At 57.6% G+C, this 55,206-nt stretch carries 54 protein-coding genes and 1 tRNA gene (2 of these 55 running past the window's edge); 17 read left to right on the top strand and 38 right to left on the bottom strand.

Annotation, left to right across the window (positions count from 1 at the left end; translation table 11 throughout):
• Together narL and ubiT are read left to right on the top strand one after the other, a co-directional pair.
• Window positions 1–308, top strand: partial view of a two-component system response regulator NarL gene (gene narL, locus FCS96_RS03430; RefSeq protein WP_138438823.1) — the end only. 352 nt of this gene lie to the left of the window's left edge; the window shows 308 of its 660 coding nt (coding positions 353–660); its start codon lies beyond the left edge, outside the window; the stop codon is at window positions 306–308.
• A 68-nt stretch (window positions 309–376) separates the two neighbouring features.
• Window positions 377–871 carry a ubiquinone anaerobic biosynthesis accessory factor UbiT gene (ubiT, locus tag FCS96_RS03435; RefSeq protein ID WP_138438824.1) on the top strand — a complete coding sequence of 165 codons (495 nt, stop codon included), beginning with the start codon at window positions 377–379 and terminating at the stop codon, window positions 869–871.
• 55 nt (window positions 872–926) lie between these two features.
• Here the strand turns inward: ubiT and FCS96_RS03440 are convergent, their stop codons facing one another.
• The 4 genes from FCS96_RS03440 to FCS96_RS03455 all read right to left on the bottom strand — a co-directional run bounded on the left by FCS96_RS03440 (window position 927) and on the right by FCS96_RS03455 (window position 5,074).
• A complete protein-coding gene (locus FCS96_RS03440) occupies window positions 927–1,820 on the bottom strand; it encodes a U32 family peptidase (protein ID WP_138438825.1) in 894 nt (297 codons plus the stop codon).
• Between the two features lie 13 nt (window positions 1,821–1,833).
• Window positions 1,834–2,829 (bottom strand): ubiquinone anaerobic biosynthesis protein UbiU, encoded by a 996-nt coding sequence (ubiU, locus tag FCS96_RS03445; protein WP_138438826.1) that lies wholly within the window; start codon window positions 2,827–2,829, stop codon window positions 1,834–1,836.
• Window positions 2,830–2,950: 121 nt separating this feature from the next.
• A complete protein-coding gene (gene hemN / locus FCS96_RS03450; protein ID WP_138438827.1) occupies window positions 2,951–4,360 on the bottom strand; it encodes an oxygen-independent coproporphyrinogen III oxidase in 1,410 nt (469 codons plus the stop codon).
• Window positions 4,361–4,510: 150 nt separating this feature from the next.
• Window positions 4,511–5,074, bottom strand: coding sequence for a Yip1 family protein (locus FCS96_RS03455; RefSeq protein WP_138438828.1), 564 nt, complete (start codon window positions 5,072–5,074; stop codon window positions 4,511–4,513).
• Between the two features lie 359 nt (window positions 5,075–5,433).
• On the opposite strand from FCS96_RS03455, the gene FCS96_RS03460 reads away from it, so the two are divergent.
• Window positions 5,434–7,071, top strand: a complete 1,638-nt coding sequence (locus tag FCS96_RS03460; RefSeq protein ID WP_138438829.1) for an MFS transporter — start codon at window positions 5,434–5,436, stop codon at window positions 7,069–7,071.
• A gap of 96 nt (window positions 7,072–7,167) precedes the next feature.
• Window positions 7,168–7,584, top strand: coding sequence for a globin (locus FCS96_RS03465; protein WP_138438830.1), 417 nt, complete (start codon window positions 7,168–7,170; stop codon window positions 7,582–7,584).
• A 105-nt stretch (window positions 7,585–7,689) separates the two neighbouring features.
• Here FCS96_RS03465 and FCS96_RS03470 read toward each other — a convergent pair whose 3' ends face one another.
• A complete protein-coding gene (locus tag FCS96_RS03470) occupies window positions 7,690–9,186 on the bottom strand; it encodes an MFS transporter (protein ID WP_138438831.1) in 1,497 nt (498 codons plus the stop codon).
• A 49-nt stretch (window positions 9,187–9,235) separates the two neighbouring features.
• Window positions 9,236–9,697: a universal stress protein gene (locus FCS96_RS03475; protein WP_138438832.1), complete on the bottom strand. Its 462-nt coding sequence runs from the start codon at window positions 9,695–9,697 to the stop codon at window positions 9,236–9,238.
• A 276-nt stretch (window positions 9,698–9,973) separates the two neighbouring features.
• On the opposite strand from FCS96_RS03475, the gene FCS96_RS03480 reads away from it, so the two are divergent.
• Window positions 9,974–11,293, top strand: coding sequence for an MFS transporter (locus tag FCS96_RS03480; protein WP_138438833.1), 1,320 nt, complete (start codon window positions 9,974–9,976; stop codon window positions 11,291–11,293).
• Window positions 11,294–11,334: 41 nt separating this feature from the next.
• Here FCS96_RS03480 and FCS96_RS03485 read toward each other — a convergent pair whose 3' ends face one another.
• Window positions 11,335–11,562, bottom strand: coding sequence for a hypothetical protein (locus tag FCS96_RS03485; protein ID WP_138438834.1), 228 nt, complete (start codon window positions 11,560–11,562; stop codon window positions 11,335–11,337).
• A 377-nt stretch (window positions 11,563–11,939) separates the two neighbouring features.
• Between FCS96_RS03485 and FCS96_RS03490 the strand changes: the two genes are divergently transcribed.
• The gene (locus FCS96_RS03490; RefSeq protein WP_138438835.1) at window positions 11,940–12,674 is read left to right on the top strand and encodes a hypothetical protein; all 735 of its coding nucleotides are present in this window, start codon (window positions 11,940–11,942) and stop codon (window positions 12,672–12,674) included.
• A gap of 496 nt (window positions 12,675–13,170) precedes the next feature.
• Entirely contained in the window at window positions 13,171–13,338 is a 168-nt protein-coding gene (locus FCS96_RS20020; RefSeq protein WP_171040656.1) for a hypothetical protein, read from the top strand.
• A gap of 81 nt (window positions 13,339–13,419) precedes the next feature.
• Here the strand turns inward: FCS96_RS20020 and FCS96_RS03500 are convergent.
• The 4 genes from FCS96_RS03500 to FCS96_RS03515 all read right to left on the bottom strand — a co-directional run bounded on the left by FCS96_RS03500 (window position 13,420) and on the right by FCS96_RS03515 (window position 17,241).
• Window positions 13,420–13,495: transfer RNA gene (locus FCS96_RS03500), tRNA-Phe, on the bottom strand.
• A gap of 120 nt (window positions 13,496–13,615) precedes the next feature.
• Window positions 13,616–13,888, bottom strand: coding sequence for an oxidative damage protection protein (locus tag FCS96_RS03505; protein ID WP_138438836.1), 273 nt, complete (start codon window positions 13,886–13,888; stop codon window positions 13,616–13,618).
• 72 nt (window positions 13,889–13,960) lie between these two features.
• Window positions 13,961–15,049 carry an A/G-specific adenine glycosylase gene (mutY, locus tag FCS96_RS03510; RefSeq protein ID WP_138438837.1) on the bottom strand — a complete coding sequence of 363 codons (1,089 nt, stop codon included), beginning with the start codon at window positions 15,047–15,049 and terminating at the stop codon, window positions 13,961–13,963.
• On the bottom strand, window positions 15,049–17,241 hold the full coding sequence (locus tag FCS96_RS03515; protein ID WP_138438838.1) for an AsmA family protein: 2,193 nt from the start codon (window positions 17,239–17,241) through the stop codon (window positions 15,049–15,051). The genes mutY and FCS96_RS03515 overlap by 1 nt, the downstream gene beginning before the upstream one ends.
• Before the next feature lie 191 nt (window positions 17,242–17,432).
• Here FCS96_RS03515 and FCS96_RS20200 point away from each other — a divergent pair, with 191 nt between their 5' ends.
• The 5 genes from FCS96_RS20200 to hisF all read left to right on the top strand — a co-directional run bounded on the left by FCS96_RS20200 (window position 17,433) and on the right by hisF (window position 20,835).
• Window positions 17,433–17,894 (top strand): SRPBCC family protein, encoded by a 462-nt coding sequence (locus tag FCS96_RS20200; RefSeq protein WP_138438839.1) that lies wholly within the window; start codon window positions 17,433–17,435, stop codon window positions 17,892–17,894.
• A 117-nt stretch (window positions 17,895–18,011) separates the two neighbouring features.
• Window positions 18,012–18,605: an imidazoleglycerol-phosphate dehydratase HisB gene (gene hisB, locus FCS96_RS03530; RefSeq protein ID WP_138438840.1), complete on the top strand. Its 594-nt coding sequence runs from the start codon at window positions 18,012–18,014 to the stop codon at window positions 18,603–18,605.
• Window positions 18,606–18,636: 31 nt separating this feature from the next.
• The gene (gene hisH, locus FCS96_RS03535) at window positions 18,637–19,275 is read left to right on the top strand and encodes an imidazole glycerol phosphate synthase subunit HisH (protein WP_138438841.1); all 639 of its coding nucleotides are present in this window, start codon (window positions 18,637–18,639) and stop codon (window positions 19,273–19,275) included.
• A gap of 38 nt (window positions 19,276–19,313) precedes the next feature.
• Window positions 19,314–20,051 (top strand): 1-(5-phosphoribosyl)-5-[(5-phosphoribosylamino)methylideneamino]imidazole-4-carboxamide isomerase, encoded by a 738-nt coding sequence (gene hisA / locus FCS96_RS03540; RefSeq protein ID WP_138438842.1) that lies wholly within the window; start codon window positions 19,314–19,316, stop codon window positions 20,049–20,051.
• 10 nt (window positions 20,052–20,061) lie between these two features.
• Window positions 20,062–20,835 (top strand): imidazole glycerol phosphate synthase subunit HisF, encoded by a 774-nt coding sequence (gene hisF, locus FCS96_RS03545; protein WP_138438843.1) that lies wholly within the window; start codon window positions 20,062–20,064, stop codon window positions 20,833–20,835.
• Between the two features lie 44 nt (window positions 20,836–20,879).
• Here the strand turns inward: hisF and FCS96_RS03550 are convergent, their stop codons facing one another.
• The 4 genes from FCS96_RS03550 to gpmM form a co-directional block, all read right to left on the bottom strand.
• The gene (locus FCS96_RS03550; RefSeq protein ID WP_228264038.1) at window positions 20,880–21,671 is read right to left on the bottom strand and encodes a divergent polysaccharide deacetylase family protein; all 792 of its coding nucleotides are present in this window, start codon (window positions 21,669–21,671) and stop codon (window positions 20,880–20,882) included.
• Window positions 21,672–21,703: 32 nt separating this feature from the next.
• Window positions 21,704–23,122, bottom strand: a complete 1,419-nt coding sequence (locus FCS96_RS03555; protein ID WP_138438844.1) for a S41 family peptidase — start codon at window positions 23,120–23,122, stop codon at window positions 21,704–21,706.
• Between the two features lie 97 nt (window positions 23,123–23,219).
• Window positions 23,220–24,332 carry a murein hydrolase activator EnvC family protein gene (locus FCS96_RS03560; protein WP_138439633.1) on the bottom strand — a complete coding sequence of 371 codons (1,113 nt, stop codon included), beginning with the start codon at window positions 24,330–24,332 and terminating at the stop codon, window positions 23,220–23,222.
• A 41-nt stretch (window positions 24,333–24,373) separates the two neighbouring features.
• Window positions 24,374–25,921, bottom strand: a complete 1,548-nt coding sequence (gene gpmM / locus FCS96_RS03565; RefSeq protein ID WP_138438845.1) for a 2,3-bisphosphoglycerate-independent phosphoglycerate mutase — start codon at window positions 25,919–25,921, stop codon at window positions 24,374–24,376.
• Between the two features lie 141 nt (window positions 25,922–26,062).
• Between gpmM and FCS96_RS03570 the strand changes: the two genes are divergently transcribed.
• Both FCS96_RS03570 and secB read left to right on the top strand, forming a co-directional pair.
• Window positions 26,063–26,479: a rhodanese-like domain-containing protein gene (locus tag FCS96_RS03570; protein WP_041339235.1), complete on the top strand. Its 417-nt coding sequence runs from the start codon at window positions 26,063–26,065 to the stop codon at window positions 26,477–26,479.
• Between the two features lie 152 nt (window positions 26,480–26,631).
• The gene (secB, locus tag FCS96_RS03575; RefSeq protein WP_138438846.1) at window positions 26,632–27,135 is read left to right on the top strand and encodes a protein-export chaperone SecB; all 504 of its coding nucleotides are present in this window, start codon (window positions 26,632–26,634) and stop codon (window positions 27,133–27,135) included.
• A 64-nt stretch (window positions 27,136–27,199) separates the two neighbouring features.
• On the opposite strand, the gene trmL is transcribed toward secB, so the two are convergent.
• The 5 genes from trmL to traF form a co-directional block, all read right to left on the bottom strand.
• Entirely contained in the window at window positions 27,200–27,664 is a 465-nt protein-coding gene (trmL, locus tag FCS96_RS03580) for a tRNA (uridine(34)/cytosine(34)/5-carboxymethylaminomethyluridine(34)-2'-O)-methyltransferase TrmL (protein WP_138438847.1), read from the bottom strand.
• A gap of 5 nt (window positions 27,665–27,669) precedes the next feature.
• Window positions 27,670–28,848 (bottom strand): acetyl-CoA C-acetyltransferase, encoded by a 1,179-nt coding sequence (locus FCS96_RS03585; protein ID WP_138438848.1) that lies wholly within the window; start codon window positions 28,846–28,848, stop codon window positions 27,670–27,672.
• 123 nt (window positions 28,849–28,971) lie between these two features.
• Window positions 28,972–29,718, bottom strand: coding sequence for a pteridine reductase (locus tag FCS96_RS03590; protein ID WP_138438849.1), 747 nt, complete (start codon window positions 29,716–29,718; stop codon window positions 28,972–28,974).
• Between the two features lie 18 nt (window positions 29,719–29,736).
• On the bottom strand, window positions 29,737–30,858 hold the full coding sequence (locus tag FCS96_RS03595) for a multifunctional CCA tRNA nucleotidyl transferase/2'3'-cyclic phosphodiesterase/2'nucleotidase/phosphatase (protein WP_138438850.1): 1,122 nt from the start codon (window positions 30,856–30,858) through the stop codon (window positions 29,737–29,739).
• Between the two features lie 118 nt (window positions 30,859–30,976).
• Window positions 30,977–32,227, bottom strand: coding sequence for a conjugal transfer protein TraF (traF, locus tag FCS96_RS03600; RefSeq protein WP_138438851.1), 1,251 nt, complete (start codon window positions 32,225–32,227; stop codon window positions 30,977–30,979).
• A 251-nt stretch (window positions 32,228–32,478) separates the two neighbouring features.
• Between traF and FCS96_RS03605 the strand changes: the two genes are divergently transcribed.
• Together FCS96_RS03605 and FCS96_RS03610 are read left to right on the top strand one after the other, a co-directional pair.
• Entirely contained in the window at window positions 32,479–33,015 is a 537-nt protein-coding gene (locus FCS96_RS03605; RefSeq protein ID WP_138438852.1) for an LPP20 family lipoprotein, read from the top strand.
• A gap of 114 nt (window positions 33,016–33,129) precedes the next feature.
• Window positions 33,130–34,326 carry a flagellar assembly protein FlgT gene (locus FCS96_RS03610; protein ID WP_138438853.1) on the top strand — a complete coding sequence of 399 codons (1,197 nt, stop codon included), beginning with the start codon at window positions 33,130–33,132 and terminating at the stop codon, window positions 34,324–34,326.
• Window positions 34,327–34,399: 73 nt separating this feature from the next.
• Here the strand turns inward: FCS96_RS03610 and FCS96_RS03615 are convergent, their stop codons facing one another.
• The 7 genes from FCS96_RS03615 to sufB all read right to left on the bottom strand — a co-directional run bounded on the left by FCS96_RS03615 (window position 34,400) and on the right by sufB (window position 40,676).
• A complete protein-coding gene (locus FCS96_RS03615; RefSeq protein ID WP_138438854.1) occupies window positions 34,400–34,861 on the bottom strand; it encodes a SufE family protein in 462 nt (153 codons plus the stop codon).
• Window positions 34,861–35,403 carry a putative Fe-S cluster assembly protein SufT gene (sufT, locus tag FCS96_RS03620; protein ID WP_041339252.1) on the bottom strand — a complete coding sequence of 181 codons (543 nt, stop codon included), beginning with the start codon at window positions 35,401–35,403 and terminating at the stop codon, window positions 34,861–34,863. The genes FCS96_RS03615 and sufT overlap by 1 nt, the downstream gene beginning before the upstream one ends.
• A 58-nt stretch (window positions 35,404–35,461) precedes the next feature.
• Window positions 35,462–35,815, bottom strand: a complete 354-nt coding sequence (locus FCS96_RS03625) for a HesB/IscA family protein (RefSeq protein WP_138438855.1) — start codon at window positions 35,813–35,815, stop codon at window positions 35,462–35,464.
• 13 nt (window positions 35,816–35,828) lie between these two features.
• Window positions 35,829–37,082: an aminotransferase class V-fold PLP-dependent enzyme gene (locus FCS96_RS03630; protein WP_138438856.1), complete on the bottom strand. Its 1,254-nt coding sequence runs from the start codon at window positions 37,080–37,082 to the stop codon at window positions 35,829–35,831.
• Between the two features lie 6 nt (window positions 37,083–37,088).
• On the bottom strand, window positions 37,089–38,375 hold the full coding sequence (gene sufD, locus FCS96_RS03635; RefSeq protein WP_138438857.1) for a Fe-S cluster assembly protein SufD: 1,287 nt from the start codon (window positions 38,373–38,375) through the stop codon (window positions 37,089–37,091).
• Between the two features lie 12 nt (window positions 38,376–38,387).
• Window positions 38,388–39,161: a Fe-S cluster assembly ATPase SufC gene (gene sufC / locus FCS96_RS03640; protein WP_138438858.1), complete on the bottom strand. Its 774-nt coding sequence runs from the start codon at window positions 39,159–39,161 to the stop codon at window positions 38,388–38,390.
• A 66-nt stretch (window positions 39,162–39,227) separates the two neighbouring features.
• The gene (sufB, locus tag FCS96_RS03645) at window positions 39,228–40,676 is read right to left on the bottom strand and encodes a Fe-S cluster assembly protein SufB (RefSeq protein WP_138438859.1); all 1,449 of its coding nucleotides are present in this window, start codon (window positions 40,674–40,676) and stop codon (window positions 39,228–39,230) included.
• Window positions 40,677–41,143: 467 nt separating this feature from the next.
• Here sufB and FCS96_RS03650 point away from each other — a divergent pair, with 467 nt between their 5' ends.
• Entirely contained in the window at window positions 41,144–41,500 is a 357-nt protein-coding gene (locus FCS96_RS03650; protein ID WP_407658054.1) for a helix-turn-helix transcriptional regulator, read from the top strand.
• Between the two features lie 3 nt (window positions 41,501–41,503).
• Here the strand turns inward: FCS96_RS03650 and fabB are convergent, their stop codons facing one another.
• The 11 genes from fabB to FCS96_RS03705 form a co-directional block, all read right to left on the bottom strand.
• On the bottom strand, window positions 41,504–42,715 hold the full coding sequence (gene fabB / locus FCS96_RS03655) for a beta-ketoacyl-ACP synthase I (protein ID WP_138438861.1): 1,212 nt from the start codon (window positions 42,713–42,715) through the stop codon (window positions 41,504–41,506).
• A gap of 11 nt (window positions 42,716–42,726) precedes the next feature.
• Window positions 42,727–43,236: a bifunctional 3-hydroxydecanoyl-ACP dehydratase/trans-2-decenoyl-ACP isomerase gene (gene fabA / locus FCS96_RS03660; protein WP_041339271.1), complete on the bottom strand. Its 510-nt coding sequence runs from the start codon at window positions 43,234–43,236 to the stop codon at window positions 42,727–42,729.
• A gap of 71 nt (window positions 43,237–43,307) precedes the next feature.
• The gene (locus tag FCS96_RS03665; protein ID WP_138438862.1) at window positions 43,308–44,108 is read right to left on the bottom strand and encodes an ABC transporter ATP-binding protein; all 801 of its coding nucleotides are present in this window, start codon (window positions 44,106–44,108) and stop codon (window positions 43,308–43,310) included.
• A gap of 14 nt (window positions 44,109–44,122) precedes the next feature.
• Entirely contained in the window at window positions 44,123–45,199 is a 1,077-nt protein-coding gene (locus FCS96_RS03670; protein WP_138438863.1) for a FecCD family ABC transporter permease, read from the bottom strand.
• 1 nt (window position 45,200) lies between these two features.
• Window positions 45,201–46,205: a FecCD family ABC transporter permease gene (locus FCS96_RS03675; protein ID WP_138438864.1), complete on the bottom strand. Its 1,005-nt coding sequence runs from the start codon at window positions 46,203–46,205 to the stop codon at window positions 45,201–45,203.
• Window positions 46,202–47,134, bottom strand: coding sequence for an ABC transporter substrate-binding protein (locus FCS96_RS03680; RefSeq protein WP_138438865.1), 933 nt, complete (start codon window positions 47,132–47,134; stop codon window positions 46,202–46,204). Before FCS96_RS03680 ends, FCS96_RS03675 begins: the two co-directional genes overlap by 4 nt.
• Window positions 47,134–49,233: a TonB-dependent receptor family protein gene (locus FCS96_RS03685; RefSeq protein ID WP_138438866.1), complete on the bottom strand. Its 2,100-nt coding sequence runs from the start codon at window positions 49,231–49,233 to the stop codon at window positions 47,134–47,136. Before FCS96_RS03685 ends, FCS96_RS03680 begins: the two co-directional genes overlap by 1 nt.
• Window positions 49,234–49,335: 102 nt before the next feature.
• Window positions 49,336–50,532, bottom strand: coding sequence for a type III PLP-dependent enzyme (locus FCS96_RS03690; protein WP_171040657.1), 1,197 nt, complete (start codon window positions 50,530–50,532; stop codon window positions 49,336–49,338).
• Window positions 50,525–52,375, bottom strand: coding sequence for an IucA/IucC family protein (locus FCS96_RS03695; RefSeq protein WP_171040658.1), 1,851 nt, complete (start codon window positions 52,373–52,375; stop codon window positions 50,525–50,527). The genes FCS96_RS03690 and FCS96_RS03695 overlap by 8 nt, the downstream gene beginning before the upstream one ends.
• Window positions 52,366–53,562, bottom strand: a complete 1,197-nt coding sequence (locus tag FCS96_RS03700) for an MFS transporter (protein WP_138438868.1) — start codon at window positions 53,560–53,562, stop codon at window positions 52,366–52,368. The genes FCS96_RS03695 and FCS96_RS03700 overlap by 10 nt, the downstream gene beginning before the upstream one ends.
• Window positions 53,559–55,206 carry the 3' portion of an IucA/IucC family protein gene (locus tag FCS96_RS03705; RefSeq protein ID WP_138438869.1) on the bottom strand. 149 nt of this gene lie beyond the right edge of the window, so 1,648 of the gene's 1,797 nt are visible here — the last part of the coding sequence; its start codon lies beyond the right edge, outside the window; it ends in the stop codon at window positions 53,559–53,561. The genes FCS96_RS03700 and FCS96_RS03705 overlap by 4 nt, the downstream gene beginning before the upstream one ends.

Raw genomic sequence — 55,206 nt, forward strand, 5'->3', positions numbered from 1 at the left:
AGTTGCGTCAGGCCGCGGTCGGCAAGATGGTGATCAGTGAGCGGTTAACCACACTGTTGGCGGAGGCGCTACGCTCCAATAAGTCCCAGCAGGCGTCGCGCCCGGATTTTGACAGCCTGACACCCCGCGAAAAGGACATTCTGCGTCTCATCGCCGAGGGCCTCTCAAACAAGATGATCGGTCGTAAGCTGGATATCAGCGATGGCACGGTGAAAGTCCACGTTAAGCATCTGCTGAAAAAACTGAACCTGCGGTCCCGTGTGGAAGTGGCCGTGTGGGCGGTAGAGGAAGGGCTGCACAAGGGCTGAGTTATATCAAATGACTGCAACGTGATTTCGGTTACTCTGGGCAGGTTTCTGACCGCCCGGAGTATGCTATGGCCCTTTCTCTTCCCTCTATTGCGTTGCTGACTCACCCGCTTGTCGACCAGTCCCTTGCGGTTATCAGGGAATACCTGCCTTCGCCTTTGCCAATGCTTGAGGCCATAGATCGACGCACTCCTATTTCTTTCAAACAACTGTCCGTTGAAGCGCCCCTCAATCGACTGTTTGCAACGGCCATCGAGGAGGGCGAGTTCGATGATTTTGAGGGGCGCCGCATCCGCCTGGAAGTCACGGGGGGGCAGCCTGGCATTACCATTGGTTTCTGGGCTGGTCGTCTACGCATCCTGGATGGCAAAGGAGAAGCAACAATTCGGGGCTCGCTGGGTGCATTCAAAACGCTGGCAGAGCGCCGCCAGGACCCGGACCAGCTTTTTTTTCAACGCCGCCTGGTGATCGAGGGCGACACAGAGCTAGGGCTGGGCCTGAAGAACCTGCTTGATAGCCTGGAATGGGATTTCACCCTCCATCGGTTGTTGCTCAGCCAGTAGGATGAACCAGGATCTCAACCATGGAACGATGATTCCGAAAATGGTTAGGTTGTCTTCATAGGCCGACCAGATCCATTCCCGGTTTTCCGTACCAGTATCCGTTGCAGGGCGGAGCCTCAACCAGTTGCAGTGGATCGGTTGATGGCACTTCACCGCAACGCACCTGATCAAAGCGCTTGACCACCTCATCCATACCCTGGAGTTCTGGGCTAAGTCGGATCGTGGACACGCCCATTCGCTGCATTTCAGGCAGCTCTCTCATCAAGTCATAGCGCGAACCTGACAAGGTGGATATGCCGTTGATCCGGAACAGCTCCTGGGATTCGCGCGAGCGCAGCGCCATCCCATCAGGATGCTCGAGACAGCGGAACTCGCAATTGTCCTTTGGAAGGTTGTAGTGACGCGCGGTGAAACAGCGGGATGACCAGGCCAGCGGCAAGAACCCCCAGGCAAAGACCTCTGCTGGCGCATCAATGGATTCCTCTCTCAGGCCTTCCAGGAGCTGACCCAGAGCTTCCTTGCCCAGCTCCACGGGCAGGTTCCAGGCTTTCAGGCCCTGTCTGGCAAGCACTTTGAGTGTGGCCACGTTATACACGTTCATCGACGGGCCGGTAATAAAGGGGATGGCGTTCTGAATCGCCACCTGCAATGCGCTCTGGTCATTGGCTTCCACTGCAAACTCGTGCTGATCACAGATTCGGCGAAGGCGACGCAAATCGGCCTCGGACTCAATCAGAGTCTGGGTGGAGAGCACCACATCCTTACCGCAGGCTTTAAGATCACGGGCCAGATCAAACCAATCGCCAGGCTTCAGTTCACGCCGTCGGGAACACACGGCTTCGCCAAGATAAATGGTATCCACCGGCCACTCAGCGGCGCGGGCATAGAAATCGAAAACGGTCTGCTTGGACCAGAACCAGAGGATAGGCCCCAGAGATAGCTTCATCATGAATGGTAAGCCTTTATTTCCATTTGCGGTGGTAGGCGCCCAGCGTTGTGAGGCCACCCTCCGAAAGCCCCGCCAGGGTAGTCTGCCACTGGGGTTCAACAGCGAAGGCCTGGTTGCTGGCTTCAAGGTTGTCCAGGGCGTGGCGCCAGGTACGGGCAACTTCCGCGATGTAAGCCGGGCTGCGCTGACGCCCCTCGATTTTCACCGCGCGAATACCCAGATCCCGGAGTGCCGGAAGCAGGTCCAGGGTGTTCAGACTGACAGGCTCCTCAATGGCGTGGTAGACATCGCCCTCCACCTCGAACCGACCTTTGCACAGGGTGGGGTAACCGGCGGCTTCTCCCTGGCCGTACCGGTCGATCAGCACGCCATTGAGGCGGGATTCAAGCCCTTGCGCAGTCTCCTGCCAGCGCACGGCCTTAGCCGGCGAGCAGGCACCACGGGTATTGGGGGACTCATCCGTGAGATAAGAGGAAAGATAGCACCGTCCTTCCGCCATAATGCACAGGCTTCCAAACGCAAAAACCTCCAGCTCTACAGGGCTACGCTTTGCCACCCCGCGAACCTGATCCAATGAGAGCACCCGAGGCAGAACGGCGCGGCGGATATCGAAATTATCCTTGTAGAACGAGAGTGCTTCGTAGCTGGTGGCCGACCCTTGGACCGACAGGTGGCGAGGAATTTCCGGGTACTTGTTGGCCGCGTAGTCCAGCAGGCCCATATCCGCGAGAATGATCGCGTCGACGCCGAGGCTGGCGGCCCGGTCTACGGCACTTTTCCACTGGGACCAGCCTTCCGGCTGGGGGTAGGTATTGATCGCCGTAAACACCCGGGCGCCCCTTGCATGGGCATACTCTATGCCCTCGGCCGCACGCTTGTCGTTGAAATTCAGGCCGGCGAACTGGCGGGCATTGGTGCTATCGCGAAAACCAAAGTAAATCGCGTTGGCACCATTATCAACTGCCGTCTTGAGGGCGGGAAGACTGCCGGCCGGGCAAACAAGTTCCATGATCTTCTCCGGCTGAAATGGGTGTAAGCCGACCATAGCGAACACCGGGCAAAAGTACCTTGACCTTTATCAGCCAGCCACCAGCGGCCACCGGCAGCGAACTACCTAAATCTCAATGGTGTTAGATAATCCGCGAGAAACGCTGGCTGGCACCCTCTTTACGATACAGATCAAAGATCTGGCAGATCGCCCGAATCAGCAGCCGTCCGGCTGGCTGCACCTGCAGCAACCGGCTGTCGTCGGAAATCAGTTCGTCCTGCACCATGGGCTTCAGACGGTTAAGCTCATCGGAGAAATAGCGGTCCAGGTCCTCTTTCCAGACGTCAGCGAATTGCTGGCGGTCAAGCCGGAACTGACAGATCAGTTGCCCGATCACCCAGCGCCGAATGCGGTCATCACGAGTCAGGTTCACACCCTTGGTGATGGCGAGCCGGCCGGAATCAATCGCCGATTCCCACGAAGGCAGATCATGATTGTTCTGGAAGTAGGCATCGTCAGTCTGCCCGATGGCGGAGACACCCAATGACACCAGATCGCACTCCGAGTGAGTGGTATAACCCTGGAAGTTGCGGTGCAGGCGACCCTCGCGCTGGGCCACCGCCAGGCTGTCATCCGGTTTGGCGAAGTGATCCATGCCGATGTATTCGTAACCTGCCTCCAGTAGCCGGTTGATCGTATTATGCAGGATGGTCAGTTTCTGCTGCGGTGTGGGCAGGGTATGCGCCAGAATCCGGGTTTGCGGGTAGAACCGATCCGGGAGGTGTGCGTAGCTGAATACCGAGAGCCTGTCCGGCGACATCTCGATCACCGCTTCAAGTGTTTCCGCAAAGCTTTCGGGGGTTTGGTGCGGCAGGCCATAGATCAGATCCAGGTTGATGGATCGGAAGTCGAGCCGGCGGGCTTCGTCCAGCACGGCCTCGGTTAATGCCCGGGGCTGGATACGATTAACCGCCTTTTGCACCTTTGTATTCACATCCTGCACACCCAGGCTGATTCGGTTAAAGCCCAGCTCCCGAAGGGTTGGCAGTGTGTCCAGGTCCACTTCCCTGGGATCAATTTCTACGCTGTAATCCCGTTCGCTATCGCTTTGCAGGTTAAACAGCTCGTTATACCCCTGCATCAGCATTTTCATCACGTCTGCAGGCAGAAAAGTGGGTGTTCCTCCCCCCCAATGCAGTTGAGTAACCGGCCGATCAGCTCCGAACAGTTCTGACTGTAGGGCGGCTTCGTTCAACAGTCGGTTTACATACGGCAGAGCCTTATCACGTTTTTTGGTGATGACTTTGTTGCAGGCGCAGTAGTAGCAGAGATGCGCGCAGAATGGGAGATGGGTATAGAGAGACAGAGACCGGCCGCTGGCCTTGCTGCGAGCCGCTGCCTCGGCCATGTGCTGTATCGGATAGTTCTGGTCAAACTCGACGGCAGTCGGGTACGAGGTATAGCGTGGGCCGCTGAGATCGTAGCGCTGAATCAGCGCGTCGTCCCAGATAAATCCGGGCAGCGAGGGAGCCTGTGGCGCAATAGAGGTCATAAAAGAAACCAACGTGTGGGGCAGAGATTCAACCGCAAGTTTACCAAGCCCCGAAACGGCCGACTGTTCCGCTCTTGGCGTAGTTTCACTACCTCTTTCGGGGGATGCGCAGGCAAGAATGCTAAAAATGCCCCGAGTTCTGCCCCCCGCTCAATAGGCCCACACGACTGCCATAAGAATACCCCAGGCCAACAGGGAGGCGGCCATCACCGTGTACGTAGCAGACATTGCAACGACATCGTCATCTGATCGATGGCACAGAGACTTGATGCCCTGGTAGATCAGTAAACTCGAAAAGCACAGGCCCACGAGGACGCTTACCACGCTTATCGCAAGCACCGGCACCAACAACGCAAGAGAAGAAAGCCAGAGAGGGATCGGGGCAATGGCGGCAAGCAAGTAGGCGTCGTGATAACTGATCTCCATTTTGTCACTGTTCAGCACGGAGTGGATCAGCCACCCCATGATGAAGAACGTCAGCAACTCTGCCAGAAACAGGATAGTGGTGATAAATCGCCATTCCTTGTCAGCGAAACCGGGCATGAAGTCATCGCCATAATGGACTCCCGCAAAATACAGAAGCACGGGAGGTAGAAGCGACAGCGGTAAAACCACCACCCACGCCAGGAACGGAATGGAGAAATTCTTCCGTTTCAGCTCCAGCCAGCCATCGTTTCCAGGCAATGGTAAACGCAAAAAATGAGATACCGTCATGATGCATCCTCCCGAATAATCCCCTCGTTTAACAGATAGCGTCGTCAAAGTCGCAGGTCAACTATTGGTCTTGATCTGAAGCAAATCGAGGCTGGAAACGAATGGCTACCTCCTCTGCGCTGGCCTTAAAACTATCTACCTATACTGAGATACATCCAGTGCAACATGATGAAATTGTTGTATTTTTTGAGCGTTTTTTGTGGCGGAAAAATGCTCGGATAATTAGCCCTTACGGCCCCAGATAAGATCTTGAGATATGTCAAGAATGCGGGCTCATCTGATTTGCACAATGACCACAAGAAGCCCGGTTGTCGCTCTCAGAGCGGCGCCGGCGGCGTGTAAACCAGGGAGTCACAACTATGACCAAGACCAATGCTGATATCGAAGACTGGGGAGCCGAGGCCCCGGACAAAACCAACGCGGACATCGATCACTGGGATGTCGAAAATGCCGAATTCTGGGAACAAAAAGGAAAACGAATCGCCTCCCGGAACCTGTGGATTTCCATTCCCAGCTTGTTGATGGGGTTTGCCGTGTGGCTGATGTGGGGAATGATCACCACTCAGATGAAAAACCTGGGCTTTCCATTCAGCATTGAACAGCTTTTCACCCTGTCTGCCATCGCGGGCTTATCGGGTGCGACCTTGCGGATTCCTGCGTCTTTCATGATCAAGATTGCGGGCGGCCGAAACACCGTATTTCTGACCACGGCGTTGCTGATGATCCCGGCAGCCGGCACCGGTATTGCACTGATGAATCCAGGCACGCCCTTCATTGTGTTTCAAGCGCTGGCGCTGCTGTCTGGTATCGGTGGCGGAAACTTCGCCTGCTCCATGAGCAACATCAGCACCTTCTACCCTAAAAGCAAACAGGGATATGGCCTGGGGATGAACGCGGGCCTTGGCAATTTTGGCGTCACAACCATGCAGGTGTTGATTCCTTTAGTGATGACGGTGGGCATTTTCGGAGCACTTGCCGGTGACCCGATGCAACTGCAAAGCCCCAGTGGCACACTGATTGGCCGTATTGAGGCGGGCACCGACACATGGATTCAGAATGCCGGATTTATCTGGCTGGTTTTTCTGATTCCTCTGGCCTTTGCAGGCTGGTTCGGTATGAACAACCTGAAAGTGGTCACACCGAATCCTGGCCACCCCCTGTCGGCTTTCGGAAAAATCCTGGGGCTGTACGGCGTTGGCATTTTGGCTTCTATCGCGGGTGTGTGGGCGCTGGGTTTGCTGAGCATGTGGCTGGCTCTGCCCCTGACCATCGTGCTGACGCTGGTGCTGCTGCGCCTGATTCCTGGCGACATCAAACCCAATATCCAGGCTCAGTTCGCCATTTTCAGCAATAAGCACACCTGGTCCATGACCGTGTTGTACATCCTGACCTTCGGATCGTTTATTGGGTTTTCAGCGGCGCTGCCTCTGTCTATCTCTGTCATTTTCGGGAATATGATGGAGGTGGCGGCGGATGGCACCGTGACTCGGGTCGTTAACCCTGATGCGCCGAGTGCTCTGACTTGGGCGTGGATGGGGCCCTTTGTTGGCGCTTTGATACGCCCGGTCGGTGGCTGGATTTCCGATAAGGTAGGGGGCTCCATTGTTACCCAGATCATCTCGATAGTGATGGTGGGCGCCTCCGTGGCAACAGGTTATGTGATGATGTTGGCCTACAACTCTACCGATCCAAATGCCTACTTTGCGGCGTTCCTGATTCTGTTCATTGTCATGTTTGCGGCCAGCGGTATCGGTAATGGCTCTACGTTCCGCAGCATAGGTTTCATTTTCAACCAGCAGCAAAAAGGCCCTGTTCTGGGGTGGACGTCAGCAGTTGCCGCCTATGGTGCGTTCATCGCTCCACGCGTAATGGGGCAGGAGATTCAGGCAGGCACACCAGAGGTCGCCATGTACGGGTTCGCCGTGTTCTATGCGCTTTGCCTGCTGGTTAACTGGTGGTTCTACCTGCGCAAGAACGCCTACATCAAAAACCCATAACTCCAAGGTAAATAAGCAGCACCGGTCTCAGCTTTGAGGTCGGTGCTATTCTTTTAAGGCTGATCAGGAAAACTCTCCGACAAATGGGAGTTCCTTATGTCTTTCGACGACATTTTTGATGCAAGCTTCAGACGGGTGCAGGTGCCTAGCGGCAAACGTGTGAGCTTTTTCGAAGCCTTCTATCGCAACTTCCTGATGTCCTCGCCCCAAGTCCGGGTGCTGTTTCGCAACACGGATATGGCCGTCCAAAGACGAATGCTCAAGAAATCGTTTTTCAGCCTGGTCTCGTTTTACGCCAGCGGGACGGTTGATGATGTTCTGCGTAAGACAGCCGAGATGCACAGTGCGCGTCAGCTCAATATCGACCCCTATCTGTACGACTTGTGGCTTGAGTGCCTGATCGACACGGTGAGAGAGTACGACCCCTTATTCAGTGACGACGTGGAGTTGGCCTGGCGGCTGATCCTCAGCTCTGGCATCACTTATATGAAATTCGGGTACGACCACTTTTAGTGCATAGGATTGAAGAGGGGGGGGGGGATTGATCAGAACACTGCTGGTTTGAACAGAGCAAAGTGGACAATGGCCGCATCGGGTGATGCGGCCATTTGCGTACGGCTATCGGGTAGCCGCGGCCTGGCGCTGCTCCTTCTCGATCTGCAGGTCAACGGATGACACCTGGTATTCGTCCGCAAATCCGGATTCCGGTTCCTTCAGCCACATGATGCATAGCAACCAGCTGATGAAGGCGCCACAGGCGATGATGTAAAAGAACTGAGTGGGCGTTACGAAGGTGAAAATGGTGAGGTACACCACCGCGCCCACGTTGCCGTAAGCCCCTGCCATACCGGAAATCTGTCCAGTCAGGCGGCGCTTGATGGATGGAATAATGCCGAAGGTGGCGCCCTCTGCGCCTTGCACAAAGAAAGACGTGAAGACGGTGATGCAGACGGCAATGATCAGCGGCCAGCTGGAATTCATCAGGCCCATCAGGCCAAAGCCTACCGAAATACCAAACATGTAACTCAGCATCACAAAGCGCCGGTTACCCATGCGATCGGAGACCAGCCCGCCCATCGGGCGCGCGATCAGATTCACAAACGCAAAGGATGCCGCAATCAGACCGGCGGCTGTGGCGCTCAGGCTCCAGGTCTGTTCAAAGAACATGGGCAGCATGGAAACCACCGCAAGCTCAGCGCCAAAGTTGGCAAAGTAGGTACTGTTGAGCGCGGCGACACTGTTGAACGGATATTTGTCATCCTCTGGCACGCCTTTTTTAAGAATCGGCACATTCACCCTGAGAATCTGGATGATCTGATAGCTGACAATCGCAAAGATGACCGCATAACAGATGATGGCGCCGGTAGCACTCAGGTAGCCCATATTCTGGATGCGCCAGACCAGGATACCCAGCACGCCGACCAATGGGATGGTCCACAGAATAAGCTTGATCATGTCGCCCCAACTGCTGACCTCCATGGCGACGGCTTTACGGGGTTTCCGATGCACCGTACCTGCAGGGCCGTCGGTCATGGCAAACCAATAGTACACACCGTAGGCCGCCATAACGAAGGCGCTCTGGGCTATGGCCCAGCGCCAGCCGTCGTCGCCGCCGTACATATGCAGGGCGATGGTTGGAAGGGTGATTGCCGCTGCGGCGGAGCCGAAGTTGCCCCAGCCTGCATAGAAGCCTTCGGCAAATCCGATATCCCTGGGTTTGAACCACATGGCCGTCATGTGAATGCCCACCACAAAGCTGGCGCCTATGGAGCTGAGTACCAGCCGGCTGACAAGAAGCTGGGTCATGGTATTGCCGAACGCAAAGAACAGAGCGGGAACTGCCATCAGAACCATCAGCACGGAAAACACGCGGCGCGGACCAAAACGGTCTAGGGCCATGCCGACAATGATCCGTGCAGGGATCGTCAGTGCCACGTTGCAGATGGCAAAAAGGCGGAGGTCATCGGCGGTTAGCCAGTCGACGCTTTTCAGCATGCTGGAGGCCAGCGGCGCCATGTTGAACCACACGTAAAAGGTAATGAAGAATGCGATCCAGGTCAGATGCAGTGCCCTGATCTCCGGATTCTTGACGCGGAAAACGTCTGCGACTTTCATGTCAGCCTCCCTGGGCTATCAACTAAAGAAATGGTCAGTCTTGCTAGCTCTAGCGGCTGGGCAGGATCAAAAGCGGGCACTGGATGCGACGAGCCAGGAACGAACTCACGCTGCCAAAGGTCATGTAATCCAGCTCATCAACGAAATGCGTCAACGAGCGTGCAATGAAGCCTCCGTCCGGTTGGTGGCTGTGGCGGGCGATAACAAGCATGTCGGGGTGGACTTTTTTCTCCGCGGCGTACAGCAGCATCTTGCGCGCATCCCCTTCCAGTAGAAGGGTTTGCTCGGCAATGTCCTCTTTCTGGCAGACTTCGCTGGCCTCCAACAGATGGCTCTTGAGGCTTTCCACTTCTTCGTTGAACATTGCCTCGTTCCCGGAGGTAATGTCGCGGGGGTTCTCAGCCACAGCCACGAGCGTGATCTGGGGCCTCAGTTCGCGAAACATGGTGATGGTCTGAACCAATGCCATCTTTGCGTTGCGTGAGCCGTCGTAGGCAATCATGATTTTCATTGTCAGGTTTCTCCCGAAGACGATTGATATCCGTCGGCATTAGCCCACACTCCTCTGCTGGCAATAATTGATGAAGATCAAGATCGGACACGCCTACCCCGCGAGAGAAATCCCGGGCCTATCCCTATGGCTTAAAAACCTCCGATCACCTACCTCTCGCCCACCCAGCAAGAGGTACCCCCAATGCCCCGCACCGGAAAAGCCCACTTTTGCTACCGTTAACAGAGTGTTTAATCGGTTGTCGCAGAGTTAATCGGAAGGAGAGGGGAGAAGGTCATGACCTACAGTTCGCCAAGAAAAGACCAGTATCGGGCGCTTGGCTTATCCACATTTTCCTTCACCCTTTGCTTTGCGGTCTGGACGATTTTTTCGATCATCGGTATCCGAATCAGCGAGGACCTGGGTCTCTCGAATACCCAGCTTGGCCTGCTGATGGCCACCCCGATCCTTACCGGGTCTATCAGCCGACTGTTTCTGGGTATCTGGACGGATCGTTATGGCGGCCGCTGGGTATTCGGCATCCTGATGCTGGTAACGGCTGGGTGCGTTTACCTGCTGACTCTTGCCGATACCTATCTCATGCTGCTGGTGGGCGCCTTGGGGGTTGGTCTTGCCGGCGGGTCGTTTATTGTCGGGGTGGCATACACCGCCGCATGGTTTGAGCCGGAACGCCAGGGAACGGCACTGGGAATATTTGGGGCCGGTAATGTCGGCGCGGCGGTGACTAACTTTGGCGCGCCGTTTCTTCTGGTTGCCTTCGGTTGGGTGAGTACTGCCCAGATCTACGCGGCGGTGTTGGCCGTCATGGGGGTGGTCTTCATCCTGTTAGCCAAAGAAGATCCGTTGGCCTCCAAGCGCGCGGGCACCAAGGCTAAATCCTTCCTGGAACAGATGGAGCCATTGCGAGAGCTCAGGGTGTGGAGGTTTGCTCTTTACTACTTCTTCGTTTTCGGTGCCTTCGTTGCGCTTGCGCTTTGGCTGCCCCACTTTTTGATCGGTGTGTACGGCCTGGACATCAAAGCGGCAGGCATTATTGCCGCTCTGTATACCATACCAGCCTCACTGTTCCGCATTCTGGGCGGCTGGATGTCTGACCGGTACGGCGCTCGTCGTGTCATGTACTGGACCTTCATCGCGTCCGTTGTATGTACGTTTCTGTTGAGCTATCCGCCCACTGAATATGTTGTACATGGCATAGACGGAGATATTCGCTTTTCCCTGGTGGTGGGGCTGCCGCTGTTTGTCGTACTGACCTTTGTGCTGGGCTTTTTTATGTCTCTGGGTAAGGCCGCCGTCTACAAGCACGTGCCGGTCTATTACCCGGACCATGTTGGCGCGGTCGGCGGCGTGGTGGGCATGATTGGCGGTTTGGGTGGTTTCGTGCTGCCATTGACGTTCGGGATACTAAACGATATCACCGGCATCTGGCAGAGCTGCTTCATGCTGATGTTCGTTATTGTCGCGGCCGCCCTGATGTGGATGCACTACGCCATCCGGAGCGCAGAGCGTGAGGAGTGGGCGGCGAACCAGGAGCGAACAGACTTGCCAGAGTTGGCGACGCCGCACTTGTTTTATCCGCTGAACAAGAAACCCTGAGGAAGTTCGCGGCTTTCATCATGTAATGGTGGGGCAGAGGGTTATTCGGGCATGAAGCCGGCCTTTTTCTTGCTGGAAAGCTGCGCCAAAGCAGAGCTGAATTGGCTGAGCAGAAGGTGGGTGTTACCTTCTTGGCCTAAGCTGACGCACAAAATAACGAAGCCCGCACAAGGCGGGCTTTGCTGTGGAATCTTGGTGCCCGGAGGCGGAATCGAACCACCGACACGGGGATTGTCAATCCGCTGCACACCTTCTGTAGAAAACCACATTCATACACAATCAAACACCTACGAAACCGGCCCTCCACAGAATGCCACTCTGTATCGCTATTGCGTGGACGCTCTGAGGACATCGGGACATGTTCGCAATATCAAGCAATTCTTTTTGATTCACTGCATAGATTAGCGTCAGCGTTTTTCCTTGGTTCGAAAACGGATCTGCTCCATCGAAACCCAGAGATCTTCCTCATGATTTTTGGCTGTACTTAGCGCGTGCTGATTTCAGCGTAAAGTCCACTTTTCATTAACTATAACCTTTAACCGCACCTAGCGACTGGCATGTTTTTTTGGTGCCATAGTTGAATGGCCCGTTTTGATGCTAGTGTATAATGAATTTGACTTTTTTCTGTTTGCATAGGTAGTTTCCAATGGAACCAAGAGCAAGAGTTGCTGTGCAGCTTGAGCGCTTATTCAGAAGTTATAAAATAGCTTCCGCTCAGTATGACTTAGTGAGTTTGTTAGATCTTATACACACTCTCAGGAGTTGGGTCGAAATCTCAGAAAATAAAGAAGCTTTGAAGATTGTTTCGGGATTTAACAAGTTTAGCTCCGCCAAACCTAAAAAAAAGGTCTCTAGGGCTGTTTCAACGCCCGGAAAGCAGTATGTTTTATTAATAATGGCAAATTTTCTGACATGCTCCGTACTTAAGCCTGAGGCTTATCTGTCAGATTTTCTGAGATCATTTTTAGGTGATAAGTCTATTTCTTCTAATTCCACTGTAAAAATTTACGATAAAAAAGGAACCTGTGGTGTTCGCGGAGCTTATTTTGGTGACAGCGTTGATGGTGTGAACTGTCTAGGTATTGATATAAGAAGGCGTCTCACTATAAGTCAATTTTTTTCTAGTCAAATTTTGGTATATGACCTTTCCGGAATTAAGTATGCTTTCGATATTAGATATCTTATTAAGAGGATGGCAAACTCCATAACTGACGCTTCTCATTTTCAAGATTTAAGTAAAGATCCCCAATATGGAGATTTGGCAGGAGCTATGCCAGTCATTGCGACCGCTAAAGTAGGTGGCATTGATATGATTTATTTTGTTTCTCTATACGTCGCTCAAGAAATTCTTGTAGCCTTCGGGAAGCTTGAAAGACCGTGAATTTGATTCACTCGTGATTGGAAATGTAATTGCTCCCTTATTCGTTGGAGCAACGTTTCAAAGCTCCTGCCATTTTTTAATTTGTACTTTACGCCTGAAGCCGCCACCACACATTACGACTGTCTGCCCTTTTGTTCTTATCGTTCTGCATGTCGGTCTCCATACCAGGAATTGGCGATTTTTGCCGCCAGGCTGAAACCTATGCTGTTTTCAGGCTTTCTCTTTCGGTGCTTTTTCCATCTCCGTACTGTTAGCCGGCACACCTTTGCCAGTCACTTCATCATGAAGGAAGGGGGCATAATTACGCTGCAGAAAATCTTGGGCAAGTCGGATATTAAGCTTACTATGCGTTATGCTCATTTTTCACTCGATTACCTTGCCACAATTCATCGATTTTCGCCCATATAGTGCCCGTTTATCGTAATGTGTACATATATTGTGTTTTGTGGGTATTGGGGCTAGCCTTGAGGTGTATTCGTAATGAAGGAGAAGGTTTATGAGTGACAAGAATTTCCAGGATCTCGCGGAAGAAGAGCGAGAGGCATTCCAGGAGCATATGAATGGGCCATACGACTCTGAGCAAAGAGCAAGCTGGGAGGGAAAGCGTAATAAATTAGTAGATAGGTTTTGGGGTGAAGCTGGAGGGAATCACGACCAAGATTAATGGCATGATTGATCGGTGGACACTTCGTGGACACTAGAAACAACAAAACCCGCACAAGGCGGGTTTCGTCTGAATTCTTAATGGTGCCCGGAGGCGGAATCGAACCACCGACACGGGGATTTTCAATCCCCTGCTCTACCAACTGAGCTATCCGGGCAAGTTGCGCTACTGCTGTGCAACGGGGCGCTATTAAACCGGTTTCAATGTATTGAGTCAAGGCCGGTCTGGAAAAATTTCTGAATCTTTTCAGTGTTGATCAGGCTTTGATCAATTGCTGTTATTGCTCGGGCGGAACATAGCCTTCGGCCTGGTCGAACGGCTCGTTGTCGAAGAAGTGTTCCATCTGTGCCTGCAGGTATTTGCGGGTATTCGGGTCCATCAGGCTCAGGTGCTTTTCATTGATCAGCATGGTCTGCTCGGCCTGCCACTCTTCCCAGGCCTGTTTGGACACGGTCTCGTAGAGTTCCTGGCCTTTTTTTCCGGGCATGGGCGGGAAGGCCAGGCCGTCGAGTTCTTTCTGGTACTTACGGCAGAATACGGTTCGGCTCATGGTGGCTCCTGTTGGCGAAGTGAATCTGCCGGCATGATAACAGATCAGGTTAGGCTGGAGTGCCCGCCGGCGTCAGAGCAGGGCAGTCTGCTCCGGTTGTGTCAGCAGGCTGCGTATCGGTGCTGGCAAGCCGAGGGCGAGGGCTTCGTCCCGGTGGAACCAACTCAGGTGGTCGTCGTCGGCTACGCGCTGGGTGTTGTAAGGAGCGTTGTGGGCAGCGTTGTGGACAGAGAGCCGGGCAGGCTGGATGTGCAGATGGTAGTGGCTGAAGGTGTGACGAAAGCCGCTAATCAGCTCCGGGTCGCCGCAATTCAGACCCATTTGCTGCTCACAGGTCTCCTGCAGTTCATCCAGCCCTAGCGCGGGGTCCAGTTCCGGCAGGCTCCACAGCCCGCCCCAGATGCCACTGGGTGGCCGTCGTTCCAGCAGGATGCGGCCGTCACTGTCTTCAAGTATTACCATCCAGGTGGTTTTTTCAGGCTTGGCTTTCTTGGGCTTGGAGCCCGGGTAAAGCGTTGCTTCGCCTTCGGCATGGGCAGTGCAGCCTGATTGCAGGGGGCAAGCGTCGCACTTTGGCCGGCTGCGGGTGCACACCATGGCGCCCAAATCCATGATCGCCTGGGTATAGTCCCGTGCCCGTGCATTGGGGGTGTGTTCCTCGGCATGGTGCCAGAGCTGTTTCAGGACGGCAGTCTGTCCGGGCCAGCCGGGTACGGCGTGGTAGCGGGCCAGAACTCGCTTAACATTGCCATCGAGAATGGCGGCCCTTTTGCCAAAGGCCTGGGCGACAATGGCCGCCGCGGTAGAGCGCCCGATGCCGGTGAGGGTTTCCAGTTGTTCGGGATCATCCGGAAATTCGCCGCCAAACTCCTCAACCACGGTCTTCGCCGCCTTCTGCAGGTTACGGGCCCGGGCGTAATAGCCCAGGCCGGACCAATGGCTGAGTACCTCGTCCACCGGGGCATCGGCCAGCGCCTGCACGTTTGGGAACCGATCCATGAAGGCGTTGAAGTAGGGGATCACCGTGGCGACCTGGGTCTGCTGCAGCATGATCTCAGAAACCCAGACTCGGTAGGCATTCTGGTTCTCGTGCCACGGCAGGTCATGCCTGCCGTGCTTATCGAACCAGTTGAGCAGTCGTTCGGCGAAACGGTCAGGCATTAGTTGAACAGGCCTTTCAGTTTGTCGCCGAGCTTTTCCTGTAGTTTCTCTTCGACTTTCTCTTTCGCCTTGGTTTTGGCTTTATCCACTTCTTCCTTGGCCTTGGCCTTGGCAGCGTTGGCCGCGATGGTCTTCAGGGTGTCGCGGAAGCGGGAGCCGTCGAAGGAGCACAGGCCGGCCGGGTCCTCGGCGAAGTTGCCACGGCATTCCACCGGAATAACCACGTTCTCGACGATCTCGGTTACCCGGCAGGCTTCGTCGCGGTGAATCTCGCCGACGATGCGCAGGCCGGCTTCATAATCCAGCGTGCTCTGCTTCAGGTCGATGGTGCCATCGCCTTCCAGCTTCATACCGGCCAGGGCTGCCACCAGGTCGGTGTTCTTCAGGGTGTTGCCGTTGATATCGAGGGTGCCGCGCATGTCGTTAAACGGAGTGGCGGCGCCCCAGTCGCTGGTGCTCAGACTGTCCTGGTTCACCAGGGCGATGCCTTGGCAGGCCATACGGGTCAGGTTCATCTTGCGGAACTGGCCCTCGGCCAGGTTGAACGTGATCTGGCCATTGGCGTTCTCGCGCAATACCGAGATGCGGTTACCCGAGGTGGTCACGTCCACATTCAGGTTGGCGCCACCGGACAACATGTCCACTTCCGCCAGGTCAGTGAGCAGGGGCAGGGTCTGCACGTTGTTGACCTTGGAGCCGATCTTCCACTTCGGGTTGTCGCTGCGGGCATCCAGTGTCACTTGGGCGTCGAAGCCACCCTCGTAGAGTTTGCCGCTGAATTCGTCGACCTTGATCAGGCCTTTTTCGGCGGTGGTGCTGGCGGTGATTTCCTTAATGGTCAGATTGCTTACGATCAGTTCGGCCAGGCCGAAATCAATGTCCAACAGCAGGGTGCGCAGGGTATCCAGTGGCAGCAAATCGCTCTCCGGTGCGTCCTGGGCGGCTGCTGTTTGCTGGCCAGAGGCGCTGTCGCCATTCTCTTGCGCGGCCTCTTCTTCACCTTCAGCCTTCGGTGGCAGGTAGCGGTCGGCATTAAGCTTGTCGCCTTGCAATCGGAACACCACGCCGGTGTTGGCGAGGTTGTAGCTGCCAGAGCCGTTGAAGGTGGTGTCGTCCAGCTTCAGGGTCAGGTCGGAGAGCTCAACCTTGCCGGCGGGGCCGCCAATGTTGGTTGAGAAGGCCAGAGCCTCGAGCACCTCAGGATCGCTGGTTTCCACGGCCGGTTGGCCCAGGTTGCTGAGCAGTTCTTTCAGGGAGAATTCATTGATGTTCAGTTTGCCGTTCAGGGCGGGCTTGTCGCCAAAGCCCTTGACCTCCAGATCGGTGGTCATGGACAGATTGGCGAGGCTGGCGGTGAAGCCACTGAGCGTTGCGGTCTCGTTCTCGAGGTCGGCACGGGCGGAGCCCGCCAGTTCTGCGGTTACCGATTGTCCGCCGAAGGGCTCGCCGTTCATGTCAAAGACCGCCGACAGACCGGATACGGCAAATTCGTTGAGTGCTTCGTTCGCGGCCAGGCGGGCGCTGATGCTGCCGTCCACCTCAAACTTGGGCTTGGCGGTCTCGATCCGGAAGCTTATGTCGAGTGGGAATTCCGAGCCCAGGGTGATTTCGCTGGCGGTTACGGTGAAGTTTTCCAGGGTGACGGCCTGTCCGGTGCTCTTGTCGGTGTAGTGCACCTGAGCATTGCTGATCTCAACGTTACTCACGTTAAAGTTCAGCGGTTCGCCACTTCCTTCCTGGGCGGTAGTGTCAGCCGGTGCCTGCTCTTCGGCTTGGTCCGTTTTGGGCTGCTCGCCCTCGGCTGGCTCCGGCATGATCCGGGTCCAATTGCCCTGGCCCTGTTCGTTCACTTCAAGGTTGGCATCCAGGCCGCTCAGCACAAAGGTGTCTACCTGCGGCGCCATGGCGATCAGCGACCAGAAATCGATCTGCGCGACCAGTTGTTCCAGCGCCACAAAGCGGTCGCCTTCCAGATTGGCCTGCACGTTATTCAATTCCAGGCCAAGGGGGATGAACGACCAGCCAATGTCGCCCTCCAGCACAAGATCCAGGTTGGTCTGTTTTTCGACCGCTTGCTCAATCTGCGGCTTGTAGTCATTGGGGTTGATCACGGCCATGGCGATGGCGATTGCCACAACCACCAGCAAGATCACGGCAACAATCGCAATCAGCAGATAACGAACAGCTTTCATTGGTCAAATTTCCTTATTCCGGGGAGCCTGGAAAGTTTCGGAACGATTTCGGATGCTTACACGTCAAAGGATAACGCAGGGTATCCAAATTAAAAGCGTGGCAGTATGACAATGCCGTAGTGTTGGGCCAGAATACACTTTCTTTGGCTTCAAACTGTATTAATGCTTATAACCATAACAAGGAGTAAACCGTGGCAATAACTGTTTCGATTGAGCTGAACCGGGAATTGGACCTTCCGGGCAGCTATGATGAAGTCTTCGAGTTATTGGCGGATGTGCCACGTTCTGCAAGTCACTTTCCAAAAGTGAACCAGCTGACGGATCTGGGCGACAACACCTATCGTTGGGAAATGGAGAAGGTCGGTGTGGACAAGCACGCGATCCAGTCCATTTACGCCTGCAAATACCATTCGGACAAAGACGCTGGCCGGATCACCTGGGAACCGGTGAAGGGCGAGGGCAACGGTGTCGTGCGCGGTTCCTGGACCCTGAAGGCCAAGGGTGATTCGGTCACCTCAGCCAAGTTCCAGACCCACGCCGAGCTGACTGTGCCACTGCCCAGCCTGTTGAAGCTGGCTATCAGCCCGGTTATCAAGCACGAGTTCAACAGCCTCGTGGACACCTATATGAAGAATCTCAAGACGGCAGTCTGATCCGGTTTCGGCTATCACGCTGATAAACGCGGTTGTGGGACTCCGGCGGGCAGAAAAGGTATAATCCGCTAATTGAATATTTGCGGCGTTGTGCCGCCTAACTGCTACGGAGTCCCCATGGCCGAACGTAAGGCTCGGGTAGAACGAAATACCCTGGAAACTCAGATTACCGCCGAGATTGATCTTGATGGCACCGGCAAGTCCACTTTTGACACCGGTGTTCCCTTCCTCGAACACATGATGGACCAGATCGCCCGCCATGGTCTGGTGGATCTGAATATCGTCTCCAAAGGCGATCTGCACATCGATGACCACCACACCGTTGAAGACATCGGCATAACCTTGGGGCAGGCGTTCAAGCAGGCGGTTGGCGACAAGAAAGGCATCCGTCGTTATGGCCACGCTTACGTGCCGCTGGACGAAGCCCTGTCCCGCGTTGTTATCGATCTTTCCGGCCGCCCCGGGTTGATGATGGATGTGCCTTACACCCGCGGTTCCGTGGGTGGCTTCGATGTTGACCTGTTTGAAGAGTTTTTCCACGGTTTCGTGAACCACTCCATGGTGACCCTGCACATCGATAACCTGAAGGGCAAGAACACCCATCACCAGATCGAGACCGTCTTCAAGGCGTTCGGCCGCGCCTTGCGCATGGCGATCGAAATGGATGAGCGGATGGCGGGTATGACCCCGTCTACCAAAGGCTCTCTGTAACTCGCTACAGCACAGGAAATCGAATTCCATTATGAAGACCGTTGCCATTATCGACTACGGCATGGGAAACCTGCATTCGGCGCGCAAGGCAGTTGAGCACGTGGCGCCGGATGTTCGCGTTCTGGTGACCGACAACGCCGACCAGATTCGCGAGGCTGACCACGTCATTCTTCCCGGCGTTGGCGCCATCCGCGACTGCATGCACGAGATCCGTCGTTTAGAGGTGGATACCCTGGTGCGCGAAGTCTCCCGGGACCGGCCGTTCCTGGGTATCTGTGTGGGCATGCAGGCACTGATGTCCCGCAGTGAGGAGAACGGGGGCATTGATGGCATTAACCTGTTCCCGGCCCAGGTTCGCTTTTTCGGTGACAACCTGGTGGAAAACGGTGAGCGATTGAAAGTGCCGCACATGGGTTGGAACGAGGTCTACCAGAGCGTTGATCACCCCATGTGGCACAACATTCCAGAAGGTGACCGTTTCTACTTCGTGCACAGTTATTACGCCGAGGCTGAAGGCAATGCCGATATTGCCGGCCGCAGCCACTATGGTGTCGACCTGGCCGCCGCCGTTGCCCGCGATAACATCTTTGCGGTGCAGTTCCACCCGGAGAAGAGTGCCCGTGCTGGCCTGCAGCTCCTGAAAAATTTTGTTGACTGGTCCGGTAAATAACACCGGGGCATCTGAACGATTAACACGGACTTTGCTTTATGCTGATTATTCCTGCCATTGATCTGAAAGACGGCAAGTGTGTACGCCTGCGCCAGGGCCGGATGGACGATTCCACCGTCTTTGGTGACGACCCGGTCGATATGGCCACCCGCTGGGTGGAAGCCGGCGCCCGTCGCCTGCATCTGGTCGATCTCAATGGTGCCTTCGCCGGTGAGCCGGTGAACGGCGAGATCGTTCAGGCGATTGCCCGCAAGTATCCGGATCTGCCGATTCAGATTGGCGGCGGTATCCGCTCCGCGGAAACCATCGAAGCCTATCTGAAGGCCGGCGTGCAGTGGGTCATCATCGGCACCAAGGCCGTAAAAGAGCCGGATTTTGTCACCGACATGTGCAAGCGGTTCCCGGGCCACATTATCGTCGGCCTGGATGCCAAAGACGGTCGCGTTGCCACCGATGGCTGGGCCGAGGTGTCTGAAGTGATGGCCACCGATCTGGCCAAGCGCTTTGCCAACGACGGCGTCGACTCCATCGTATACACCGACATCAGCCGCGACGGCATGATGCAGGGCGTGAACGTTGAGGCCACAGTGGCGCTGGCAGAAGAGGGCGGCATTCCGGTGATCGCCTCCGGCGGTGTTACCAACATGGATGACCTGAAGCGCCTGGCGCCGATGGCTGACCGGGGTATTTTGGGCGCCATCACCGGCCGTGCTATCTACGAGGGTACGCTGGATGTGGCCGAAGCGCAGGCATTCTGCGACAGCCTGAAGGCGTAAGGGGACAACCATGGGTCTGGCAAAACGCATTATTCCGTGCCTCGATGTCGACAAGGGTCGCGTGGTCAAAGGCGTCAATTTTGTTGATATCCGCGACGCCGGCGATCCGGTCGAGGTAGCGCGCCGCTACAACGAGCAGGGTGCCGATGAGATTACCTTCCTGGACATCACGGCCAGCCACGAGAGTCGCGACACCACCTATGAAACCGTTGAGCGTATGGCGGCAGAGGTATTCATCCCGCTGACGGTCGGTGGCGGTGTGCGTACCGTGGACGATATCCGCAAGCTGCTGAACGCCGGCGCCGACAAGGTATCGATCAACACGGCCGCCGTGTTCAACCCCGAGTTCGTCCACGAAGCGGCCGAGCGCTTTGGCAGCCAATGCATCGTGGTGGCCATTGATGCCAAGCAGGTCAGTGCCGAGGGCGAGACACCACGCTGGGAAATCTTCACCCACGGTGGTCGCAAGCCGACCGGCCTGGATGCGGTGGACTGGGCCCGGAAGATGGTCGAGATGGGTGCGGGCGAATTGCTGCTGACCAGCATGGATCGCGACGGCACCAAGGTTGGTTTTGACTTGGGGCTGACCCGGGCCATCAGTGATGCGGTCAGTGTTCCGGTAATTGCTTCAGGCGGGGTTGGCGAGTTGCAGCATCTGGCCGATGGCGTTACCCAGGGCGGCGCCGATGCTGTATTGGCGGCTTCCATCTTCCACTTCGGTCAGCACACCATCCCTGAAGCCAAGGCCTTTATGAAAGACCAGGGCATTGAAGTCCGGGACTAGAGCCCGGGGGTACAAACCAGAGCTAAGAGCCCTGAGCTGAAGCCTCAGGGCTTTCTGGCAAAGGCAGGTCGGATGGCCTGCTTTTCCCCTTCCACGAACATCTCACGATTGCTGTTGCGAATGGCCCACAGACCACTGACGGTCGCAATCGCCACTCCCTGAGCGTCCAACTCTGGCAGGTGCTTTTCCAGATAGTCCACGGTGACCTTGTGCGGGTGGCCAATGCCAATGGCGCTGCCATTTTTCCTGGCGCGCTGGATTAGTAGCTTGAACTGACGGTCGACAAATTCTTCGGTCTGCTCGTGATCCAGGAACACGTCCCGGGTCAGGCTGGGAATCTGGTAGGCCTCGGCGACTTCTCCCGCCACCGATGAGGCGATGGTGCGGCTGTCCACGAAGTACAGCGGGTACTGGCGCAGCTCTCTCATTACCCAGTCCATGGGTTGCAGTTTCTGGGTCAGCAGGCTGCCCATGTGGTTGTTAACGCCCTGCACATAGGGGATGGACTGCAGCGCCCGGCGTAGGGTCAGGGTCATGCTGTTTTCGTCCATATCGGAGGTCAGGCCGCCGGGGCCCAGGGCAAAGTCGCGGGTGTTGGCCATGGGCGCGTGCAGCATGATTTCCTTGTGCTGTCGGTGCGCCAGTTTTGCCAGGCCAACGGTATGGCGACGGTAGGGCAGGAAAGCCAGGGTGAGCGGCTGCTCGATCCGGGCCAGCCGTTCACCTTCTTCCAGGTTGTGCCCCATATCATCGATGATGATGGCGATGGTGGGCGGCAGCGAGCCGGCGGCTCCCGTGCTGCCTGGCTCCGCCTTGGCAAGGGGCGTGGCGACCAGGGCTGCCACCAGTACAGAGAGCCGAAACAATATCACTGGGCCGAATCCTGTCCCTCGGTGCTGACGTTGGTTTTACCCTTGCGGTTGAGGATGTGCAGGCCCTTCAGCAGATTGAGCGCAGAGCGGAGCTGGTAGTCCCGGTCTGCCAGTGAGGCTGTTGAATCTTCGCCCTCGACATCTTCCCCTGCTGGCTGCTGGTCTTCGTTCTGCCCTTCCAGGTGGCCTCTCAGGTCGGCTTCGGTGAAGAAGGGCTGGCCATCAAGTTCGGTGAGCTCCGCCGGGCGTACCTCGATGTCTGGCTTGATGCCGGTAGCCTGGATGGAGCGGCCGTCCGGAGTGTAATAGCGGGCGGTGGTCATCTTGATAGCGTGGGTCTCGTCCAGGGGAATTACCGTCTGCACGCTGCCCTTGCCGAACGATTGGGTGCCCATGATGACCGCGCGTTCGTGGTCCTGTAGGGCTCCGGCCAGGATTTCGGACGCCGAGGCCGAGCCTCCGTTGATCAGCACCACAATGGGGGTGTCGGCCATAACGTCACCGGCCTTGGCACTGAACCGCAGACGGGAACTCTGGATGCGACCTTCGGTATAGACGATCAGGCCGTTATCGAGCAGGGCGTCAGCGGTTTCCACGGCCGCCTGCAGCACGCCACCCGGGTTGTTGCGCAAATCAATCACCAGGCCGTCGAGGTCGTTGCCGTGGTCATCTTCCAGAGAGCTCAGGGCGGACAGGAACTGGCTGCCGGTCTCGGCCTGGAATTGGGTGATGCGCACGTAGCCATAGCCGTTTTCGAGCATCCGGGATTTAACGCTGGTGACCTTGATGACGTCGCGTTCCACCGGAATTTCGATGGGGGCATTTTGCCCTTCACGCATGATGGTGAGCGTAAGGATGGTGCCCGGCTTGCCACGCATGAGTTTCACCGCCTCTTCCAGGCTCATGCCTTTGACCGGCTTTTCATCCAGTTTGATGATCAGGTCACCGGCTTGCACGCCCGCTTTCTGGGCCGGAGTGTCGTCGATGGGGGCAATGACCTTGACGAAGCCGTTCTCCATGCCCACCTCGATTCCGAGGCCGCCAAACTCACCGGAAGTGCTTTCCTCCAGTTGCTCGTAATCCTTGGGAGCCAAGTAAGTGGAGTGCGGGTCCAGATCTGAGAGCATGCCCTTGATGGCGCTTTCCAGCAGCTGGCGGTCGCCAACTTCTTCTACGTAGGCATCCTTGATGCGGCTGAATACTTCGGTGAACTTGCGCAGATCGTCCAGGGGCAGTTGGGTCTCCGGATCGGGCAGCGTAATCTCGACACGCTCGCCATTCTGGATACCCTCAAGCAGTTTTTGTTCGTCTGTTTGGTCCTGAGCCAGGGCCAGTCCGGATGCGGTAAAGAAACAGGTTGCGAGAGCAAGGCTGCGAAGCGGAAAGGCGTAGCGTGGATTTCTGACCCGTTTCATTCACTTATCCCGTGTTTATTCCGATAGTTGGACTGGTTTCCCTGAATTCCGACAGTATGGCGTCAGCCAACACGTTTGTCAGCCCTCGTGCTGCCTATCAGTCGGCCAGCCAGCGCCTGGGGTTGGTCGTCTTGCCATTGTGGCGCACTTCGAAGTACAGCGCCGGATGATCGGTGCCGCCAGTGCGACCGGCCAGGGCAATGGACTCGCCCGCCGCCACCCAGTCGCCGGGACTGGTGAACAGGCTGCTGCTGTGGCCATAGAGTGTCATGTAGCCGTCGCCGTGATCAATGATGGTGATCAGGCCAAAGCCCCGCAGCCAGTTGGCGAATACTACCCGGCCATAATGGATGGCCTTGATCTCCGCTTCGTCACCGGTGTTGATCAGTAGCCCGCTGCGCTGCAATTTGCCATCGGCGTAGCGCTCACCATAGCCACTGATCACCTTGCCGCGAACCGGCCAGGGCAGTTTTTTGCGCAGGGTCTGGAACGGTTCGGACTCGTTGGGAGTGGGGATGTCAGCAATGGCCTGCTGTACTTCCTGCAGCAGCTTTTCCAGACGCTTGCGATCCGATTCCAGTTCTTCGCGCTCGCTGCGACGGTTTTTGATGTCGGCGTTCAGGGCAGCCAAGGTCTGCTGGCGTTGCTGGCGGGACTGGCTCAACTGATCTTGGCGTTTGGCCACGTCCGCTTCGGTCTGGGCGAGTTCTGTGCGGGTAGCCTGGACGCTGGCGCGGGTTTCCTTGAGGGCCAGCAGGCTTTTGTGAAAGGCCTCCAGCCGCTGGACCGTATCCCGGCTGAGGTATTCGTAGTAGGTCATGGTGCGGGCGACCCGGTCCGGATTGATCTCGTTGAGCAAAACCTTGATGGCCGGTGTGTCCCCTTCCATCCAGGCAGCGCGGATCTGCCGTTTTAGGCTTTCGCGCTGGCTATCCAGGGTTCGGGTCAACTCCCGTTGCTGTTGCTCCAGTTCCTTCAGGCGTTGCTGTTGCTCGGCCGCACGCTCCCGCAGTGATCTGCGCTCACGGGTCAGGCGCCCGATCTTGCGTTCACTGGCGGCCAATTGCTGTTCCAGCTCTGAGCGATCTTCCTCGGCATCGGCGAGCCAGTCGTCGATGTCCTCAATACGTTCCTTGAGGTCTTCGATCTGCTCCGGAGTGACTTCGCTCTGGGCCAGTGCTGGCGCTGCTAAAAGGAGCAGCGCCAGCATCAGGGTCGATCGCAACAGATTCACGCCTACCCGCAATGCCCTCAACCGATCTTGACCAGGCTGTGTCCGGTCATTTCCTTCGGTTGTTCAAGCCCCATCAGGGCCAGGAGGGTGGGGGCAACATCGCTCAGGCTGCCATCATCCAGCAGCGAGACCTTTTTGTGTCCGGTGTAGACCAGCGGTACCGGCCCGATGGTGTGGGCAGTATGGACCTGACCGGAATCCGGGTCGGTCATCTGTTCGCAGTTGCCGTGGTCGGCGGTAATCAGGGCTTCGCCACCGACTTCGTCGAGGGCTTCAACCACACGCTTTACGCACTCATCCAGGCACTCGGCGGCCTTGATGGCGGCATCCAGCTTGCCCGTGTGTCCGACCATGTCACCGTTGGCGTAGTTGCAGACAATCAGGTCGTATTTGCCACTCTTGATGGCCTCGACCAGTTTGTCGGTTACTTCCGGGGCGCTCATTTCCGGTTGCAGGTCGTAGGTGGCGACCTTGGGTGAGGGCACAAGAATGCGATCTTCGCCTTCGAACGGGGTTTCCAGGCCACCGTTGAAGAAGAAGGTGACGTGGGCGTACTTTTCGGTTTCCGAGATGCGCAGCTGGGTCTTGCCCTGATTCGCGGCGTATTCGCCGATACCGTTGACCAGTTGCTCCGGTGGGTAGGCGCAGCTGGTCTTAATGTCGGCGGCGTACTCGGTGAGCATTACGAAGTCGGCCAGTTCCGGGTGTTTGCGACGGTCGAAGCCGTCAAAGTCCGGTTCGACAAAGGTGCGGGTCATTTCCCGGGCCCGGTCGGCACGGAAGTTCATGAAAATCAAACTGTCGCCGTCGTTAATGGTGCCTTCGGGCTGGCCAGCGGCGTGAATTCGGGTTGGCTTCACGAACTCGTCGTTCTCGCCACGCTCGTACGCCTGCTCCAGGCCGATCACCGGGTCAGCGGCGGTGAACTCGGCGGTCCCCTGGGTCATCAGGTTGTAGGCAGCTTCCACCCGGTCCCAACGATTATCCCGGTCCATGGCGTAGTAACGGCCGACCAGGGAGGCAATTCGCCCGACACCGAGGCTGTTGAGCTTGGCGGCGGTTTTTTCCAGGGATGCCTTGGCGCTCCGCGGCGGCATATCGCGACCATCCAGGAAAGCGTGGATGTAAACTTCCTTCGCGCCTCGGGCTGCGGCCAATTCTGCCGCTGCGATGATGTGATCTTCGTGACTGTGAACGCCACCTGGAGACAGCAGCCCCATCAGGTGCACCGCACGATCACTGCTGACCGCCTTATCAATGGCCGCGCACAGAACCTCGTTCTTCTGGAAATCGCCGGTTTCCAGATCCTTGTCGATACGGGTCAGGCTCTGATAAACCACGCGGCCAGCACCCAGGTTCATGTGGCCAACTTCGGAGTTGCCCATCTGGCCCTGCGGCAGTCCGACAAACATGCCGGAGGTATTGATCAGGGTTTTCGGCTGGTTTTGCCAGAGCTGGTCCCAGAATGGGGTGTTGGCGTTGCTGATGGCGTTGTCTTCCGCTGGGTCACGGTGGCCCCAGCCATCCAGGATAATCAAGGCAGTCGGCTTGCGAGTCGCGGTCATCACTTCATCCGGTTTGTTGGAAATGTAAGTAAAAGGGAGTGCAGATTCTAACCGTTTTCATTCGCACAAGCCATGTCAGCCGCCTTCTGTGAGTGCCCCCGTGTGTGTATAATCCTGCCAAATTATTTGTAGGGTGACTCCATGGACCGCTTGTTTGAATTCGTTATAAACCACTACATTCTGGTATCGCTTTTTGTGGCCTTCCTTTTGGCCATTCTGGTGCTTGAATCCCGTCGGGGTGGTGCAAAGATCTCAGCCCAAGGTGCGGTCAGCCTGATCAACAAGGATGAAGCCGTGGTGGTGGATATCCGTGATCGCAAGGAATTCGGCGAAGGCCGCATTACCGGTTCGGTCAACATCCCGCTGAACAGCCTCAAGAGCCGTGCGGCCGAGCTGAACAAGTTCAAGGAAAAGCAGATTATCGTCGCCGACAAGATGGGCCAGCACTCCGCCATGGCGGTGAAGCAGCTGAACGCTGAAGGCTTTGCCAATGTAGTTCGCCTGAATGGCGGTGTCGCTGACTGGAAAGCCAGTAACCTGCCGTTGGTGAAAAAATAACGGCAGTGACCGGCTATTGATCTGAACCGCATTCTGCCGCACTGTTTCATATAAGCCGGCGGGGGCACGCAGTAAACTGTTCCGGCAGCATACTTCATAACTTTTTATAACAACGGGCCCTGAGCCCATGATTAAGAGCGAAAGGACTGAACATGGCTGAGAATGAGCAAGCCGCAGCAGGCAGTGAAAACCAGAATCAACCTCAATTTGCCCTTCAGCGCATCTATGTGAAGGACCTGTCTTTTGAATCGCCGAATTCTCCGCTGGTGTTTCAGGAGCAGTGGAAGCCGGAGGTTAATCTGGATCTGAACACCTCCCACAGCAAGGTCAGCGACAACCAGTATGAAGTCGTGTTGTCCATGACGGTTACCTCAAAGGTGGGCGAGAAGGTCGCTTACATTGTTGAAATCCAGCAGGCCGGTGTATTCATGGTCCAGGGAATCGACGGCGCGCAACTGGGTCAGATGCTGGGCGCATACTGCCCGACTATCCTGTTCCCCTACGCCCGCGAAGCGATCGACGGCGTAGTGAACAAGGGCAGCTTCCCGGCCCTGATGCTGGCGCCGGTCAACTTCGATGCGATCTACGCCCAGGCGCTCAAGCGCAAGCAGGAAGAAGGCGCATCGGAAGCCAAGGAAGAGCCGCAGACCCATTAACGGTTTCGCTTGGTGAAAAAAAAACCGGCCAATGGCCGGTTTTTTTATGCCTGGAACGCAGGCGTCAGGTTGCGCCGTCAAAGCCAAGCTGGCGCCAGGCTTCATACACTACCAGGGCGGCAGTGTTGGACAGATTAAGGCTGCGACTTTCCGGGCGCATAGGTACCCGCAGGCGGCAGTCTGCCGCGAGCGCGTCCCGAACTTCCTTCGGCAGGCCTCGGGTCTCGGGGCCGAACATCAGGTAATCACCCGCCTGGTAGCGGATTTCGTGGTAGTGCTGGCTGCCCTTGGTGGTCAGGCCGAACAGTCGCTCAGGGCGTTCGGCCTCCAGAAAGGCGCTATAGCTAGAATGCACTCTTATCTGCGCGTACTCGCTGTAATCGAGCCCGGCCCGGCGCATTTGCTTGTCCTCAAGACTGAACCCTAGGGGTTCAATAAGATGTAGCTGGCAGCCGGTGTTGGCACAGAGCCGGATAATATTGCCGGTGTTCGGCGGTATCTCCGGCTCGTACAGCACCACGTTCAGCATTCAGCTTAGCGCTCCACGGCCAGCGCCACACCCATGCCACCGCCAATGCACAGGGTCGCCAGGCCCTTGTGGGCATCGCGGCGCACCATCTCATGCAGCAGCGACACCAGAATGCGACAGCCGGAGGCGCCAATCGGGTGGCCCAGGGCAATGGCACCGCCATTGACGTTAACCTTGCTGGTGTCCCAGCCAAGGTCGCGATTGACGGAAATGGCCTGGGCGGCAAAAGCCTCGTTGGCTTCGATCAGGTCCAGATCCTCGATACTCCAGCCGGCGAGTTTAAGGCAGCGCTGGCTGGCCGGAATCGGGCCTGTGCCCATAATGGACGGATCCACGCCGGCGTTGGCGTGAGCCTTAATGGTCGCGAGCGGAGTCAGGCCCAGTTCCTTGGCTTTCTCGGCGCTGCACACCATGACCGCGGCGGCACCGTCGTTCAGGGAAGAGGCGTTGCCTGCGGTGACGGTGCCATCTTTCTTGAACGCCGGCCGGAGCTTGCCCAGGCCTTCGCCGGTTACGCCATCCCGGGGACCTTCGTCTTTATTGACAACGATCGGATCGCCTTTACGCTGGGGAATCGATACCGGCACGATCTGGCCATCGAAATAACCTGCCTCCCGTGCCGCAACCGCTTTCTGCTGGGATGCAGCCGCAAATTCGTCCTGTTCTTCCCGGCTGATGCCATACTTCTCAACGATGTTCTCGGCGGTCACGCCCATGTGGTAGTCATTGAAGGCATCCCATAGGCCGTCGGTGATCATGGTGTCGATCATCGACCAGTTACCCATACGCTGGCCGTTACGGCTGTTGGGCAGGACATGGGGCGCCTGGCTCATGCTTTCCTGGCCACCGGCAATGATCAGTTCGGCATCGCCGCAGCGAATGGCCTGGACCGCCATGTGCACCGCTTTCAAACCGGAGCCACAGACCTTGTTGATGGTCATGGCGGGCACCGAGGCCGGGATGCCGGCGTTGATGGACGACTGCCGGGCCGGGTTCTGGCCACAACCGGCGGCCAGAACCTGGCCGAGGACAACCTCATTGATCTGGTCACCGGCGACTCCGGTTTCCTCCAGAATGGCCTTGATTACTGCGGTACCGAGTTGGTCGGCGCGGAGGCTGGACAGGCCGCCTCCAAAGGTTCCAATGGCTGTTCGCTTGGCAGCAACGATGACAACGTCACGCATGGGCTTTCTCCGATTGACGGGCGCGGACCGAAAGTGGATCGGCGCCGGTGGAATGGACAACTGTTCGCATTGTATCCGGAAAACGTCAGGCGGCCAAAGCGGCCCGGCCTGATCCAGTCGTTGTTACATGTTCAGGCTGCGCCCACCGTCCACGGGCAGGATCTGGCCGGTTATGAACGGTGCATCGCACAGCAGGAAGGCGATAGTATCGGCAATATCTTCGGGGGTGCCGGTCCGCGCCAGCGGCGTTTTCTCCAAAATTGCCTGCCGGTGACCGCTGTCCAGCTTGCCCTCGCCTTCTGGCCAGAGGATAGCGCCGGGTGAAACGCCGTTGACCCGCACCGAGGGGGCCAGGTCCTTGGCCCAGGATTTAGTGAGTGCCGCCAGACCGGCTTTGCTGGCGGAGTACAGCGGATGCTGAGGTAGTGGGCGTTCACTATAGATGTCGATCAGGTTGACGACGCTTCCGGCGCCGTCACGCAGTGCCGGCAGGCAGGCCTGGAGCAGGAAAAACGGCGCTCGCAGGTTGGTGTTAAGGATGCTGTCCCAATCCTGCGCCGTGGCCAGCTCGGTTGGGTTGGGGTAGAACACCGAGGCGTTGTTCACCAGTCCGTTCAGTCTGCCCCAATGGGCGACCGAATGCTCGGCCAGCTGCTGAACCTCCGCCAGGTTGCTCAGGTCGGCCTGTAGGGTGACGGCCGAGCCGGGTCTTGTCTGATTCAGGTCAGCGGCCACCGTCTCAGCCTTTTGGTGCTGGCTGCGGTAATGGATGATCAGGTTCCAGCCGCGGGCGTGCAAGGTCTGCGCGGTTTTGGCGCCCAGACGATGGGCCGCGCCGGTGACCAGGGCGACGGGGGCAGTGTCGGCCATGAAGACTCCTCGGGTTGTTTACGGGGTGATGGCCTGCTGAATACGCTGCAGGCGTTCCCGGCGAATGGCTTCGCCCAGGGCGCGGCCGGTAAAACCTTGCGCCATCAGAGCCTTGGGCTCGACCCCGGAGGCCGAGTTGGATGCCCTTTCCAGGCATTGGACGATTTGCTGGTCCGCTGGCGCCAGGGTGCAGGTCAGTACATTAAGGAGTAATGAGAATCGCTCAGGGCGACGCCAGAGATCGGCGGTGTCCAGCACTGCGTACAGCTCGTCGGCGCTCAGCGCGGGCCTGTTTTGCTCGCCACGGCCGGTGAGCGCAGGTAACACTGCTGCCACCAGCTGTGCCAGATTCTTGCAATCGTTAGGCGCTTTCAGGGCCTGGATACGTAGGCCGGATTGCCGCTCCGGTAGCGGCGACATCAATGCCGCAAAGCGCTCTTCGGTGCTACCATCCCGCTGGTGTACGCAATGCAGTGCGGCCATGGCGGGGGCGAAGGCCTGGTCTGGAACCAGCTCGGGAATCAGGATTGCGAGAGCGCCGGTGTCGTGCAGCACCTCGAAAAATGTGCCCGGTTCGTTCTCATGCAGCGCCCGCTGGATTTCCTGCCAGACCCGCTCAGCTACCAAATGATTTACCTCGCCCTCGGCCACCATAGTGCGCATCAAAGCCATGGTCTGGTCGCACACCCGGAACCCCAGGGGCTGAAGTCGAGCGGCAAACCGGGCGGTTCTGAGAATGCGCAGCGGGTCTTCGGCAAAAGCGTCGGATACGTGCCGCAGCAGCCGGTTTTCCAGATCCTGCTGACCGTTAAATGGATCGACGATGTGGCCCTGCTCGTCCCTGGCCATTGCATTGATGGTGAGGTCACGACGCTTCAGGTCGTCTTCCAGGGTGACATCGGGGGCGCTGTACACTTCAAAGCCATGATAGCCACGGCCCTGCTTGCGCTCGGTGCGGGCCAGGGCGTATTCCTCGCGGGAACCCGGGTGGAGGAAGACCGGAAAATCAGCACCGACCTGCTTGTATCCCTTTTTGAGCATGTCGCCGGGGGTTGCACCGACCACGACCCAGTCCCGATCTTTGACCTCAAGACCAAGCAGTTCGTCGCGAACGGCGCCGCCAACCAGATAGATTTGCATGAAGGGATTCGTTCCTCTCGATAAATTGTTTAGCGAATTATCCGCGACCGGCCCCTCAGAGGCAAAAAAAGCCCGGCCGGATGATGCCGGGCGGGCTTGTTGGGGGCTGCCTGGAAGCTTAGAACGCGGTGCCGAACTCCAGGGCTGCACCCTTGTCGGTGTCGCTGACCAGAACACCCAGGTCCATCCGAACGCCTGCCAGATTCAGGCCCAGGCCGGCGGTGTACTGGGTTTCTTCTTCGATGCCGTCGTTGTTGTCATTGCTGGCCAGGTTGTGGCGAACACCAACGCGAAGCTGGGCATAGCGCCAGGCATCAAGCTCTGCGCCAAGGGCCGCCCACTGGGTATCGTCCTCGTAGCCAAAGGCTTCTTTTTTGGTCAGCTCCACGTCGGCGGTAATAACGTGGTAGTCGCCCTTGTGGGCAATGCCGGCGGTAACCATCGGGTCCAGCTTCAGCGTGCGCTTTTGCTCGAGCGTCGGGTTGTTCTGGGCCGAATCCAGCTCCATCGGGATCAGGTTCTTGACGGCGAGGGCTGCCGTCCACTGCTTTTCTTCACCAAAGGCGTAGGCGGCACCCAGGTCCAGGTTGAAGCCGCTTTTCTCTGTCTGGTGTTCATCGCTGTCGAAGTCGTCATCGTCGAAGCCCGACACCGTCTCGGTGTACTGAAAGGTCTGCAGATTCACGAACTTTGGCGAGATTCCAAGGTTCAGGGCGTGGTCGTTGCCCAGATCGATAGCTCGGGCAAAGCCGACGCCGACTTCGGTTACCGCCGAGGCCAGGATCTTGGCGCGGGATTCCAGCTCGTTGGAGAAATTGGCGGGCAGTGTGCCGGCCTCAATCGCCGCCAGGCGAGCGTCGTCATCCTCGTCGTACTCGCCGCGGGCAGTCACAACCAGGTTGCCGTTGGCAAACACACCCACCGACAGGTTCCGTGACGGCGCGGCGAGGGCAAGCCCGAGTGAGCCGTTGGCGCGTACTGTATCGCGGTCCACATCCTGCAGCTGCTGGCGCAGGGTTGCGGCGCCGTCCTGGGCATCAGCGGCGTTGCCCTGATTGATGGCGCGATCAATGTCGTCGATGGTGTCCTGGATCTCATCAATCTGATCGCCGGTTTCTTCTTCATCGGCAACGCGGGCGTTGAACGACGGCAGCATCAGGCCGAAATCGTCTGTCCAGCTGTTTTGCTGGCCCGCCATCAGGGCGGGGTTCTTGGCTACGGCATCGGCAGGGTGAGCAGCGGCGACGCCGGTGCTGCCCATGGCAAACGAGCGGGCAGATGAGAACTGCTGCGGGCTTGCCAGCAGCTGGGCGCTGGCGACCGACAGGCCAATGGCGAGCGATAGCTTGGTCAGACGAATGGTGTTCATTAAGGCAGTGTCCTTTAAAGCATAAAAACAGGAAAAGTGCGTGATACAGCAGGTTAGAGTAGTTTTCTGGCCGGAACATGACCGATGCGGTAACGGTTTGTTTTTGATCTGTAAACGGAGGCAGTTTATTGCCGCTTGCCTGGCGGGTTCAGGGTAGGGGTTCGACTGGGATGCAGGGTTATCAGCAGGTTATAAAAACTGGCGTGAATTTTTCATGGAATTGCCGAAATGATGTTTTCGGAGAGTAAACCATGAACCTTCGCTGGATAGCCGTTTCTATTCTTGTCCTGGCACTCGCCGCGTGCGCCCCGATTGGCGGCTATCAGGATGCCGGCCAGCGTGACGACCAACTGGAGCCGATCACCGTTCGGGTCAGCGGTTTTGGCACCTACGAAGACTCCGCCAAGGATCGTCTCAATACACGCAAGCGGCTGCTGGCACGGCGCGCCTCCCAGCTGGATGCCTATCGTAATCTGGCCGAACGGGTTTATGGCACGGTGATTTATGGTAGCTCCACAGTGAACGATTTCGTGCTCAACAACGACAACTTCCGCACCTACGTCGACAGCTATATTCGCGGCGCCAAGATGGTGGCAGTGAACGAACACAGTGACGGGGTTGTCGAGACGGTGATGGAGCTGAAGCTGGAACCGCGGTTTCGGGCTTGTGTCTCGGAGGTTGGCGATGATCAGGTTCAGGATCTTTGCCCAATCCCCATGCCTCGGGACAACGACAGCGTAGGCGATGTGCAGAGCCGAGGTGTTGATTCACTGTACTACCTGGACTGAGCGCCGGTACTTCGGTGAACTGCTGGGTGAGCTGCTGGGTGAGCTGGAGTGTGCATTGAGTTGAGAGTGGGTGGCGTAAAGCCCCCGACATTTACGTTTTTGAGGTTTTCGGTCATGGCAGCAAGGCGCGTCCTGTTGGCGTTTCTACTGGTCTTCGCGGGCATCAGTCAGGCGGCGGTGCTTGAGGGTGTCGGCCACGGAACCATTGTAAATGGTGATCTGGAAACCGCCCGCGCCGAGGCTTATCAGGCTGCGCTTCGTGATCTGGCCCTGCAGTACGAGGCCCGGGTCAGTACCCGGGATACCATGGAGAATGGTGTGGTCACTGAATCCCACATGCAGGTGGCTGCCAGCGCCCGGGCTCACAATGCCCGAGTGGTGGGCGAGCAGCGCAGTGGCAATCTTATGCGGGTGACCGTTCGCGCCGAGGTCTCCGAAGCTCAGGCCAGCTGTGGCACGGGCGAGGCGGCTGGATTGAAAAAGCGGGTGGCGGTGACCGGGTTCCCACTGCTCTACCCGGACCAGGCCCGAATTGGGCGCCTTGATGATGCCGGCGAGATGTTGCCGCAACAGGTGCAGGCCAGGTTGCGTGAAGACGGCAGCGTTCAGGTGCTGTCCGCCACCAGCACCCGTCTGTTTGGGGACCTTCTGAATGCGCCCACTACGCAGCAGGGTGACAATCGCCTGACCAACGTGGTTCAGGTGGCCCGGGAGCTGGGCGCCCAGTTTGTGGTGACCGGTGTTATTCGCGATCTTGGGGTTGCCGATCCTTCGGCCTGGGGCACGTCCGTGCTGGACCGGATGCAGCGTGGCATTGGTGTCGCCGACCAGAACCGACGATTTGTAGTCGACCTTGTGGTGTTTGACGGCTTCAGCGGTTCGCCGGTTTACCAGCAGCGTTTTGCCGCGTCCGCGGAGTGGAACGCACGCCCCGGTGCCTCGGATGGATTTGGTTCGGAGGGATTCAAGCAGACGGCTTACGGCCAGTCGGTCAACTCGACTCTGGATGAGATGGCAAGCGCGGTGACCAATGCACTGGCGTGTCAGCCGTTTATGACCCGTATTACCCGTGTCGACGGCAATCGGGTGACCCTGGCTTCCGGTGCAACCGCAGGTCTGCGCCCCGGTGATCAGCTGAATCTGTACCGCAGCGCCCAGTACCTGGATTCGCTCGGCGGCACACCAGAGCTCACGGATACCCGACTCTCGGTTACCCTGAATAACGTGCATCCGGATTTCAGTAATGGTCGCATGCCGCAGATTGGCGGGCAGGTGAACATTCAGCGGGATGACATCGCCATCATCTGGTGAGCCAGGCGCTGGAAAGCAAACGCCCGGCGGGTGCCGGGCGAGAGAAAGTGGCGCTTAAGAGTTAACTCGGGATTCAGGCTGCCGCTTCGGCAGCGGCGATGTCGCGAATTTTGCCGACCATGGCGCGTAGACCGTTACCACGGGTTGGAGAGATGTGACGGAACAGGTCGAGGCTTTCGAACAGCTCGTCGATGTCGGTAGTCAGCAGTTCCCGGGGCGATTTGCCGTTCAAGGCTACCAGGATGATGGCCGCAAGGCCGCGCACGATCATCGCGTCGGAATCAATCAGCAGGAACAGTTTGCCGCTGGCCTCATCGTAATGATGAATCAGCCACACCTGGCTCTGGCAGCCATGGACATAGTTGTCTTCTACCCGGGCCTCGTCCGGAAAGGCCGGTAGCTGCTTGCCCAGGTCGATGATGTAGGCATAACGCTCTTCCCAATCGTCCAGAAACTCGAACGCATCGGTTACGTCGCCGACGGTGGTTTGGGTGCCGAGTGGGTTGTTCTTGAAGTCCTGTTCGGTCGCAGTCATTACAGCATTCCCAGTTCGAGCTTGGCTTCGTCGGTCAGCATGTCATTGCTCCAGGGCGGATCGAAAGTAAGCTCCACCGTGACCTTGTCGACGTTGGGTACATGCTCGACCTTGGTCTGGACATCATCGCAGATAACCGGACCCATGCCGCAGCCAGCGGCGGTGAGGGTCATCTTGATGAAGACATGGTTGCCTGCCTCGGTGCCGTTTTCAATCTTGCACTCGTAGATCAGCCCCAGGTTGACGACATCGACCGGGATCTCCGGGTCGTAGCAATTTTGAAGGGCTTCCCATACCTGGTTTTCGTTGATGGTGCCGTCTTCTGGCGTGTCGAAGCTGCTTTCCAGCGGTTTCTTACCCAGAGCGTCGGCGTTGTGACCTTCGATGCGGGCGAGGTTGCCGTTGACGGCGACGGTGAAGCTGCCACCCAGCGACTGCGTGATGGTCACAAAGGTGTCCGACGGAATCATGATCTCGGTTCCGGCGGGAACAAGGCGGGCTTCCACCTCTCGTTTGGTCAGGACCACTTCCCGTTCTTGCATGCCCAGACTGGCCTCGCTGTTAACTATGTTGCGCCTGAAAAGGCCCGACTAAACCGGCTCAGGCAACGGTGAAACTTTCTCCGCAACCGCACTCGGCAGTGGCGTTCGGATTGCGGAATTGGAACAGGGAGTTGACACCCTCGGTGACAAAATCGATCTCGATTCCGTTGACCAGGGGCAGGTGCTCCTCTTTCACAAACACATCGACGCCATCAATGTGAAACACCTTGTCATCGGTTGCCACTTCGTCGACCCACTGGGTCTCGTACTTGAAGCCGGAGCAACCGCTTTTCTTGATGGCTAGCCGAATGCCTTTGGCGTCCGGCTTTTTATCCAATTGTTTGCGCACGTGTTTAACCGCAGTCGGCGTCATGGTGACGGCGACGGTCGGGGTGAAGACTTCGGCTGTCATAATTCCACCTCCATCAGGCAAACAGGCGTTGGATCTTCTGCAGGGCGGCGAACAATTGTTCGACCTCATCCAACGTATTGTAGAACGCAAAGGAGGCCCGGGCAGTGCCGGGTACTCCATAAAAATCCATCAGCGGCATGGCGCAATGGTGTCCGGTACGGATCGCGATGCCCTGCTGATCCAATAGCGTACCCACATCACTGGGGTGCAAACCGACAATTTTAAAGGACATCACCGGTACTTTTTGCTTGGCGGTACCAATGATTTCCATGCCCGGAACGGTCTCGACCAGCTGGTTGGCCCGTTGGAGCAGCGCGTGCTCCGCCACTTCCATACCGTGCCGGTCAAGCCGGCCCAGGTAGTCGATAGCGGCGCCCAGGCCAATGGCCTCGGCAATGGCCGGGGTGCCAGCTTCAAACTTGTAGGGCAGGGTGTTCCAGGTGGTGCGCTCGAACGATACCCGTTCGATCATCTCGCCACCGCCCTGGTACGGAGGCATTTCCTCCAGCAGCTGGGCCTTGCCGTACAGCACACCGATACCGGTCGGGCCGAACAGCTTGTGGGACGAGAACACGTAAAAATCGCAGCCCAGGGCCTGCACATCCGGCTGGTAGTGCGGCACCGCCTGGGCGCCATCCACCAGAGTGAGTACACCCTTGGCCTTGGCCTGTTCAATCAGGGCGGTAATCGGGTTTACCGTGCCCAGCACGTTGGAAACGTGGGTGATCGCGAAGATGCGGGTGCGCTCGCTCAACAGGCTGTTGAAGGAGTCGAGATCGAGCTCACCTTCGGGGGTCACCTGAATCGGAACCACCTTGGCACCGGTGCGCTCGGCAATCATCTGCCAGGGCACGATGTTGGCGTGGTGCTCCATGTGGCTGACCAGGATTTCGTCACCCGGTTGCAGGCGACCGGCCAAACCGTTGGCGACCAGATTGATGGCCTCGGTGGTGCCACGGGTCCAGATGATTTCCCGGGTGCTCTCGGCATTCAGGAAGCCGCGAACGGTTTCCCGGGCATTTTCGAACGCGGTGGTGGCTCGGTCCGCCAGGGTGTGAGCACCCCGGTGTACGTTGGAGTGAATTTCCCGGTAATACCGATCCATGGCGTCGAGAACGGCAATCGGCTTCTGGGCCGAGGCGCCGTTATCCAGATACACCAGGGGCTTTCCGTTGACCTGCTGTGACAGAATCGGAAAGTCCCTGCGTACGGCTTCCACATCGAAAACCGTTTGTTTTGCTGCGTTCGCCACGGACAAGTCGGTCATAACCGGTTACGCCTCCTCGAAGGTCTGGTCGAAGAACTGGTTCAGCCGCGTTTGCGCGGTTTCGCGAACCACTGCTACCGGAATCTGTTCGACCAGCTCGTTGATAAAGGCCATGGTCAGCAGGACATTGGCTTCGCGCCGGGCGATACCGCGGGATACCAGGTAGAACAGGGACGCTTCATCCAACTGCCCGATGGTGGCGCCGTGGGCGCACTTAACGTCATCGGCATAGATTTCCAGTTCCGGCTTGGTATCTATCTCTGCACCGTTGGACAGCAACAAGTTCTTGTTGTTCATCTCCGCGTTGGACTTCTGGGCGTCCTGGTGGATATGAATCCGGCCGTTAAAGATCGCGTGGGACTGATCCGCCGCAATGTTGCGGTAGGTTTCCTCGCTGTTGCAGTGGGCCGCCACGTGCTCAATGTTGGTGTGGTTGTCGTAGTGCTGCTTGCCCTGGGTGACGACCACGCCGTTCAATTTGCATTCTGCACCTTCGCCTTCCAGCCGGACCTGCAGGTCGTGCCGACGCAGCGGGCCGCCAAAGCCGACGCTGTGGCTCTCAAAGCGGGAGCTGCGCTGCTGGCGGACACCGGTGGCACCGATGTGCTGAACGTTCTCGCCTTCCATGTTCAGGCGAATGCTGGTGACGTTGGCGCCGTCGGCCAGGGTGAACTCGGAGACGGTGTTGACCATTACCGGCTCAGAACCACTGGAGATGTATTCCTCCACCAGAGTGATCTGGCTGTGCCGGCCGGCATCCACATAGATGCGCGGGAATGCCGAACCGCTGGCGTCGGCGGTCACTTCGTGCACGATGAACAGCGGCTGGTCCAGAACGGCGTCCGGTGACAGCCGGATTAGCAGGCCGTCTTCGAAACGCGCCGAGTTCAGCCGGGCCATTTGCACGGCGTTGTTGTCCAGGGTGTTGTCCAGGCGATCGGCCAGGTCGGCAGCTTCTTCGTCACTGAGGTCGTCGAAGCTCTGGATGGTGATGCCATCCAGGTCCGGGTACTCGCTGGCTTCCGGGATCATGACCCCGTTCAGAAATGCCACCTTGTAGCCAGGCACCGCCAGGCTGCTGCCAGTCTTGCCCTCGGCGGGCAGGGCAATGGCCATGTCGTCGGTCAGTTTCAGGTACTTACTGGAATACTTCCAGTTTTCCGTTTTACGGGTTGGCAGTGGCATGTCGACCAGGGCCGTGCCCCGCTGCTTGCGCAGTGCCACCAGCGGCTCCGGCAGGGAGTGCCCGACCGGATGCAAAAACGCGCTGGAAAGAGTGGGTGCTGGTTTCATTCCGCGAGCTCCTTAGTTAGCTGAACTGTCGGCAGTTTCTTCATCCTTGATGCCGAGCCAGCCGTAGCCGCGTTCTTCCAGTTCCAGGGCCAGTTCACGGCCACCGGATTTAACGATCTTGCCGCCGGCCAGCACGTGCACGTAATCCGGCACAATGTGGTTCAGCAGACGCTGGTAGTGAGTCACCATCAGAATCGCACGGTCTTCGGCGCGAAGAGCATTAACGCCGTTGGAAACGACCTGCAGGGCGTCGATGTCGAGACCGGAGTCAGTCTCGTCGAGAATCGCCAGCTTCGGCTGCAGCAGCAGCGCCTGCATGATCTCATTGCGCTTCTTTTCACCGCCGGAGAAGCCTTCGTTCACACCGCGCTTAAGGAAGGCCGGATCAAGGTCGACCTGCTTGGAAACTTCCTTGGCCAGCTTCATGAATTCCGCTGCGTTCATTTCCGGCTCGCCGCGGTGGGCGCGCATGGCGTTCACGGCGGTGCGCAGGAACTGCAGGTTGCTGACGCCGGGGATTTCCACCGGGTACTGGAAGGCCAGGAAGATGCCTTCGCGGGCGCGCTCTTCGGTTTCCAGGTCCAGCAGGTTCTCGCCATTCAGGGTGATTTCACCGCTGGTGACCTCAAATGCTTCGTTGCCTGCCAGCACCTGAGACAGAGTGCTCTTGCCCGAGCCGTTCGGCCCCATGATGGCGTGAACTTCCCCGGCTTTGATCTCCAGGTTAATGCCTTTGAGGATTTCCTTGTCCTCAACGGATGCGTGCAGGTTTTTGATGCTCAGCATTTGTGGAGTTCTCTCTTCGTTAATCTGTATGAATTCGTTTGAACGTGTCCCGATCTGGCGCTGCCGTTAGCCGACTGAGCCTTCAAGACTGACTTCCAGCAGCTTGCCGGCTTCCACCGCGAACTCCATCGGGAGTTCCTTGAAAACCTCTTTGCAGAAGCCGTTAACAATCATGGACACGGCCTGCTCGGGTTCGATGCCGCGCTGACGGCAGAGGAACATCTGCTCGTCGCTCACCTTGGAGGTGGTGGCCTCGTGTTCCACGATGGCGGATTTGTTCTTGCTTTCGATGTACGGGAAGGTGTGGGCGCCGCAGCGGTCGCCGATCAGCAGCGAATCGCACTGGGTAAAGTTGCGCGCGCCTTCGGCTCCCGGGCCGAATTTAACCAGGCCACGGTAGGCGTTAGAGCTCTTACCGGCGGAAATGCCCTTGGAGATAATGGTGCTGGACGTATTCTTGCCCATGTGAATCATCTTGGTGCCGGTGTCAGCCTGCTGGTAGTTGTTGGTCAGGGCAACTGAATAGAACTCACCCACGCTGTTATCACCACGCAACACGCAGCTCGGGTACTTCCAGGTTACGGCGGAGCCGGTCTCAACCTGGGTCCAGGAGATCTTGGAGTTCTTGCCGATGCAGGCGCCGCGCTTGGTGACAAAGTTGAAGATACCGCCTTTGCCTTGTTCGTCGCCCGGATACCAGTTCTGTACCGTGGAGTACTTGATCTGGGCGTCGTCCAGCGCGACCAGCTCTACCACGGCGGCGTGCAGTTGGTTCTCGTCCCGCATGGGCGCGGTGCAGCCTTCCAGGTAGCTGACGTAGCTGCTGTCTTCGGCAATGATCAGGGTGCGCTCAAACTGGCCGGTGTTGGCCGCGTTGATGCGGAAGTAGGTGGACAGCTCCATCGGGCAGCGAACGCCTTTGGGTACGTACACGAAGGTGCCGTCGGAGAATACCGCGGAGTTCAGGCCGGCGAAAAAGTTATCGCCCGCCGGAACTACTGAGCCAAGGTACTTCTTGACCAGTTCCGGGTAGTCCTGAATCGCTTCTGAAATAGAGCAGAAAATAACGCCCGCTTTCGCCAGGGGCTCCTTGAAGGTGGTTGCCACGGACACAGAGTCAAACACCGCGTCTACCGCCACGCCAGCCAGCTTTTCACGCTCGTGCAGGGGGATGCCCAGTTTTTCATAGGTCTTCAGCAGCTCCGGATCAACTTCATCCAGGCTCTGGGGCATGTCTTCTTTGCGTTTGGGAGCGGAATAATAGGAAATCGAGTTGTAGTCGATTTTTGGGTAACCCACGTGTGCCCAATTTGGCTCTTCCATTTCGAGCCAGCGACGATACGCCTTCAGACGCCACTCCAGCATCCACTCCGGCTCTTTCTTAATCCCGGAAAGGCGGGCGATAACGTCTTCATTTAGTCCAGGCTCAAAGGTGTCGGCTTCAATATCGGTTACGAACCCGTGTTCGTATTCCCGTTTGATTAGCTCGTTCACCTCTTTGTCGGTGGTCGCCATGGTGGTCGCTCCGTATTCTCTCATCGCGGGCGTCTGCGCCCTTGGTGTGCCGGCGACCCGAGATGTCCCGGCGCCGGTCGTATGTCATCAGTTTGGGTGTTGCAGTGGTCGCTCGTTCCTTGAATACGCCCTGCAATCGTTTTTTGGATGACGGGTCGTGAAGGCCGGCTGTTGAAAAATCAGTAGAAAAACCGGCAAAACCCGTTGCTTCTGGCGAGCGATTATACAATACCAGAGTAAAATAGTCAGGTATTAAAATGATTGAGTCGCGATTATACCGTAATTGGGGTGGTGGGCACCAAGGCATGGCTTTGCAGGTGTTAGGGAAGTGCGGTGCAATGAGTTTGACACAGTCGGTGCCTAACCTCAGGGCATGGCTAAAAGGTCTAATTGATTCCATTCGGCGAACGCGTGTACGCTGACTGGTGTGGTCCTTTGACCCCGTAGGATACTAGGAGGAAATGTCCATGGCGTCAGAATTTCTGAGCCAGGAGGGAGTGCGCGTCACTCTGAGTGCCCGTGTGAGTCTGCTGATCAGCACCCAGCTTGCCCGTGGCAAGGTTGGTGTCGAGGCAGTGGCATCCCAACTGCACATGAGCCGCTACACCCTGCACAAGAAGTTAAAGCGGGAAGGGTTGACCTTCGCGCACCTGCTGGAAGATGTCCGGCGTACCCAGGCATTGAATTACATGCAGGACAAAACCAAGCCGCTGGTCGAGATTGCTGAGCAGCTTGGCTTTTCTGAGCTGAGTGCATTCAGCCGGGCCTTCAAGCGCTGGATGGGCACTTCACCGGCTGAATACCGCTCGGTCAGATTTTCCTGAAGGTCACACCTTCTTGAAAATCAACGTGGCGTTGGTGCCACCAAAGCCGAAGCTGTTACTCATTACCAGGTCCAGATTCTGGTTGTCCATCCGCTCCCGCACAATCGGATAACCCTCAGCACCTTCATCCAGGTTCTGGATGTTGGCAGACGGTGCGATGAAGCCTTCGCGCTGCATGATCAGACTGTAAATCGCCTCATGCACGCCAGCAGCACCCAGCGCGTGACCGCACAGGGGCTTGGTTGAACTCAGCGGCGGAATCTTGTCGCCGAAGGTTTCTTTCAGGGCCTTGAGCTCGGTGACATCACCGGCTGGTGTGCTGGTGCCGTGTGTGTTGATGTAGCTGATCTCGCCGTCAACACTCTTCATGGCTTGCTGCATGCAGCGAATAGCACCTTCGCCGCTGGGGGCAACCATGTCGGCGCCGTCTGAAGTTGCACCAAAGCCGACCAGCTCACCCAGAATGGTGGCGCCACGGGCTTCTGCGTGTTCCAGGGCTTCCAGAACCAGGGTGCCGCCGCCGCCGGAAATGACAAAACCGTCGCGATCTGCGTCATAGGTACGAGACGCCAGTTCCGGGGTGTCGTTGTACTTGGTGGACAGCGCGCCCATGGCATCAAACAGCAGGCTGAGGCTCCAGTGAATGTCCTCACCACCGCCGGCCAGCATGATGTCCTGGCGACCCAGGGCGATCAGGTCTGCGGCATGGCCGATAGCGTGCGCGCTGGTGGCGCAGGCTGAGGTGATGCCGTAGTTAACGCCGGTGATGCCGAAGGCAGTGGAGATCGAGGCGTTAATGGAACTGCCCATGGTGCGCGGAACCCGATACGGGCCGACCCGGCGAATGCCTTTATCGCGATGAGTGTCGATGGCGTCCAGCAGTTCCACCGTCGAGGCTCCACCGGTACCGAAAATAGCACCGGTGGTGTTGGCCTTGATCTGCTCTTCGCTCAGGCCGGCCTGCTCGATGGCTTCACGGGTGGCCAGGTAGGTATAACCGGAGGCCGGGCACATGAATCGAAAGAGTTTTCGATCGATTAGCTCAGCCAGGTTCAGGTTGATCTGGCCACACACGTGGCTGCGCAGGCCCTTGTCCCGAGCTTCTTCACTGAACCCGATGCCCGGGCGGGAATCCCGCAGGGATTGGGTGACTTCTTTCTGATTGGTGCCAAGGCTGGAGACAATCCCCATGCCGGTGATAACAACACGACGCATCTTGTTAACTCCTAAAAATCATCGGTGGAAGAGAACATGCCAACCCGAAGGTCTTTGGCGGTGTAGATCTCTCTTCCGTCCACTTCCATGCTGCCATCTGCGATGGCCATGGTGAGCTTGCGATTGATCAGTCTTTTGATATCGAGGCGATAGGTGACTTTCTTGGCCGTCGGGAGTACCTGGCCGGTGAATTTCACCTCACCTGCACCCAACGCCCGGCCTTTGCCTTCGCCGCCATTCCACGCCAGTAGGAACCCAACCAGCTGCCACATGGCATCCAGCCCCAGGCAACCGGGCATGACCGGATCATCGACAAAGTGAACTTTGAAGAACCACAGGTCCGGATTGATGTCGAGCTCAGCGACCAGGCTGCCCTTACCATACGCGCCATCGTCGAGAGCAATGTGAGTAATGCGGTCGACCATCAGCATTTCGTCGATGGGCAGGCGCATGGAGCCCGGGAAAAGCTTGCCATGCCCGCATTTGATCAGGTCTTCTTTATCAAAATGATCAGGGTTCATAGTGCCAGTGTCTCTGTTACAGAATGATTTACTAATACTGTAGCGCGTATCTGGCAATGAGCTATTGACCTTTAGTTGATGATTGCCGGTGTTGTGCTCACAGATGTGGACGCACCCGAACAGAATGGGCGCCCGTCATTCCCGACTCTTACCGTGGTGCTCACTCGGAATACCGCGTTAATTAATGTCTCGGTAATGACCTGTTGGGGGCTGCCGATGGCCTTTAGTTGGCCGTCGGCCAGGACAGCTATCCGGTCTGCGAACTGAGCGGCCTGGTTGAGATCGTGGAGCGACATCACCACGCTGATGCCGTGGCGCCGGTCCAATGAGGACAATAATTCGAGTACCTCTAACTGGTAGCCCCAGTCCAAAAAAGTAGTGGGCTCATCGAGGAGGAGGATCTGGGTGCCTTGTGCCAGTGCCATTGCGATCCATGCGCGCTGCTGCTGGCCTCCTGACAGCGATTGTACCGGTCGCTCAGCCAGCTCCAGAACGCCTGTCATAGTCATGGCTTCAGTCGTCGCCTCGTCATCGGCGGTGCTGTTCCCCTGCCACCACTTTCGATGGGGAAAGCGTCCTAATGCCACCAGATCCCTTACCTTTATGCCCTCTGGCACGATGGGTTTTTGCGGCAGCGTGGCGAGCCGAAGCGCCAATTGTCGTCGGTTCCAGTCAGTCACTGGCCGTCCGTCCAGGAAGGTTTGACCAGACTGGGGAGGCAGTAAGCCTGCGAAACTCTTTAGCAAAGTGCTTTTTCCGGAGCCGTTGGGTCCAAGCAGGCAGGTAATCCCGCCCTCGGGAATAGCCAGCGAGATATCTTGCACCACGGGCTTGTCACCGTAGGAAAGGAAGAGGTTCTCAGTTCGTAGCATGGCGTTTTCTGGTCTCAGGGTTGACGCGATAACAGATAAAGAAAAAATGGAACGCCGAGAATAGCGGATACCACACCCACGGGCACTTCATACGGGGCAAACAGCGTTCTGCCAATCACGTCGGCTAAAACGGCCAGAGTGGCTCCGAGTAACACACAAAGCGTCATCTGCAGTGGGAAGTTGGTCCCTGCCAACTGGCGACTGATGTGGGGGATCAGCAGGCCAATAAAACCAACGGGGCCGACAATGCCGACCGCGCTTGCCGCCAACAGAGTAGCGATCAACAGCGCAAACCCGCGCCAGCGATTGAGGTGCAGGCCCATTGAGCGTGCTTGCTGATCCTCAAGCTGCATGACCTTGAGAGGGCGAAGCAGTATGGCGATGCCGACCAGTCCGGCAAGTGTCCAGGGCAATAGGGTATGGAGGTGGTGCCACTGAACACCATAGAGAGAGCCTGCCAGCCACTGGGCAACAAGCTCCGTATGGGCGTGACCCCAAAAAGCCAGGGCGCCGGTGGTCAAGGCGTGCAGCATACCTGCGATCACAGCGCCGGTCAGGGTCATTTTGACCGGCGACAGATTGCCGTGGCGCAGGCCGAGAACGTACACCGCGGCCGCCGTCACAAGCCCGCCAGCCATGGCGAATACCGGCAGATACTGCAGTGCAAAAGAGGTGTTGCTGTACGGGTTGTCGCTGGATACCAGCCAGTCGCCGAGAATAAACGCTATAACAGCAACGAGACTGGCTCCAGCTGAAATGCCCAAAATACCGGGTTCTGCCAGGGGGTTGCGACTCAACAATTGCAGTAGCCAGCCTGACAGCGCAAAGTGAACTCCGATCAGCGCGCCGGTCAGGGTTCGGGGTAGCCTGACTTCGAGCACCACCCGTTGTACGTGTTGAGAACCCTCGCCGGCCAGCCCCTGCCATATCTGGGGCCACGTCAGGTTAACGGCGCCCGACTGAATCCCACCGAGCAACACAAGCGCGAGGCATAGAGCGCCCGCGATCACCAGCTTCGCGACCGGGGTGAGGCCTGAAACGGAAAGTCGATGGTAACCTTGCCGGGAGTAGGGTGGTGCCGGCTGTGTCATTTCAGATGCTCCGGGGTGTGGCATGGCCATTAAGCAGATAGATCAGCCAGGGCGCTCCGATGAGGGCGGTTAGCATGCCAACTGGCAACTCCTGCGGAAATGCCAGTTGTCGCGCAAGTACGTCCGCCGCTAGCAGTAGCAGGCCCCCGAGCAGTGCGCTCATTGGCAGCCAATGCTGGGGCTGGTCGCCGAGTATGCGTTTGGCAATGTGGGGTGCCACCAGACCAATAAAGACAATTGGACCGGTGAAGGCTACCAGTGCGGCGGTCAGCAACAGCGCCAGGACCAGGAAAATCGCCCGCCAACGCCCGACGGACAGGCCCATGGCGAGTGCCAGATCGTCATCCAGTTGCAGTAGGCGATAAGGTCGGTGCATGACCAGTACCGCGGCAAGCGGGATCAGCAGCCACGGGAGTACCATTTGCAACTGTTGCCAGCCTCTTCCCATCAGGCTGCCTGCGAGCCAGTAAAAAAGTTCCGCCGCCTCTGATCCGGACATCAGAAGGATCGCGGTGGTCAGCGCGGTGGCCATTGAGGTTACGGCAATACCTGCGAGGACAACCCGTTCGGGTTGGAGTTTTCGCCGGCCGGAGATGGCAAACGTCAGGGCTCCTCCGATCAGGCCGCCGGCCAGCGCGGCCATGGGAAGCCACAGGGCATTTGGGGTGCCGAAGGTGCGGAGTGAGACCGTTGCCAGGGCGGCGGAGGCAATGACACCCGTCAGCCCTGGTGAGGCCAACTGGTTCCGGGTAACGCCCTGCATAACCGCGCCGGCAACGCCGAGTGATGCTCCACCGATAAGTCCGAGCAGGTTGCGGGGAAGGCGTAACTCCATCACGCTGATTTTTGTGAGCAGGTCGCCGTTGCCCTCGAAGATGGTTATCAGGTTGCTGGGTGACACCCAGTGGGAACCTGCCATCAGGCCCAGAACAAACAGCACCCCCAGAGCCAGAGAAACGAATCCGTAAACTGCCCATGGGCGGGGAGGAGACAGCGCCTCGGTCATTCTGTTGACTCTGCTGGTGTTCCGGTGAGCAAAAGACGTTGAATATCGTCAAGGATCAGCTCTCTGGCTTTGGGGCCGGCGCCTTCCTTCCAATAGTGGGGAACCTCATAAACGTTGTCGTTGCGCACGGCCGTAAGATACGGCCAGATCGGATTCAATGTGAAGGCGCGCTGACGGCTGGTGGGCAATAGGAGGATGATGTCGGGATCGAACCCCAATAATGCCTCAAGACTGATTCTGTAGCCCAGCGGAATACCACTGGCTGGATTGGGAGGCGCCCCTCCTACATTGTCAAAGTTCAGTTGCTCCAGCATTGCTGTCGGCAGGAAGTGATCGTAATAGAGAAACGGTGTCTCGCTGCCGCTCGTCAAAAGCGCGACTGTTGGTTCGGTCTTATTCGAGTTGAGCTCTGCGAGTTCCTGTACTCGGGCAAGAAAACTCTGGTTGAGTTCAGAGGCTTCCTCAGCGGCTCCGAGTGCCTGCCCTGCCAGGCTGACCGCCCGAAGGCTGTCGTCAACTGTGATCAGGTCCAGGGCCAGTAGGGGGGCGATGGTGGAAATCTGGTCACCGTCCTTCTCGGTGTAGCGGCGAATGCCGATGACCAGATCCGGACGGACTGATGACAGTACTTCCAGGTTTGGCTGGTGACGAGGCCCGAGGCCAGCGACACCGACCAGCTGAGACGCGAGGTAGTCGGGTACCCCCTCGATCCCATAGTCGGTGACTGCAACGGGTGTCCGCCCAAGCGCCAAGGCAACGTCGGCTCCAAACGTTGAAATGGCGGCAGGACGAACGGCTGGAGCAGACAACCGCAGGGTATCCCCGCGGTCATCCGTTAGCCGGATATCGCTCTCGGCGGACAGCCCAGGCACTGGCGATAACAGGGCAACGATCAATATTCTGTTGATCTGTTGGCGTAAACTGATCATCAGAAATCCAGTTGTGCCTCGACAATGAAGCTTCTTCCTGGCTGAGGTACCCGTCCAACAGGACTGACATCCACGCCGCGGAAGTAGTAATCCTCATCCAGTAGGTTATTGACCGCCAGCCCGAGGTTCAGCACACGATCACCGCCGACCGCAAAGTCCCGGCCAATTCGGGTGTTGACCAAATGGTAGGCCGGCAACTCTCCGGCGCTGCCGTTGTCGGTTTCCTCTTCTGTATTGTCAGCATCGCTATAGCTGGAGCTGACGTAGATCCAGTTCAGGCTGGCATCCCAGCGCTGATAGCTATAGGTGGCATCCGCCGTGACCTTGTGGTTAGGCGCATTGGGCAGTTCGTTCCCCTCGTTGTCCCCCGAAAGCTGTTCGGTATCCAGGAAGGTGTAGCCAAAGCCGAGTTCCCAGTTGTTGTTGATGCGCCATTGGTTAGTAAGCTCAACGCCCTGATGCCGGGTTTCCCCCAGGTTTTCGAAACGGCTGGTCGAACGGTTGAACTGTATCTGATCGTCATAGTCTAAGCGGAACAGCGTTGCCGACGAGAGCAGGTCGGGCGTGACATCAATGCGCGCGCCAAGTTCGTAGTTCCAGGCGGTTTCATTGGCCACTGCGCCCTCGCGGGTGGTCTGGGCAATCTGCACCGGCACGAGTGAGCGCTGACTGTTGGCAAACACGAACAGATCACGGGTAGCCTGGTAACCTACCGTCAGGCCTGGCAGCAGCTCCTCCGCGTTGTTTTCCTCGGTGTTGCCATTGAGATTGTCACGGAAGTCCATGTCGACATCTTCGTAACGCAGACCCGGGGTAACGGTCAGTCGCTCATCCAGAAAGGACATGGTGTCGCTGACGTAAAGCGCCAGGGCTCGGGTGTCCAGGTGCCAGTCACGGGCCTCGGAACGGGAGTTGTCGGACAGATCGCGGCGATTGACATCGAACTCAACGTCCTCGCTGACAAACCGGGTGCCAACCGTGATGTCGTGTCGACCATGGCGGAAAGCGAGTTGAGGTTCTGTGCCATAGACCGTGAATAGCCGCGGCGAATCTGCCACGTGGGTGGAGTCCCGGCCCGGGTCGGCCCAGTGACCGGTGCCGCTCAGGTTCTGGCCAAAAAAGAAGGTGCGATCGGCGTCGTGAACGAAGTTGCGCCAGTTAAATTCGACATCGCTTGTGGGTGTGTAGGTCCAGGTGAGGTTGGCCCGAGTCATGTCGGCTTCGTACCCATCATACGGGCGTTGACTCTGGGTGCGGTCCTGTTCATAGGCTTCCGGGGTCAGGGCGCCGGGGAGTTCCGCGTCTACCCGGTAATACTGCAACTGAGACGCCAGCTCGTGTTGGTCATTCAGGTAGTAGCGGGCATCCAGGATCAGATTGTCGACTTCTGTATCAGAATGATCGCGAAAACCGTCCCCGCGCTGGACATTGGCCTGGAACTGCAAGTCGAGTTTATCGGTAGCTGGGCCCCCGATGCGGTAGTAAGTATCGGTCAGAACGTTACCGGTCTCTTCAGCAATGGTGATCCGTTCACGGAGCGTCTGTGAGGTTTGGGCTGGAATCGGCTTGGTAACAAAGTTCACCACGCCGCCGACGTTATTTGGGCCGTAGTGTACGGACGCGCCGCCGCGCACGATATCGACAACTTCCAGGCTTGGTAGGGTGACGGGGAAAAGTGAGACGCCGACGTTGCTGTAGGGGCCAATGGCAATTGGATAGCCATCCATCAGAATCTGGAGCCGCTCGCTGCGAAGCGGATTCAAGCCACGTACACCTATGTTGGGGAGAATGCCGGTACCGGTTTCATCAAGCACTATGAGCCCGGGTACTGGGCGCAAGGCGTCCTCCAGGTTGAGGGCTCCGCGGTCCTGGAGCGTCTCCTTCTCAACGACAGTGCGAGCTCCGGTGTAAGACTTTTCAGACGCCTTGGTAGGAGGTCCCAGCCAGTCCGCTGTAACGTTTAGGCCCGGTAGCATGGCTGGGGAATTCGATTCCTCAGCCATGGCGTTTGAAGCGCCGGCCGTGAGCAATGGAAGCATGACAATAACAGCCGATAGGGGCTGGCACTTCAGGGGCTTTAATAATACCGATTCGGACATTGGGTTCTCCAGTGAGTGTTTTAATTTTACTGCGCATTGTACTGATAATGATTCGCATTACAATGGTGTAAGTTGAATTGTTACCAAGGGTCTGTGGCGATTTCAGTCGATGAATAATTCTTTGGGGTGGGGGTGCATCAGAAATTCCTGATGGGAAATGTTCCAGGCATAGGCCCCGGCATATTGAAATACCACCAGATCACCGACTGAGAGCGACGGGACATGGATCTGGCGCGCGAAGACGTCCTTGGGCGTGCACAGTTGACCTACCAGGGTGACAGGCTCGTCTACTAACCGAGGCACATCGTTTGAATCGTCGACATTCGACAGGATGCGGAACGGATGATCGTGGGCCTGTGCCGCGGGTGTCCTGAAGTGGTGTGTGCCGCCTCTGCAAATGGCGAACCACTCATTGCCACAAGATTTGATGTCGAGAACCTCTGCGGCGTAGTAACCACAGGCGGCAGTTAGTGCCCGGCCACACTCGAACCGAATTCGCCAGGGGCGATCGTGGTAACGCTCCAATAGTTCCTTTAAGCCGGCGAAGAAGTCGATCCAATCAAATTGTCGTGTCGGTTCAAGGTAGTTAACTCCAATACCTCCTCCCACGTTGATCTGATCGACAGTCAATCCAAACTGATGCTCCCAGGTGCGGACGGTGTCGAGGTAGCGTTCGATCAGAGTGAGGTGTCGATGACCATCCAGCTGGTGCGACATCATGTGAAAGTGGAAACCGCGAATCCGGACCCAGTCCTGCTTTGACAGTATTGCCAGAGCCTCCGTAATACAGCGTTCCTCCATGCCAAAAGGGGTAGGGATGCCCCCCATGGTCAGGCGGGTCGAAGGTGTTTCTTCCAGTGCAAGGTTGATCCGAAGAAGAATGTCCTGCGGTTTTTTTCGATGATCGGCCAAGTTACACAGCCGGCGGAGTTCTAGCAGGCTTTCCACGTGAATCAGCTCAACCCGCTGACTCAGGGCATTGTCGAGTTCCGATTCCAGCTTGCCAGGGCCGCCGAATATGACAGGGATGTCGGGAAAGTGACTGCGGACCCAGTCCAGTTCACCGCCGGACGCCACCTCAAACCCATGGACCAGGGGGGCCATGGCCTGCAATACCGGTAATGCCGGATTCGCTTTGGTGGCGTAGAACATCTCGCAATTGGCTGGCAAGGCCTGGGCGATCTCGGAAACGTGATGGCGCAGGCCCCCCAGGTCGTAGATGTAGGCGCAGAGCGGGTCAGTGCCCTGAGCTTGCAGGTCGTAAACGCTCCGCTGAACAGAGCCGGGAATATCAGACATCAGGTTGAGCTCCTTGCTCGGGGTGGGGGGTGTTCGCAATTCCGGCTAGGGGATTTGGTACCAGGGTGTACTGGGATTCGCGGTCCGGGCGCTTGAACAGGCGGGTCATCAGGTTGCTCTTGTTTGGGATCGGTTCTCCCGCCAACAGGCTGCCCAAAGCCTCCTTTGCCCATGGATCTTCGGTGGTGTCGAGCCAGCCTCTCACTGCCTCTGCGAGCGTGGCCCATAACTGGGATTCTGTCTGTTGTTCCCCGCGGGACAGGCAAGCCACGACCTGAAACAGGTGATTCACCAACAGGCAGTACGCGATTCGTTTCCAGGCCTTGTCCTGGGGGTAGCGAATCGAAGCCAGGGTTTGCTCATCGACCGTTTCTGGCAAGTTTCCTGACCAGCGGTCAGGCACCAGTTTGGTACCCTCGAGGTCACGTACGAAAACCTGAACAGGACAGCCCGCCCGAAGGCCAACCACCACATTCTGAAGGTGTGGCTCAAACACAACGCCGCAGTGAAACAGTGACTCGAAGAGCGGCGGGATGAGGAGCGCTAGATACTGGTCAAACCATTGCACCCTGGCTTGCTGCTCGGTGAGCCCAGCGTGTTGCGCCAACGCGGCCGACGCTTCTGTTGCCGGGCAACGACCGTAGCGATCCTCGGTGAACAAGGCCGCGGCCAGCATCGGGGTTACACCCGGCTCCAGATGTTGCTCCAGATTGTCGCGGAGAATAACGCCGAAGCCCTCGGCAATCGTCTTGCGGTCAGGCTCTGCGAGCTCTGGAAAGTCGAGGGTCTGGTAAGCCGGTTCGAAAAGTAGTTTGAAGCCTGGCCACTGGTTCAGTAACGGGGCGAGATGGTTCTTCAAAGCTTCTGAAAGAGTCACCGCGCTTTCCAATTCGTAGATCGCGTTTTTCCGAATGCAATTGGTCAGGCGTACGTGGGTGGAGAATTTCAGGAAGTAGGGGGCTCCGGGTTTATACAGTGTGCGAACCGAAGCTGTCGGATAGTACCTTGGGCCGGCCTGACCCAGAGGGACAATTCGGCCAGACCGTATGGCGCGCCGAACCGTCGGTTGGCGCATCAGGTAACGAGCCTGCCACGGGTGCACGGCCAGCGGGACCAGCCCACTTGGTACGTCCAGATCGGTTGTGGGGACGGCCGCGCAAAAGACGTCGGTGACGTCGCCACGGGTGCGAAGATCGTCTGGATTGACGGCGAAAAAGTAGAGGGCGAAGCCCGAGCCCATTTCCGGTGAGTACTGCAGGATGTCCTCGGTATCAAAACCTTCCCTGGATTTTGGTGCCGGATGGAAGCGGTGTCCGAAGCTCAAGGATTGCTCCGACCAGCGGAATGCTTCGGTGCCCTGTCCCCAGCCGTCCGGAACCTGCGAGTATGCCAGCACCGTTCGCATGACCTCTCGACTGAGAAGAATCTGTCGGTAGAGTTCGCTGTTGATGGGCTGATCAAAGCGTTCGGCCAGGCTGTTCAGCAGGAGACGAGCGAGTTGCTCCAGACCCAGAATTTGCCAGCCCCTGAGTGCTGATTTGTAGAAGGGCGCTGACAGATAACGGTAGTTGCACGTTGACGAATTTCCGGCAACCAAGACAAGCAGGGCATCTTCCGAGTCGGGAAATGCTATCTGTAATACGCTGGCAGCTTCCAAGGCCTGACGGGTTCTGAGTGCCTGTGGCCAGGACTGACTTCCCTTGCCGGTTTGGACGGACAATTCCCCAGCAGGCTGAGCGATATCTCGGCAGTAACAGTTCAGCAGGGCTTCCATGCTGGATTGATCCGCCTGATAGTCACAGTGTTTATCCCTGAAATAATGATGTTCTGCTGTTATCGACATCTGCTTTCTTCCTTTTCGAAGCATTGGTGGTTTGAGGTGGTCGGAGCGTAGGGGCGGTACCAGCTAACGGTCAGCGTGAGCAGGCAAACAACAGCGCCCAACCAGAGCGGGGCTGCCTGATCGAATAGACCTGTTGCTACACCCGCAAAAACACCCCCGGCGACGCCGGCCCATTTGCCGATACTGTCCAGGGCGCCAAAGCTTCGACCGGCGCTTTCGGATCGGGTCAGGCGTGCGGTCTCGCCATTGAGGGCAAAGAAACAGGCGGTCATGCCCAGGCCCATGAAGAGCCGACCGATGAGGATGGCGGCCATGCTGTCGGTGGCCGCCTGGGTAACGTATGACAGGGCGAAGACGGCCAGCCCGGTAGTCAGTGTCGAGGAGCGCTGGAAGAGTTGGCTGCGCCGGAGGGGGCTGATCAGGATAACCAGGTAAACGGCGTGGGGAAGGCTGTATAGCAGTCCCGCCATTGCAGTGCTGCTGCCTGTGAGGTTTTGCACCCAGGGGATAAAGTAGGGAAAGCTCGCGACCAGTGAAAAGTTGAAGCCGAACTGGAGCACGGCAAGTCGTTGCCAATGAACCGACACAGCGCCCCTGCTGGTCAGCTGTTTTTGTGTCTGGTGTCCTGCGTCCGTCCGGTCTGGTGGAGCGAACTTCCAAACCTGCAATGCGGAAAGAAGGGGCAGGACTGCCAGCCACAGGTAAAGCTCCTGCGCCGTTATCCGGGCAATGAGCGCGCCGACCAAAATAGGGGCCAATAACATCGCCGATCGGGCCGATCCCTGCATCCAGTTCAATGCTTGAGCAAGGGATTGGCCGCTGGTGACCGTGGCGAGATAGGCGCTGGATGCGGCGAAGGTTCCACCCAACATCCCCTGGAGGGCCAGGGCTACCGCAAAAGTGGTGAGGTCTGGTGCCAGTCCAGCCAACACAAAGGCGGCAGCAAGTCCTATCTGGGCCCGGATCAGTGACCAGCGCCGGCCAAAACGATCGGCCACCTTACCCCAGAGTGGCGCGGCCAGAGCAGTACACACCGTAGGTAGAATGAAGAACCAGCCCACCCAGGTCGGATCGTCCATCGCAAAGGCGTCTGTCAGGATCAGGCCAAAGAAAGGTGGCATCCCAAGTGCTACCAAGGCTGCAGTAAAGTGACTCAGGAGAATGACCGGCAGGATGCGCTGGCTCACGAATCTGGCCTCAGGAAGTTCGGGGCCAGCTTGCCGTAGAACTTGTTGATGTCCGCGGCGCCAGTACGGGATTTGCTTTCCAGGCTTCCGGCCCGGAGCAGATACTTGGTGTACAGCTGCCGGTCATGCAGTAGCGGTCCGCGTGCCGGACTGGTGTCTATGCCTTCGCTGTCCAACTGATCCAGAACGTTGACCAGTTCGCCACGTAGCAGTTGATACCAGTCGGTGATCTGTCCGAGCCCCCTGGCCGACAGGCCTTCTAGAATTACGGCCAGATTAAGTTGCAGGGTAATGGTGGTGAACATCTGGAGCAGAGGGATTTCGTTGTCGACCAGAATCCGTTGATCCCGCAATCGGTCGACTGTTGGCGCCACTGAAGGCGTGCGTTGGAGTAGTCGCTCGGGCCATAGTCGGGGGGCATCGTTATCCTTGAAGAGCAAGCGGGGAGGTTGTCCCGGTGCGTGCACCAGCATGGAGTTCTGTTGATTGGACTCGAGCGCAATGCCGTACTTTAGCCAGAGTCGCAAGTGGACAGACAGTGTCACAGCAACGTAACGCCGCACCCATGTCCGCAGGTCGCCGCCTGCGTAGGTATCGGCCATCAGTTGGGCAACGCACCGGCCATCCGGACCTTCGGCAAGGAGGGACGCAACTGGTAACACCTGCTGTTGATCGGTAGCTGCCGGGAAACGGCGCAGGATGCACCCGAGCCAGGTTAGGTCGCCCACGTGTAGCCCTGAAGACTCATCCGTCACCGCGAACTGCTCGGAAAGCGGTTGATCGTTGTTGGCGATGTCTTCCAGGATTTGTTGGATGGCGTGGCCGTCATAGAGGGTACTTGGTTTGACCGTCCGTATATTTCGGTCACCCAGCGTGCGAATCGTCAGGGGCACTTTCAGGTGGACGTCAGGCTCGGCCTCAATCTGAACGGTCCGCACCGACAGGGTTGGCCGAACCCAGAGCGCAGGCTTGGGCGCACGGATCACCTGGACACCGATGGGGGCCTCAGAGAGAAGCTGATCCAGGGCCGTGTCCCAGAGGTGAGGATGCACTGGCAAAAGGTAGTGGTCTTCGGACTGTTTGCAGTCCAGGCCGACATCGCTAAAGCTTGGCCAACACTGGGGGAGTTCCCCTTGCAAGGTCAGCTCGCTGCAGGGTATCGCAAGCCAGCGCAACTGGAAGCGAGGGGCGAACTCGGGGGCATAGTCGGCCAGCGCTGCGCCGTCAAAGCCGCTTTTGGCGCGGGCGCTCGGGTAGAACGGGTGATCCAGGAAGGCCGCGAGGCGGTCAAAATGCAACATGCGCTCTGACCATTGCGGGAGGTCGTTGAAATTCAGGCCTTGCTGGCGAAGCTCTGAGAACCAGCGTTCCTGCTCTTCCCGGCACAGGGAGTGGTGAGACTCTGCGATTTGGCACTCTCGCAGATAGGTGGCCACCAGTCTTTGGGATTCGTCGTTATCAAATGAGGCAAGGCGTGGCAGAACCTGGGCGTAGTGGTCCAGTGCTGAGAAATTTTCGGCGGATTTGGCCGGCTGCCAGATCAGTGGGTGACCACTCCACTGCCACTCCTGCATGAACCTGGCCGGTCGGACCGGCACCCAGGCTGTACCGGTGGTCAGCTCCCAACGTAACCAGGTGTCCGGC

Source organism: Marinobacter alexandrii (assembly GCF_005871205.1).
GTDB classification, from domain to species: Bacteria; Pseudomonadota; Gammaproteobacteria; order Pseudomonadales; family Oleiphilaceae; genus Marinobacter; species Marinobacter alexandrii.

What these genes read in the sequence shown, in the direction of transcription:
- ubiT (WP_138438824.1), top strand. Translation starts at nt 377, where the DNA reads ATGGCCCTTTCTCTTCCCTCTATTGCGTTGCTGACTCACCCGCTTGTC.
- FCS96_RS03440 (WP_138438825.1), bottom strand. Translation starts at nt 1,820, where the DNA reads ATGATGAAGCTATCTCTGGGGCCTATCCTCTGGTTCTGGTCCAAGCAG.
- ubiU (WP_138438826.1), bottom strand. Translation starts at nt 2,829, where the DNA reads ATGGAACTTGTTTGCCCGGCCGGCAGTCTTCCCGCCCTCAAGACGGCA.
- hemN (WP_138438827.1), bottom strand. Translation starts at nt 4,360, where the DNA reads ATGACCTCTATTGCGCCACAGGCTCCCTCGCTGCCCGGATTTATCTGG.
- FCS96_RS03455 (WP_138438828.1), bottom strand. Translation starts at nt 5,074, where the DNA reads ATGACGGTATCTCATTTTTTGCGTTTACCATTGCCTGGAAACGATGGC.
- FCS96_RS03460 (WP_138438829.1), top strand. Translation starts at nt 5,434, where the DNA reads ATGACCAAGACCAATGCTGATATCGAAGACTGGGGAGCCGAGGCCCCG.
- FCS96_RS03465 (WP_138438830.1), top strand. Translation starts at nt 7,168, where the DNA reads ATGTCTTTCGACGACATTTTTGATGCAAGCTTCAGACGGGTGCAGGTG.
- FCS96_RS03470 (WP_138438831.1), bottom strand. Translation starts at nt 9,186, where the DNA reads ATGAAAGTCGCAGACGTTTTCCGCGTCAAGAATCCGGAGATCAGGGCA.
- FCS96_RS03475 (WP_138438832.1), bottom strand. Translation starts at nt 9,697, where the DNA reads ATGAAAATCATGATTGCCTACGACGGCTCACGCAACGCAAAGATGGCA.
- FCS96_RS03480 (WP_138438833.1), top strand. Translation starts at nt 9,974, where the DNA reads ATGACCTACAGTTCGCCAAGAAAAGACCAGTATCGGGCGCTTGGCTTA.
- FCS96_RS03485 (WP_138438834.1), bottom strand. Translation starts at nt 11,562, where the DNA reads ATGTGGTTTTCTACAGAAGGTGTGCAGCGGATTGACAATCCCCGTGTC.
- FCS96_RS03490 (WP_138438835.1), top strand. Translation starts at nt 11,940, where the DNA reads ATGGAACCAAGAGCAAGAGTTGCTGTGCAGCTTGAGCGCTTATTCAGA.
- FCS96_RS20020 (WP_171040656.1), top strand. Translation starts at nt 13,171, where the DNA reads ATGAGTGACAAGAATTTCCAGGATCTCGCGGAAGAAGAGCGAGAGGCA.
- FCS96_RS03505 (WP_138438836.1), bottom strand. Translation starts at nt 13,888, where the DNA reads ATGAGCCGAACCGTATTCTGCCGTAAGTACCAGAAAGAACTCGACGGC.
- mutY (WP_138438837.1), bottom strand. Translation starts at nt 15,049, where the DNA reads ATGCCTGACCGTTTCGCCGAACGACTGCTCAACTGGTTCGATAAGCAC.
- FCS96_RS03515 (WP_138438838.1), bottom strand. Translation starts at nt 17,241, where the DNA reads ATGAAAGCTGTTCGTTATCTGCTGATTGCGATTGTTGCCGTGATCTTG.
- hisB (WP_138438840.1), top strand. Translation starts at nt 18,012, where the DNA reads ATGGCCGAACGTAAGGCTCGGGTAGAACGAAATACCCTGGAAACTCAG.
- hisH (WP_138438841.1), top strand. Translation starts at nt 18,637, where the DNA reads ATGAAGACCGTTGCCATTATCGACTACGGCATGGGAAACCTGCATTCG.
- hisA (WP_138438842.1), top strand. Translation starts at nt 19,314, where the DNA reads ATGCTGATTATTCCTGCCATTGATCTGAAAGACGGCAAGTGTGTACGC.
- hisF (WP_138438843.1), top strand. Translation starts at nt 20,062, where the DNA reads ATGGGTCTGGCAAAACGCATTATTCCGTGCCTCGATGTCGACAAGGGT.
- FCS96_RS03555 (WP_138438844.1), bottom strand. Translation starts at nt 23,122, where the DNA reads ATGAAACGGGTCAGAAATCCACGCTACGCCTTTCCGCTTCGCAGCCTT.
- FCS96_RS03560 (WP_138439633.1), bottom strand. Translation starts at nt 24,332, where the DNA reads ATGCTGGCGCTGCTCCTTTTAGCAGCGCCAGCACTGGCCCAGAGCGAA.
- gpmM (WP_138438845.1), bottom strand. Translation starts at nt 25,921, where the DNA reads ATGACCGCGACTCGCAAGCCGACTGCCTTGATTATCCTGGATGGCTGG.
- FCS96_RS03570 (WP_041339235.1), top strand. Translation starts at nt 26,063, where the DNA reads ATGGACCGCTTGTTTGAATTCGTTATAAACCACTACATTCTGGTATCG.
- secB (WP_138438846.1), top strand. Translation starts at nt 26,632, where the DNA reads ATGGCTGAGAATGAGCAAGCCGCAGCAGGCAGTGAAAACCAGAATCAA.
- trmL (WP_138438847.1), bottom strand. Translation starts at nt 27,664, where the DNA reads ATGCTGAACGTGGTGCTGTACGAGCCGGAGATACCGCCGAACACCGGC.
- FCS96_RS03585 (WP_138438848.1), bottom strand. Translation starts at nt 28,848, where the DNA reads ATGCGTGACGTTGTCATCGTTGCTGCCAAGCGAACAGCCATTGGAACC.
- FCS96_RS03590 (WP_138438849.1), bottom strand. Translation starts at nt 29,718, where the DNA reads ATGGCCGACACTGCCCCCGTCGCCCTGGTCACCGGCGCGGCCCATCGT.
- FCS96_RS03595 (WP_138438850.1), bottom strand. Translation starts at nt 30,858, where the DNA reads ATGCAAATCTATCTGGTTGGCGGCGCCGTTCGCGACGAACTGCTTGGT.
- traF (WP_138438851.1), bottom strand. Translation starts at nt 32,227, where the DNA reads ATGAACACCATTCGTCTGACCAAGCTATCGCTCGCCATTGGCCTGTCG.
- FCS96_RS03605 (WP_138438852.1), top strand. Translation starts at nt 32,479, where the DNA reads ATGAACCTTCGCTGGATAGCCGTTTCTATTCTTGTCCTGGCACTCGCC.
- FCS96_RS03610 (WP_138438853.1), top strand. Translation starts at nt 33,130, where the DNA reads ATGGCAGCAAGGCGCGTCCTGTTGGCGTTTCTACTGGTCTTCGCGGGC.
- FCS96_RS03615 (WP_138438854.1), bottom strand. Translation starts at nt 34,861, where the DNA reads ATGACTGCGACCGAACAGGACTTCAAGAACAACCCACTCGGCACCCAA.
- sufT (WP_041339252.1), bottom strand. Translation starts at nt 35,403, where the DNA reads ATGCAAGAACGGGAAGTGGTCCTGACCAAACGAGAGGTGGAAGCCCGC.
- FCS96_RS03625 (WP_138438855.1), bottom strand. Translation starts at nt 35,815, where the DNA reads ATGACAGCCGAAGTCTTCACCCCGACCGTCGCCGTCACCATGACGCCG.
- FCS96_RS03630 (WP_138438856.1), bottom strand. Translation starts at nt 37,082, where the DNA reads ATGACCGACTTGTCCGTGGCGAACGCAGCAAAACAAACGGTTTTCGAT.
- sufD (WP_138438857.1), bottom strand. Translation starts at nt 38,375, where the DNA reads ATGAAACCAGCACCCACTCTTTCCAGCGCGTTTTTGCATCCGGTCGGG.
- sufC (WP_138438858.1), bottom strand. Translation starts at nt 39,161, where the DNA reads ATGCTGAGCATCAAAAACCTGCACGCATCCGTTGAGGACAAGGAAATC.
- sufB (WP_138438859.1), bottom strand. Translation starts at nt 40,676, where the DNA reads ATGGCGACCACCGACAAAGAGGTGAACGAGCTAATCAAACGGGAATAC.
- FCS96_RS03650 (WP_407658054.1), top strand. Translation starts at nt 41,144, where the DNA reads ATGGCGTCAGAATTTCTGAGCCAGGAGGGAGTGCGCGTCACTCTGAGT.
- fabB (WP_138438861.1), bottom strand. Translation starts at nt 42,715, where the DNA reads ATGCGTCGTGTTGTTATCACCGGCATGGGGATTGTCTCCAGCCTTGGC.
- fabA (WP_041339271.1), bottom strand. Translation starts at nt 43,236, where the DNA reads ATGAACCCTGATCATTTTGATAAAGAAGACCTGATCAAATGCGGGCAT.
- FCS96_RS03665 (WP_138438862.1), bottom strand. Translation starts at nt 44,108, where the DNA reads ATGCTACGAACTGAGAACCTCTTCCTTTCCTACGGTGACAAGCCCGTG.
- FCS96_RS03670 (WP_138438863.1), bottom strand. Translation starts at nt 45,199, where the DNA reads ATGACACAGCCGGCACCACCCTACTCCCGGCAAGGTTACCATCGACTT.
- FCS96_RS03675 (WP_138438864.1), bottom strand. Translation starts at nt 46,205, where the DNA reads ATGACCGAGGCGCTGTCTCCTCCCCGCCCATGGGCAGTTTACGGATTC.
- FCS96_RS03680 (WP_138438865.1), bottom strand. Translation starts at nt 47,134, where the DNA reads ATGATCAGTTTACGCCAACAGATCAACAGAATATTGATCGTTGCCCTG.
- FCS96_RS03685 (WP_138438866.1), bottom strand. Translation starts at nt 49,233, where the DNA reads ATGTCCGAATCGGTATTATTAAAGCCCCTGAAGTGCCAGCCCCTATCG.
- FCS96_RS03690 (WP_171040657.1), bottom strand. Translation starts at nt 50,532, where the DNA reads ATGTCTGATATTCCCGGCTCTGTTCAGCGGAGCGTTTACGACCTGCAA.
- FCS96_RS03695 (WP_171040658.1), bottom strand. Translation starts at nt 52,375, where the DNA reads ATGTCGATAACAGCAGAACATCATTATTTCAGGGATAAACACTGTGAC.